Origin of the sequence: Pseudomonas sp. UBA3153, assembly GCF_002364635.1 — a bacterium.
GTDB classification, from domain to species: domain Bacteria; phylum Pseudomonadota; class Gammaproteobacteria; order Pseudomonadales; family Pseudomonadaceae; genus Pseudomonas_O; species Pseudomonas_O kuykendallii.
The window spans coordinates 1-55,632 of record NZ_DEYR01000093.1 but is presented as its reverse complement, the minus strand read 5'-3'; the positions used below and the strand labels follow the sequence as shown (position 1 = coordinate 55,632).

General features: G+C 66.6%; 52 protein-coding genes (1 of these 52 only partly in view). 33 read left to right on the top strand and 19 right to left on the bottom strand.

All coding sequences use genetic code 11. From position 1 onward, the window contains the following. Both B2X67_RS18960 and B2X67_RS18955 read left to right on the top strand, forming a co-directional pair. Positions 1-279, top strand: partial view of an I78 family peptidase inhibitor gene (locus tag B2X67_RS18960; protein WP_273230865.1) — the 3' portion only. It extends 42 nt beyond the left edge of the window; the window shows 279 of its 321 coding nt (coding positions 43-321); its start codon lies off the left edge, out of view; it ends in the stop codon at positions 277-279. Between the two features lie 41 nt (positions 280-320). Continuing rightward, complete coding sequence (locus tag B2X67_RS18955; RefSeq protein WP_286786462.1) at positions 321-2,435, top strand: CHASE2 domain-containing protein; 2,115 nt, start codon at positions 321-323, stop codon at positions 2,433-2,435. A gap of 4 nt (positions 2,436-2,439) precedes the next feature. Here B2X67_RS18955 and B2X67_RS18950 read toward each other — a convergent pair whose 3' ends face one another. Continuing rightward, the gene (locus tag B2X67_RS18950) at positions 2,440-3,036 is read right to left on the bottom strand and encodes an OmpA family protein (RefSeq protein ID WP_273230869.1); all 597 of its coding nucleotides are present in this window, start codon (positions 3,034-3,036) and stop codon (positions 2,440-2,442) included. Further along, positions 3,033-3,503: a FecR family protein gene (locus B2X67_RS18945; RefSeq protein ID WP_286786461.1), complete on the bottom strand. Its 471-nt coding sequence runs from the start codon at positions 3,501-3,503 to the stop codon at positions 3,033-3,035. The genes B2X67_RS18950 and B2X67_RS18945 overlap by 4 nt, the downstream gene beginning before the upstream one ends. A 129-nt stretch (positions 3,504-3,632) precedes the next feature. Between B2X67_RS18945 and B2X67_RS18940 the strand changes: the two genes are divergently transcribed. Continuing rightward, positions 3,633-5,708, top strand: a complete 2,076-nt coding sequence (locus B2X67_RS18940; RefSeq protein ID WP_286786460.1) for an HD domain-containing phosphohydrolase — start codon at positions 3,633-3,635, stop codon at positions 5,706-5,708. Between the two features lie 34 nt (positions 5,709-5,742). Here B2X67_RS18940 and B2X67_RS18935 read toward each other — a convergent pair whose 3' ends face one another. Beyond that, positions 5,743-6,180 (bottom strand): MarR family winged helix-turn-helix transcriptional regulator, encoded by a 438-nt coding sequence (locus B2X67_RS18935; RefSeq protein ID WP_286786459.1) that lies wholly within the window; start codon positions 6,178-6,180, stop codon positions 5,743-5,745. Positions 6,181-6,368: 188 nt separating this feature from the next. On the opposite strand from B2X67_RS18935, the gene B2X67_RS18930 reads away from it, so the two are divergent. From B2X67_RS18930 to adeC, 3 genes are read left to right on the top strand one after another with little or no spacing between them, the layout of a single operon-like run. After that, entirely contained in the window at positions 6,369-7,520 is a 1,152-nt protein-coding gene (locus B2X67_RS18930) for an efflux RND transporter periplasmic adaptor subunit (RefSeq protein WP_286786458.1), read from the top strand. 21 nt (positions 7,521-7,541) lie between these two features. Continuing rightward, the gene (locus tag B2X67_RS18925; RefSeq protein ID WP_282339451.1) at positions 7,542-10,679 is read left to right on the top strand and encodes an efflux RND transporter permease subunit; all 3,138 of its coding nucleotides are present in this window, start codon (positions 7,542-7,544) and stop codon (positions 10,677-10,679) included. Further along, entirely contained in the window at positions 10,676-12,118 is a 1,443-nt protein-coding gene (gene adeC, locus B2X67_RS18920) for an AdeC/AdeK/OprM family multidrug efflux complex outer membrane factor (protein WP_286786457.1), read from the top strand. The genes B2X67_RS18925 and adeC overlap by 4 nt, the downstream gene beginning before the upstream one ends. 245 nt (positions 12,119-12,363) lie before the next feature. Here adeC and B2X67_RS18915 read toward each other — a convergent pair whose 3' ends face one another. Beyond that, positions 12,364-13,587, bottom strand: a complete 1,224-nt coding sequence (locus B2X67_RS18915; protein ID WP_286786456.1) for a CaiB/BaiF CoA transferase family protein — start codon at positions 13,585-13,587, stop codon at positions 12,364-12,366. A 125-nt stretch (positions 13,588-13,712) separates the two neighbouring features. Then, complete coding sequence (locus B2X67_RS18910) at positions 13,713-14,894, bottom strand: acyl-CoA dehydrogenase (RefSeq protein WP_090224614.1); 1,182 nt, start codon at positions 14,892-14,894, stop codon at positions 13,713-13,715. 201 nt (positions 14,895-15,095) lie between these two features. On the opposite strand from B2X67_RS18910, the gene B2X67_RS18905 reads away from it, so the two are divergent. The 3 genes from B2X67_RS18905 (at position 15,096) to B2X67_RS18895 (ending at position 17,352) form a co-directional block, all read left to right on the top strand. Beyond that, entirely contained in the window at positions 15,096-16,001 is a 906-nt protein-coding gene (locus B2X67_RS18905; protein WP_282339448.1) for a LysR family transcriptional regulator, read from the top strand. Positions 16,002-16,148: 147 nt separating this feature from the next. Then, on the top strand, positions 16,149-16,622 hold the full coding sequence (locus B2X67_RS18900; RefSeq protein WP_286786455.1) for a hypothetical protein: 474 nt from the start codon (positions 16,149-16,151) through the stop codon (positions 16,620-16,622). Positions 16,623-16,725: 103 nt separating this feature from the next. Further along, entirely contained in the window at positions 16,726-17,352 is a 627-nt protein-coding gene (locus tag B2X67_RS18895; protein ID WP_286786454.1) for a response regulator, read from the top strand. On the opposite strand, the gene B2X67_RS18890 is transcribed toward B2X67_RS18895, so the two are convergent. Beyond that, positions 17,353-18,984, bottom strand: a complete 1,632-nt coding sequence (locus B2X67_RS18890) for a hybrid sensor histidine kinase/response regulator (protein WP_286786453.1) — start codon at positions 18,982-18,984, stop codon at positions 17,353-17,355. It lies immediately after the preceding gene. Between the two features lie 465 nt (positions 18,985-19,449). Here B2X67_RS18890 and B2X67_RS18885 point away from each other — a divergent pair, with 465 nt between their 5' ends. The 8 genes from B2X67_RS18885 (at position 19,450) to B2X67_RS18850 (ending at position 26,766) form a co-directional block, all read left to right on the top strand. Next, on the top strand, positions 19,450-20,571 hold the full coding sequence (locus tag B2X67_RS18885; protein ID WP_286786452.1) for a Re/Si-specific NAD(P)(+) transhydrogenase subunit alpha: 1,122 nt from the start codon (positions 19,450-19,452) through the stop codon (positions 20,569-20,571). A 124-nt stretch (positions 20,572-20,695) separates the two neighbouring features. After that, on the top strand, positions 20,696-21,010 hold the full coding sequence (locus B2X67_RS18880) for an NAD(P) transhydrogenase subunit alpha (RefSeq protein WP_090224605.1): 315 nt from the start codon (positions 20,696-20,698) through the stop codon (positions 21,008-21,010). Between the two features lie 3 nt (positions 21,011-21,013). Further along, a complete protein-coding gene (locus B2X67_RS18875) occupies positions 21,014-22,450 on the top strand; it encodes an NAD(P)(+) transhydrogenase (Re/Si-specific) subunit beta (RefSeq protein WP_273230894.1) in 1,437 nt (478 codons plus the stop codon). 501 nt (positions 22,451-22,951) lie between these two features. After that, positions 22,952-23,161, top strand: a complete 210-nt coding sequence (locus tag B2X67_RS18870) for a DUF1127 domain-containing protein (RefSeq protein WP_286786451.1) — start codon at positions 22,952-22,954, stop codon at positions 23,159-23,161. 233 nt (positions 23,162-23,394) lie between these two features. Next, on the top strand, positions 23,395-23,700 hold the full coding sequence (locus B2X67_RS18865; protein ID WP_286786450.1) for a DUF2388 domain-containing protein: 306 nt from the start codon (positions 23,395-23,397) through the stop codon (positions 23,698-23,700). 173 nt (positions 23,701-23,873) lie between these two features. Then, positions 23,874-24,194: a DUF2388 domain-containing protein gene (locus B2X67_RS18860; RefSeq protein WP_286786449.1), complete on the top strand. Its 321-nt coding sequence runs from the start codon at positions 23,874-23,876 to the stop codon at positions 24,192-24,194. A gap of 27 nt (positions 24,195-24,221) precedes the next feature. Then, entirely contained in the window at positions 24,222-26,171 is a 1,950-nt protein-coding gene (locus tag B2X67_RS18855; protein WP_286786448.1) for a DUF4105 domain-containing protein, read from the top strand. A 169-nt stretch (positions 26,172-26,340) separates the two neighbouring features. After that, positions 26,341-26,766 (top strand): OsmC family protein, encoded by a 426-nt coding sequence (locus tag B2X67_RS18850; RefSeq protein ID WP_090224594.1) that lies wholly within the window; start codon positions 26,341-26,343, stop codon positions 26,764-26,766. 93 nt (positions 26,767-26,859) lie between these two features. Here B2X67_RS18850 and B2X67_RS18845 read toward each other — a convergent pair whose 3' ends face one another. Then, positions 26,860-27,456, bottom strand: coding sequence for an NAD(P)-dependent oxidoreductase (locus B2X67_RS18845; RefSeq protein ID WP_286786447.1), 597 nt, complete (start codon positions 27,454-27,456; stop codon positions 26,860-26,862). A gap of 4 nt (positions 27,457-27,460) precedes the next feature. Further along, positions 27,461-27,778, bottom strand: a complete 318-nt coding sequence (locus B2X67_RS18840; RefSeq protein ID WP_090224591.1) for a DUF883 family protein — start codon at positions 27,776-27,778, stop codon at positions 27,461-27,463. 230 nt (positions 27,779-28,008) lie between these two features. Here B2X67_RS18840 and pbpG point away from each other — a divergent pair, with 230 nt between their 5' ends. After that, on the top strand, positions 28,009-28,926 hold the full coding sequence (gene pbpG, locus B2X67_RS18835) for a D-alanyl-D-alanine endopeptidase (RefSeq protein ID WP_376747795.1): 918 nt from the start codon (positions 28,009-28,011) through the stop codon (positions 28,924-28,926). A gap of 36 nt (positions 28,927-28,962) precedes the next feature. Here pbpG and B2X67_RS18830 read toward each other — a convergent pair whose 3' ends face one another. Beyond that, a complete protein-coding gene (locus B2X67_RS18830; protein ID WP_286786446.1) occupies positions 28,963-29,958 on the bottom strand; it encodes an alpha/beta fold hydrolase in 996 nt (331 codons plus the stop codon). 154 nt (positions 29,959-30,112) lie between these two features. Between B2X67_RS18830 and glnT the strand changes: the two genes are divergently transcribed. The 3 genes from glnT to B2X67_RS18815 all read left to right on the top strand — a co-directional run bounded on the left by glnT (position 30,113) and on the right by B2X67_RS18815 (position 33,337). Further along, positions 30,113-31,471: a type III glutamate--ammonia ligase gene (gene glnT, locus B2X67_RS18825; RefSeq protein WP_286786445.1), complete on the top strand. Its 1,359-nt coding sequence runs from the start codon at positions 30,113-30,115 to the stop codon at positions 31,469-31,471. A 29-nt stretch (positions 31,472-31,500) separates the two neighbouring features. Next, positions 31,501-32,571 (top strand): putative urea ABC transporter substrate-binding protein, encoded by a 1,071-nt coding sequence (locus B2X67_RS18820; RefSeq protein ID WP_282339434.1) that lies wholly within the window; start codon positions 31,501-31,503, stop codon positions 32,569-32,571. A 154-nt stretch (positions 32,572-32,725) separates the two neighbouring features. Then, positions 32,726-33,337, top strand: a complete 612-nt coding sequence (locus tag B2X67_RS18815) for a TetR family transcriptional regulator (protein WP_282339433.1) — start codon at positions 32,726-32,728, stop codon at positions 33,335-33,337. A 7-nt stretch (positions 33,338-33,344) separates the two neighbouring features. On the opposite strand, the gene B2X67_RS18810 is transcribed toward B2X67_RS18815, so the two are convergent. The 3 genes from B2X67_RS18810 to trpB all read right to left on the bottom strand — a co-directional run bounded on the left by B2X67_RS18810 (position 33,345) and on the right by trpB (position 36,292). Next, positions 33,345-34,082 carry a glutaredoxin gene (locus tag B2X67_RS18810; RefSeq protein WP_286786444.1) on the bottom strand — a complete coding sequence of 246 codons (738 nt, stop codon included), beginning with the start codon at positions 34,080-34,082 and terminating at the stop codon, positions 33,345-33,347. Positions 34,083-34,274: 192 nt separating this feature from the next. Continuing rightward, positions 34,275-35,084 (bottom strand): tryptophan synthase subunit alpha, encoded by an 810-nt coding sequence (trpA, locus tag B2X67_RS18805; protein ID WP_286786443.1) that lies wholly within the window; start codon positions 35,082-35,084, stop codon positions 34,275-34,277. Further along, on the bottom strand, positions 35,081-36,292 hold the full coding sequence (gene trpB, locus B2X67_RS18800) for a tryptophan synthase subunit beta (protein ID WP_090224577.1): 1,212 nt from the start codon (positions 36,290-36,292) through the stop codon (positions 35,081-35,083). The genes trpA and trpB overlap by 4 nt, the downstream gene beginning before the upstream one ends. Before the next feature lie 132 nt (positions 36,293-36,424). Between trpB and B2X67_RS18795 the strand changes: the two genes are divergently transcribed. Beyond that, positions 36,425-37,333, top strand: a complete 909-nt coding sequence (locus tag B2X67_RS18795) for a LysR family transcriptional regulator (RefSeq protein WP_286786442.1) — start codon at positions 36,425-36,427, stop codon at positions 37,331-37,333. Positions 37,334-37,464: 131 nt separating this feature from the next. Here B2X67_RS18795 and B2X67_RS18790 read toward each other — a convergent pair whose 3' ends face one another. From B2X67_RS18790 to B2X67_RS18780, 3 genes are all read right to left on the bottom strand, one after another. Continuing rightward, entirely contained in the window at positions 37,465-39,879 is a 2,415-nt protein-coding gene (locus tag B2X67_RS18790) for a TonB-dependent siderophore receptor (RefSeq protein ID WP_286786441.1), read from the bottom strand. 127 nt (positions 39,880-40,006) lie between these two features. Further along, positions 40,007-40,972: a FecR domain-containing protein gene (locus B2X67_RS18785; protein ID WP_286786440.1), complete on the bottom strand. Its 966-nt coding sequence runs from the start codon at positions 40,970-40,972 to the stop codon at positions 40,007-40,009. Further along, on the bottom strand, positions 40,969-41,487 hold the full coding sequence (locus B2X67_RS18780) for a sigma-70 family RNA polymerase sigma factor (RefSeq protein ID WP_286786439.1): 519 nt from the start codon (positions 41,485-41,487) through the stop codon (positions 40,969-40,971). The genes B2X67_RS18785 and B2X67_RS18780 overlap by 4 nt, the downstream gene beginning before the upstream one ends. Before the next feature lie 298 nt (positions 41,488-41,785). Between B2X67_RS18780 and B2X67_RS18775 the strand changes: the two genes are divergently transcribed. The 4 genes from B2X67_RS18775 to B2X67_RS18760 all read left to right on the top strand — a co-directional run bounded on the left by B2X67_RS18775 (position 41,786) and on the right by B2X67_RS18760 (position 44,408). Beyond that, on the top strand, positions 41,786-43,573 hold the full coding sequence (locus B2X67_RS18775; protein WP_282339373.1) for an ABC transporter ATP-binding protein: 1,788 nt from the start codon (positions 41,786-41,788) through the stop codon (positions 43,571-43,573). Positions 43,574-43,576: 3 nt separating this feature from the next. Continuing rightward, on the top strand, positions 43,577-43,795 hold the full coding sequence (locus B2X67_RS18770; RefSeq protein ID WP_282339372.1) for a KTSC domain-containing protein: 219 nt from the start codon (positions 43,577-43,579) through the stop codon (positions 43,793-43,795). Between the two features lie 123 nt (positions 43,796-43,918). Next, the gene (locus B2X67_RS18765; protein WP_090224565.1) at positions 43,919-44,134 is read left to right on the top strand and encodes a dodecin; all 216 of its coding nucleotides are present in this window, start codon (positions 43,919-43,921) and stop codon (positions 44,132-44,134) included. A 49-nt stretch (positions 44,135-44,183) separates the two neighbouring features. Beyond that, positions 44,184-44,408, top strand: coding sequence for a DUF1161 domain-containing protein (locus tag B2X67_RS18760; protein ID WP_273230935.1), 225 nt, complete (start codon positions 44,184-44,186; stop codon positions 44,406-44,408). Between the two features lie 67 nt (positions 44,409-44,475). Here B2X67_RS18760 and B2X67_RS18755 read toward each other — a convergent pair whose 3' ends face one another. The 4 genes from B2X67_RS18755 to B2X67_RS18740 form a co-directional block, all read right to left on the bottom strand. Beyond that, positions 44,476-45,483, bottom strand: a complete 1,008-nt coding sequence (locus B2X67_RS18755; protein ID WP_282339371.1) for an LLM class flavin-dependent oxidoreductase — start codon at positions 45,481-45,483, stop codon at positions 44,476-44,478. 106 nt (positions 45,484-45,589) lie between these two features. Continuing rightward, positions 45,590-46,960 carry a cation:proton antiporter gene (locus B2X67_RS18750; protein WP_286786438.1) on the bottom strand — a complete coding sequence of 457 codons (1,371 nt, stop codon included), beginning with the start codon at positions 46,958-46,960 and terminating at the stop codon, positions 45,590-45,592. 84 nt (positions 46,961-47,044) lie between these two features. Then, on the bottom strand, positions 47,045-47,461 hold the full coding sequence (locus tag B2X67_RS18745) for a hypothetical protein (RefSeq protein ID WP_282339369.1): 417 nt from the start codon (positions 47,459-47,461) through the stop codon (positions 47,045-47,047). A gap of 35 nt (positions 47,462-47,496) precedes the next feature. Continuing rightward, the gene (locus B2X67_RS18740) at positions 47,497-47,907 is read right to left on the bottom strand and encodes a hypothetical protein (RefSeq protein ID WP_286786437.1); all 411 of its coding nucleotides are present in this window, start codon (positions 47,905-47,907) and stop codon (positions 47,497-47,499) included. 73 nt (positions 47,908-47,980) lie between these two features. Here B2X67_RS18740 and B2X67_RS18735 point away from each other — a divergent pair, with 73 nt between their 5' ends. From B2X67_RS18735 to B2X67_RS18705, 7 genes are all read left to right on the top strand, one after another. Then, a complete protein-coding gene (locus tag B2X67_RS18735) occupies positions 47,981-49,039 on the top strand; it encodes an aminopeptidase (RefSeq protein WP_286786436.1) in 1,059 nt (352 codons plus the stop codon). A 39-nt stretch (positions 49,040-49,078) separates the two neighbouring features. Beyond that, positions 49,079-49,309, top strand: coding sequence for a DUF1161 domain-containing protein (locus B2X67_RS18730; protein ID WP_286786435.1), 231 nt, complete (start codon positions 49,079-49,081; stop codon positions 49,307-49,309). A gap of 76 nt (positions 49,310-49,385) precedes the next feature. Further along, positions 49,386-49,907: a sigma-70 family RNA polymerase sigma factor gene (locus B2X67_RS18725; RefSeq protein ID WP_286786434.1), complete on the top strand. Its 522-nt coding sequence runs from the start codon at positions 49,386-49,388 to the stop codon at positions 49,905-49,907. A 2-nt stretch (positions 49,908-49,909) separates the two neighbouring features. Further along, positions 49,910-50,863, top strand: a complete 954-nt coding sequence (locus B2X67_RS18720) for a FecR domain-containing protein (protein ID WP_286786433.1) — start codon at positions 49,910-49,912, stop codon at positions 50,861-50,863. Positions 50,864-50,973: 110 nt separating this feature from the next. Beyond that, positions 50,974-53,478, top strand: a complete 2,505-nt coding sequence (locus B2X67_RS18715; RefSeq protein ID WP_286786432.1) for a TonB-dependent siderophore receptor — start codon at positions 50,974-50,976, stop codon at positions 53,476-53,478. 176 nt (positions 53,479-53,654) lie between these two features. Then, complete coding sequence (locus tag B2X67_RS18710) at positions 53,655-53,939, top strand: hypothetical protein (protein ID WP_282339362.1); 285 nt, start codon at positions 53,655-53,657, stop codon at positions 53,937-53,939. Further along, entirely contained in the window at positions 53,936-55,579 is a 1,644-nt protein-coding gene (locus B2X67_RS18705; RefSeq protein WP_286786431.1) for a PepSY-associated TM helix domain-containing protein, read from the top strand. The genes B2X67_RS18710 and B2X67_RS18705 overlap by 4 nt, the downstream gene beginning before the upstream one ends. Positions 55,580-55,632 lie beyond the last annotated feature (53 nt).

The window sequence follows — 55,632 nt, the reverse complement described above, 5'->3', positions numbered from 1 at the left end:
GCCCTGCTCGCCGGTTGTGCCAGCCATGACGAGGCGCCGTCCGCCGCGTTGCAGCCCGCGGCCACGCCTCCTGCCGAGACCTGCACGGCTAGCGCGGTGCAGTCGCTGATCGGGCATCCGGTCAATCCCGCCGTTCTCGAGCAGGCCCGCCTGCAAGCCGGCGCGCAGCGCGCTCGGGTGCTCAGGCCGGGAACCGCGGTGACGCTCGAATACGACTCCCAGCGGCTGAACCTGGATACCGACGACGCCGACCTGATCACCCGCGCCTCCTGCGGCTGAACCGGACACAGGGACGCCTTCAACGCAGGGAGTGAGCGCAGGTGCCGTCTTTCCAACCGAATCGCGTGCTGCCGTGGTTGCCGTTCCTGGTGATCGCCGCGGTACTCGCGCTGTACCTCAGCCAGCCCCTGCCGTTGCTGGCAGTGCGCAATGCAGTGTTCGACCAGTACCAGCGCTGGCAGCCGCGGGTTTACCGCGACGCGCCGGTGCGTATCGTCGATCTCGACGAGCAGAGCCTGGCGCGGATCGGCCAGTGGCCCTGGCCGCGCACGCGGGTGGCGGAGCTGGTGGAGCGTCTGCAGCAGGCCGGCGCGGCGGCGATCGTGTTCGACGTGCTGTTCGCCGAGCCCGACCGCACCTCCCCGTCCGCGCTCCTGCGCGACACGCCTCTTCCTCCCGCCGTGAGCGCCGAGCTGGCGCGGCTGCCGGACAACGACGAGATGCTCGCCGGCGCGCTGCGCAACGGCGGCGTGGTGCTGGGCTTTGCCGCCGAGCGCGGCGAATCCCGCGGCGAGCTGCCGGCAAGCCGCTTCGGTAGCGTACTGCAGGGGGCTTCGCCGTTGCCCTGGCTGCCGGCGTTCGGCGGCACCGTCGCGGCGCTGCCCGCGCTGCAACGGGCGGCGGCCGGCAACGGCAGCATGACCTTTCTCCCCGACGCCGACGGCGTGGTGCGCCGCGTGCCGTTGTTCCTGCGGGTTGGCGACACCCTCCTGCCGTCGCTGGTGGCCGAAGCGCTGCGGGTCGGCCAGGGCGCACGCAGCTACCGGCTGCGGGTCGACGAGGACAGCGGGATCGAGCAGATCGAGGTCGGCGCCGCGCGGATTCCGACCAGCGCCAGCGGCGAGATGTGGGTGCATTTCACCGAGCATCGACCTTCGCGCAGCCTGACGGCCTGGCAGGTGCTGGCCGGCGAGGCTCCGGCCTCGGCGCTGGCCGGTGCCATCGTGCTGATCGGCACCTCGGCGCAGGGCCTGCAGGACCTGCGCTTCAGTCCGCTGGGCGGAATCATTCCGGGCGTCGAGGTGCATGCCCAGGCGCTGGAACAGGTGCTCGGCGGCGACTACCTGACCCGTCCCGGCTGGGCGATGGCGGTGGAAACCGTGCTGGTGCTGCTCGGCGGGATACTTCTCAGCCTGCTCGCCCTGCGCAGTCGCGCGCTGGTGTCGACACTGGTCGGCGGTGCGGTCCTGCTCGCGTTGAACGCCGCCGGCTGGCTGGCGTTCGCCCGCTACCAGTTGCTGCTCGACCTGTTCGTACCCTCGCTCGGGCTGGGCGTGGTGTTCATCGTTGCCAGCATCGTCCGGCACATGGCCGCCGAGCGCGAGCAGCGCTGGGTGCGCGAGGCGTTCTCCCGCTACGTGTCGCCGAACCTGGTGGCGCACCTGATGAAGAATCCCGGGCAGTTGCAACTGGGCGGCCAGCGGCAGCAGTGCAGCTTCGTCTTCACCGACCTGACCGGCTACACCCGGTTGATGGAAAGCCAGCCGGCGGAAGAGGCGGTGGGCCTGCTCAACGATTACCTGGAGGGCATCATCCGCATCGCCTTCGCGCATGACGGCACCCTCGACCGGATCGTCGGCGACGCCGTGGCGATCATGTTTTCCGCGCCCGTGCCGCAGGCCGATCATCCGGCCCGCGCGCTGGCTTGCGGCCAGGCCATCCAGCGTTTCACCGAGGACTACGCCGCCGCCCTGCAAGCCAGCGGCACGCCGTTCGGGCTGACGCGCATCGGTGTGCACAGCGGCGAAGTGGTGGTCGGCAACTTCGGAGGCTCGGCGATCTTCGATTACCGCGCGCTGGGCGACCCGGTGAACACCGCCTCGCGCCTGGAAAGCCTGAACCAGCACATCGGCACCACGCTGTGCGTGTCCGCGGCGATCCGCGAGCACTGCCCATGGGCACCCATGCGGGCGGTCGGAAGCGTGGTGCTGAAAGGCAAGAGCGAGCCGGTGGCGGTGTTCGAACCGCTGCGCGGCGAGGCGGCAGATGAACAGTACGACGCGGCTTTCGCCCTGCTGGAGCAGGACCCGGCCGGCGCCCTAGAGGCCTTCGAGGCGCTGCATGCCACGCGACCGGACGACGGCCTGGTGGCTTTCCACCTGCACCGGCTGCGCGCCGGCGAACGCGGCGCGCAGTGGGCGATGACACGCAAGTAAGGCGTTAGCGGACCAGCACTTCGACGCGGCGGTTCTTCGGCTCCGCGGTGTCGTCGGGCGTCTTCACCAGCAGGTTGCGTTCGCCGTGGGAGGTGACCACCAGCTCCAGCACCTGCACGCCGTTGTCGCGCAACAGCTTGGCGATGGTTTCCGCGCGTTTCTGGCCGATCTTCTCGTTCCACGCCGCGCCGCTCTCGGTGTCGGTGTGGCCGATCACCGACACCGCCGACGGGCCTCGGGAGATGATCGTCTTGAGCACTTCCTGCAGCGCCAGCTTGGATTCGTCGGTGAGCACCGCGCCGCCGGACTTGAAGTACAGCAGGTAGCTCACTGGCAGCGCCGGCTGCGCGTTCAGCGCGGGGGTGAAATCCGCCGCGATGCGCTGTGGCTCCACGGGCACTGCGGTCTGGGCTGCCTTGCCGTCGAGCATCACGCCCTGCTGCTTCTGGTTGACCAGCGTGGTGCCTTGGGCGGTACTGACGGTGATCGCGCCGGTGCTGCCATCCGGGCTTTCCATCAGCACCACGTAGGACGAAGGCTTGCTGGCGCAGCCGCTGGCGAGCAGCGCGAACAGCAGCAGGCCGAACAGGCGAGTCATCATCGGCCTGCCTCCTCGACCTTGACCAGGAAATGCGTGCCGCGCACGCCGATGGTGCCGGTCGGCGTATGCACCTCGACCGCTTCCGGCTTGAGCTTGGCGATCACCCCGGAGATGTAGTTCAGCGTTCCGCGGCTGATGTTGGCGTTGAGCTTGAGATCGCCCTTGGCCGGCTCGTAGAGGTATTCGTCGACCTTAAGTTCGCTGTTCGGGCCGAAGGACATCAGCGTGCTGTCCTCGAAGGTCACGCCGAGCGTGCCGGCCGGCCCGGTGCGCAGGCTGGAGCCGACCTGCAGCGGCATGCCGGCGCTCGCCGGCCGGGCGACGCCATCGGTCACGACGAAGGCTTCTCCGCTGACTTTCATCACGTAGCCGATGGGCTTGTCGCCAGGTTCTTCCGCGTGGGCGAGGCAGGCGACGAGGAGCAGGCCGGCGAGCGTGCGGGGTGAGGTCTTTTTATTGAAAAGCATATAACCTCCAGTGAGTGGGTCAGAGTCCGCGACGACGGACATCGGCAGTACGGCCCGTAACTCGAACGCGCCGCAGCACCAGGCTGCAGGCCGGAGAATACGGGCCGTCGATGAGGAGCAGATTGCAGTATGACATCATGGATATTCAAGTTCAGATTCCAGAGCTGGACGGTCTTGCTGGCGGGGTTTTTCGTCCTGCAGATGCTGCCGATCCTGGCCCTGAATCTGGGCGTCGATCCGAAGCAGGCGCTGCTGCTTTCGTTCCTCTGCGTGCTGGTGACTCTGCCCACCGTGCTGTTCGGCTTCCGCAGCATGAACCGCACCATCGATACCCTGGCCGAAGACACCCGGCTGATCCGCGATCTCGACTTTTCCGGAAGGCTGCCGCAGGAGTCTGTGTTCTTCGAGGTGGACAGCCTGAGCCGCAACCACGCCGAGATGAAGGCCGCGCTGCAGCGCCAGACGCGGACCCTGCAGGAAACCCAGCACAAGCTCTCCAGCCTGGTGGAAAACGGCCTGCTGCTCTCCTCCGAGCGCGACCGCACCGCGCTGCTGCGGCACATCCTGCTTGAAGGCAAGCGCATCTGTAACGCCGATGCCGCGACCATGTACCTGAAGACCGAGCACGACAGCCTGCGCTTCGCGCTGCGCTCGATGGACGATGCGCTGCCGTCCTTCGAGATTCCGCTGCACGACCCGCTCAGCGGCGCGCCCAACGAAAAACACGTGTCCACCTACGTGGCGTTGCACAACGAGGCGGTGCTGATCGACGACGTCTACGGCGAGACCCGTTTCGACCTCAGCGGCACGCGTCACTACGACAGCGAGTCCGGCTACCGCACCGTGTCGATGCTCGCGGTGCCCCTGGCGCCGCGGCAGGGAGAGGTGATCGGCGTGCTGCAGTTCATGAACGCCATCGACCCACAGAGCGGCGATGTGATTGCCTTTCCACGTCAGGTCCTGAGCTTCGTCGAGGCGCTCGCCTCGCAGTCGGCGATGGCGCTGGAGAACCACAACCTGATCGATGCGCAGAAGGTTCTGATCGATTCGATGATCGAGATCCTCGCCGGCGCCATCGATGCCAAGAGCCCTTACACCGGTGGACACTGCGAGCGCGTGCCGGACCTGGCGATCATGCTCGCCGAAGAGGCTTGCAAGGTCAGCGAAGGGCCGCTGGCGGACTTCAACTTCGCCAGCGCCGACGAGTGGCGCGAGTTCCGCATCGGTGCCTGGCTGCACGACTGCGGCAAGATCACCACGCCCGAGCATGTGGTGGACAAGGCGACCAAACTGGAAACCGTCTACAACCGCATCCACGAGGTGCGCATGCGCTTCGAGGTACTGCTGCGCGATGCCGACATCGCCCGCCTGGAAGCGCTGCGCGAGGGAGAGGACGAGGCGCGGGTGGAGGCGCGATATCGGGACGAAGTGGCCCAGCTGCACGCGGATTTCGCCATCGTCGCCGAATGCAACATCGGTGGCGAGCTGATGGCCGAGGAACGCATCGAGGCGCTGCGACGCCTCTCCGAGCGCCGCTGGGTCCGCCACTTCGACGACCGCCTGGGGCTCTCGCACGGCGAGCTCGAGCGTCTGCAGGCGGTTCCGGTGCAGCCGCTGCCGACGGTCGAACAGTTGCTCGCGGACAAGCCGGCGCACCTGCTGCCGCGCCCGCCGGGTAAAGCGCTGGACCCGAAATACGGCTTCAAGATCAACGTCCCCGAGCACCTGTACAACCATGGCGAGCTCTACAACCTGAGCATCAGCCGCGGCACCCTGACCGAGGAGGAGCGCTTCAAGGTCAACGAGCACATCATCCAGACCATCGTGATGCTCGAGAACCTGGCGCTGCCGGCCAACCTCAAGCGCGTGCCGGAGTACGCCGGCACCCATCACGAGACACTGCTGGGCACCGGCTACCCGCGGCAGCTGGACCGCAACAGCCTGTCGATTCCGGCGCGGATCATGGCGATCGCCGACGTCTTCGAGGCGCTGACGGCTTCGGACCGGCCGTACAAGAAAGCCAAGACGCTCTCCGAGTCGATCCGCATCCTCGCCAACCTGCGCGACAAGGGCCATATCGATGCGGACCTGTTCGCGCTGTTCCTGCGCGCCGGCCTGCACCTGCGCTATGGCGCGCGCTACCTGCACGCCGAGCAGATGGACGAGGTGGATGTCGAGGCGTATCTGGGGGCCTGCGCGGCCTGACGACGCTGCGCCGTCAGGCGCGGCGGCAGGGAATCTACTGAGACGGCGTTTCGTCGTCCTTCTTCAGGCACTTGGCCAGCAGCGTGGTGAGCGTCTGCCGGTCCGCCGGGTCCAGCGGCGCGAACATCTCTTCCTCGCACTGGTGGATCAACTCCTGGGCGCGATTCATCGTCTGCAATCCGTCGGTATTGAGGTACAGGCGAAATCGTCGCTGGTCCTGTTCGTCACGGCAGCGGCAGATCAACCCATGGGTTTCCAGTTCGCGGACGCGGCGGGTGATATAGGCCTTGTCGATGCCGCTCAGCCGCGCCAGGTCCTGTGGGCTCAGGCCGGGCTCTATCTCGAGCATCTCCAGCATGTGAGCGTCGGGCGGGTTCAGCGGTACGCCGGCTTCTTGGAATTTCGACAGGATGTTTCGTCGAAGCTTCAGGAAGACCCAGCGCAGCGCGCGGGACAGGTCGGGTTCGGACATTCGTCGGGCCGGAAAGTAAGGGATGAGAAAATATAGTTGATCATGTCAACTATCTGCAATTAAAGTTACCCGATATCAATAATGACGTCGCCCCCTTTCCGGGGCCCCGCGCCCTCTTTAGCCAGGTTTTCCCAGCCGAGCCGTTCCGAGCGTGCCCGGTCGTTTACTCAATTTCGTGAGGAAAAGTCATGCGATCACCCTACGCCATGCGTGCGCTGGTTCCGGCCCTGGCAGCAGCCCTCGTTCTCGTCGGCTGTGGCAAGCAGGAAGCTCCAAAGCAGGCACCGAGCGCACCTCAGGTCGGTGTGGTCACGCTGCAGGCGCAGCCTTACGCGAGCACCTTCGAGCTGCCGGGCCGCACCTCGGCCTTCCGTATCGCCGAAGTGCGTCCGCAGGTGAGCGGCATCATCCTCAAGCGCCTGTTCAAGGAAGGCAGCGAGGTCAAGGTCAACGATCAGCTCTATCAGATCGATCCGGCCACCTACCAGGCGACCCTCAAGAGCGCCGAAGCGACGCTCGCTTCGGCGCGTTCGCGTTCCGACCGCTACAAGGCGCTGGTCGCCGATCAGGCCGTCAGCCGCCAGGACTACGACGAGGCGCGCGCCGCCACGCTGGAGGCCGAGGCAGCGCTGGAGCAGGCGCGCATCAATGTGCGCTACACCAAGGTCCTGGCGCCGATCAGCGGCCGCATCGGGCGCTCGATGGTGACCGAGGGGGCGCTGGTCAACACCGGCCAGGCCGATGCGATGGCGATCATCCAGCAGCTCGATCCGATCTACGTCGATGTCACCCAGGCGTCCAAGCAGATGCTCCAGCTGCGTCGCGATCTCGACAGCGGCCAGTTGCAGAAGGCCGGCGATAATGCCGCCAAGGTTACTCTGACCTTGGAGGACGGCAGCACCTACGCCCACGAGGGCACGCTCGAGTTCTCCGAAGTCAGCGTCGACGAGGGCACCGGCTCAGTGACCCTGCGCGCGGTCTTCCCCAACCCAGACCACATGCTGCTGCCGGGAATGTTCGTGCATGCCGAGCTGGTGGGCGGCGTGCGCAGCGAGGCCATTCTGGTGCCTCAGCAGGGCGTGACGCGCAATCCGAAAGGTGAGGCGGTCGCGATGGTGGTGAACGCCGAGAACAAGGTCGAAACCCGTGTACTCAAGGCTGACCGCGCCGTCGGTAACCAGTGGCTGGTCAGCGAAGGCCTCAAGGCCGGCGACCGGGTCATTACCGAAGGCCTGCAGTATGTTCAAGCCGGCGCCGAAGTGAAGGCCGGTCCGGCAAGCAACGTTCAGGGCAATTCCGCCAAACCCGCGCCGGCCAACGGCGACCAGGGTCAGCAGTAAGGCGCAGAGGCTCGCCCCCATATGTCCAGATTCTTTATCGATCGACCGATCTTCGCTTGGGTTATTGCGCTGGTGATCATGCTCGCTGGTGCCCTGTCCATCCTCAAGCTGCCGATCAACCAGTACCCGAGCATCGCGCCGCCGGCTGTCGGCATCCAGGTCACCTATCCCGGCGCCTCGGCGCAGACCGTGCAGGACACGGTGGTGCAGGTGATCGAGCAGCAGATGAACGGCATCGACGGTCTGCGTTACATCAGCTCGGAGAGCAACTCCGACGGCAGCATGACCATCACCGTGACCTTCGAGCAGGGCACCAACCCCGACATCGCCCAGGTCCAGGTACAGAACAAGCTGCAACTCGCCACCCCGCTGTTGCCGCAGGAGGTCCAGCAACAGGGCATCCGGGTGACCAAGGCGGTGAAGAACTTCCTCATGGTGATCGGCCTGGTCTCGACCGACGGCAGCATGAACAGGAACGACCTGGCGAACTACATCGTCTCCAACATCCAGGACCCGATTTCGCGGACCAAGGGTGTCGGTGACTTCCAGGTCTTCGGTGCGCAGTACGCCATGCGCATCTGGCTCGATCCGGCCAAGCTGAACAACTTCCAGCTGACCCCGGTGGACGTGCGCACCGCGATCCAGGCGCAGAACGTCCAGGTGTCCTCCGGCCAGCTCGGCGGCCTGCCTGCCGTACCGGGCCAGCAGCTCAACGCCACCATCGTCGGCAAGACCCGCCTGCAGACCGCCGAGCAGTTCAGCGCGATCCTGCTCAAGGTCAACCCGGACGGCTCCCAGGTGCGTCTCGGCGATGTGGCCAAGGTCGAACTGGGCGGCGAGAACTACGCGATCAGCGCGCAGTACAACGGCAACCCCGCGTCGGGCCTGGCGATCAAGCTGGCCACTGGCGCCAACGCGCTGGAAACCGCCAAGGCGATCCGCGCCACCGTCGACCGGCTGAAGCCGTTCTTCCCGGCCGGCGTCGAGGCGGTGTTTCCCTACGACACCACGCCGGTGGTGTCCGCTTCCATCGAAGGGGTGGTGCACACGCTGGGCGAAGCCATCGTGCTGGTCTTCCTGGTGATGTTCCTGTTCCTGCAGAACTTCCGTGCCACGCTGATCCCGACCCTGGCGGTGCCGGTGGTGCTGCTGGGAACCTTCGGCGTTCTCGCCGCCTGCGGCTTCACCATCAACACGCTGACCATGTTCGCCATGGTCCTGGCCATCGGCCTGCTGGTGGACGATGCGATCGTGGTGGTGGAGAACGTCGAGCGGGTGATGACCGAGGAAGGCCTGTCGCCGCTGGAGGCCACTCGCAAATCCATGGGGCAGATCCAGGGTGCGCTGGTCGGCATCGCTCTGGTGCTTTCCGCGGTGTTCCTGCCGATGGCGTTCTTTGGCGGTTCCACCGGGGTGATCTACCGGCAGTTCTCGATCACCATCGTGTCGGCCATGGCGCTCTCGGTGCTGGTTGCCCTGGTATTCACTCCGGCGCTCTGCGCGACCTTGCTCAAGCCGGTGAAAAAGGGTGACCACGGCGAAGGCAAGCGCGGCTTCTTCGGCTGGTTCAACCGCTCCTTCGAGCGCGGCGTGCACCGCTACGAACGCAGCGTGGGGTCCATCCTCAGGCACAAGGCGCCCTACCTGCTGATGTATCTGGTGATCGTCGGCATCATGGTCTGGATGTTCACCCGTATTCCCACCGCGTTCCTTCCCGAGGAAGACCAGGGCGTGCTGTTCGCCCAGGTACAGACGCCGGTCGGTTCGACCGCCGAGCGCACCCAGGCGGTGGTGGACCAGATGCGCGAGTACCTGCTCAAGGACGAATCGAGCACGGTCAGTTCGGTGTTCACCGTGACGGGCTTCAACTTCGCCGGCCGCGGGCAGAGTTCGGGCATGGCCTTCATCATGCTCAAGCCCTGGGCGGACCGCACCGACAAGGGCAACGACGTGTTCTCCCTCGCCGGGCGCGCGCAGGCGCATTTCTTCGCCTTCCGCGATGCCATGGTGTTCGCTTTCGCCCCGCCGGCAGTGCTGGAACTGGGCAACGCCACAGGCTTCGACTTCTACTTGCAGGATCAGGCGGGTGTCGGTCACGAGGCCCTCAATCAGGCCGCCGGCAAGTTCATGGCGCTCGCGTCGAAGAATCCGGCGCTCGCTCGCACCCGCATCAACGGCGTCGCCGACGAGCCGCAATACCAGCTCGAGATCGACGACGAGAAGGCGCGTGCCCATGGCGTCAGCCTGGCGGATATCAATGACACGGTGAGCATTGCCTGGGGGTCCAGCTACGTGAACGACTTCATCGACCGCGGTCGGGTGAAGAAGGTCTATCTGCAGGGACAGCCCAATGCACGGATGTCTCCTGACGACCTGAACAAGTGGTACGTGCGCAACGCCGACGGGCAGATGGTGCCCTTCAGCGCCTTCTCCAGCGGCCGCTGGATCTACGGTTCGCCGAAGCTGTCACGCTACAACGGCGTGTCGGCGATCGAGATCCTCGGCGAGCCGGCCCCCGGCCAGAGCACCGGCGCGGCGATGGCGGCGGTCGAGGAGATCATGAAGGAGATGCCTGACGGTATCGGTTATTCCTGGACCGGCCTGTCCTACGAGGAACGGCTGTCCGGCTCGCAGGCTCCGGCGCTCTACGCGCTGTCGCTGCTGGTGGTATTCCTCTGCCTGGCGGCGCTCTACGAGAGCTGGTCGATTCCGTTCTCGGTGATGCTGGTGGTGCCGCTGGGGATCATCGGGGCGCTGTTGTTCACCAGCTGGCGCGGCCTGTCCAACGACGTGTTCTTCCAGGTCGGGCTGCTGACCACCATCGGTCTGGCGGCGAAGAACGCGATCCTCATCGTCGAGTTCGCCAAGGAGCTGCACGAGCAGGGCAAATCCCTGACCGAGGCGGCGATCGAGGCCTGCCGGCTGCGCTTGCGGCCGATCATCATGACCTCGCTGGCGTTCATCCTCGGCGTGGTGCCGCTGGCGATCTCTAACGGCGCCGGATCGGGCAGCCAGCACGCGATCGGTACTGGGGTGATCGGCGGCATGCTGTCGGCCACCGTCCTGGCGATCTTCTGGGTGCCGCTGTTCTACGTAATGGTCAGCTCGATAGCCAAGGACAAACGTCCGAAGGCCACGAGCGAGGAGGCCGAGCAATGAAAAAGTCTCTCTTGAGCCTGGCGCTGCTCAGCGCCCTGACGGGTTGCTCGCTGATCCCCGACTACCAGCGCCCCGCGGCACCGGTGGACGCGGCCTACCCGGCCGGCGACGTCTATCCGGAGTCCAACACCGCCGGCGGCACGCCCGCCGCCGAGCTGGGCTGGCGCGAGTTCTTCCAGGACGCCGACCTGCAACTGCTGATCAGTAGCGCCCTGCAGAACAACCGCGACCTGCGCGTCGCCGCGCTGAACGTCGATGCCTACCGCGCGCAGTACCGCATCCAGCGCGCCGAGCTGTATCCGCAGGTCGGCATCGGCAGCGGCGCCACGCGCCAGCGTCTGCCGGCGGACCTGTCGCGCTCGGACGAGGCGTCCATCAGCAGCCAGTACAGCGCCACCGTCGGCATTAGCGCCTGGGAGCTGGACCTCTTCGGTCGCCTGCGCAGCCTCAATGAACAGGCTCTGGAGCAGTACTTCGCCACCGCCGAAGCGCAGCGCAGCACGCAGATCAGCCTGGTGGCGAGCGTCGCCAACGCCTGGTTCACCCTGCAGGCGGACCAGGCGCTGCTCAAGCTCGCCAACGACACGCTGGGCACCTACCAGCGCACCTACGAGCTGAGCCAGCGCACCTTCGACGTCGGCGCCAGCTCGGCGCTGGACCTGCGCCAGGCGCGCACTTCGGTGGACAGCGCACGCGTCAGCGTGGCGCAGTACCGCCGCCAGGTCGCCCAGGACCGCAACGCGCTGGCCCTGCTGCTCGGCGGTCCGCTGCCGCAGAACCTGCAGCCGGACGACGACCTGTACGCCGTGCAGCTGGCGGAAGTCCCGGCCGGCCTGCCTTCCGAACTGCTGCAGCGCCGCCCGGACATCCTTGCCGCCGAGCACAACCTGAAGGCCGCCAACGCGGTGATCGGCGCCGCCCGCGCGGCGTTCTTCCCGAGCATCACGCTGACGGCCAACGCCGGTACGGCGAGCAGCCAGCTGTCCGGCCTGTTCGACGGCGGCTCGGGGACCTGGCTGTTCGAGCCGCAGATCAACCTGCCGATCTTCACCGCCGGTAGCCTGAGCGCCAGCCTGGATGCCATCGAGATCGCCAAGAACATCGAAGTGGCGGACTACGAGAAAACCATCCAGACCGCGTTCCAGGAAGTCTCCGACGGTCTCGTCGCGCGGCAGACCTACCGCGAGCAGCTCGAGGCCCAGCGTCAACTGGTGGCCAGTACCGAGGACTACTACAAACTCGCCGATCGCCGTTACCGCGGTGGCGTGGACAGCTACCTGATCCTGCTCGATGCACAGCGCCAGCTGTTCAGCGTGCAGCAGAACATGATCGGTGACCGTCTCGCCCAGCTGACCAGCGAAGTGAACCTGTACAAGGCCCTCGGTGGCGGTTGGCAGGAACGCACCGCGCCGCTGGTGCCGGTGGCCAGCGCCAACTGACGTCACCCGTTGCAGGCAAAACGCCCGGCATCCGCCGGGCGTTTTCGTCTCCATCGCGTAACGGTGCGCGCGGCGCGCCCTGCGACGGCTCGGCTCCACGGCCGCACGACGCCTCGTGGCGCAAACGCTGTCGGGTGTTTTTGGTTTTTGTAACGGTGTGCATGGCGCACCCTACGAGCCCCGCTGGCAAGACGTAGGGTGCGCCATGCGCACCGATACCAGGCTACGTCGGGCAAACCAGACCGCTAGAGCACACCGCGCTCGCGCAGCGCCGACACTTCGCTCGCCGCCATCCCCAGCCATTCGCGCAGCACCTGTTCGCTGTGCTCGCCGAGCAACGGCGGGGCGTTGCGGTATTCCACGGGGGTTTCCGAGAGGCGGATCGGGCTGGCCACCTGCGGCACGCTGCCGGCCAGCGGATGCGGCAGCTCGACGCGCAGGCCACGGGCGATCACCTGCGGATCGGCGAACACCTGGGCCAAGTCGTTTATCGGCCCGCAGGGCACGCCGGCCTGCTCCAGCGCGGCGACCCATTCGGCGGTGGTCCTGAACACCGTGGCCTGGCGGATCAGCGGGATCAGTTCTCCACGGTGGGCGACCCGCGCCCGGTTGCTGGCGAAGCGCGGATCGTCCGCCCACTCGGGGTGTCCGGCGACTTCGCAGAATTTGCGGAACTGGCCGTCGTTGCCAACGGTGAGGATGAAGTCGCCATCGGCGGTGGGGAAATCCTGGTAGGGCACGATGTTCGGGTGCGCGTTGCCCAGGCGTTTCGGCGCGACGCCGGTGGTCAGGTAGTTCAGCGCCTGGTTGCCCAGGCAGGCGACCTGCACGTCGAGCAGCGCCATGTCGATGTGCTGGCCCAGGCCGCTGCGCTCGCGCTGGTTCAGCGCGGCGAGCACCGCGACCGCCGAGTAGAGCCCGGTGAGGATGTCGGTCAGGGCCACCCCGACTTTCACCGGGCCGGCGCCGGTTTCGTCGTCGCTGCGCCCGGTCAGGCTCATCAGCCCGCCGAGGCCCTGGATCATGAAGTCGTAGCCAGCGCGTTTGGCGTAGGGGCCGGTCTGGCCGAAGCCGGTGATCGAGCAGTAGATCAGCCGCGGGTTCAGCGTTTTCAGCGTCGCATAGTCCAGCCCGTAGGCGGCCAACCCGCCGACCTTGAAGTTCTCCAGTACCACGTCGGCCTTGGCCGCCAGCTCGCGGACGATGCGCTGGCCTTCGGACTGGGTGAAGTCCAGGGTCAGCGACTGCTTGTTGCGGTTCGCCGAGAGATAGTAGGCGGCCTCGGCGGTGTTCTCGCCGGCCTCATCGCGCAGGAACGGCGGGCCCCAGTGACGGGTGTCGTCGCCGACGCCGGGGCGCTCGACCTTGACCACCTCGGCGCCGAGGTCGGCGAGGATCTGCCCGGCCCAGGGCCCGGCGAGCACGCGGGACAGGTCGAGTACACGGATGTGGGACAACGCACCGGGCATGATGAAGCTCCTCGTAGGGTGGATGGCGCTTTATCCATCCACCAAGGGATGCAGGCTGGTGGGTGAGAAACGATCGGCGGGCACGGATCGCCAGCAAGCTCGCTCCTACACGTGCGCGGGGTGGCCTAGAAGAACGCCTGGATACCGGTCTGCGCGCGGCCGAGGATCAGCGCATGCACGTCGTGGGTGCCTTCGTAGGTGTTCACCACCTCGAGGTTGACCAGGTGCCGGGCGATGCCGAACTCGTCGGAGATGCCGTTGCCGCCGAGCATGTCGCGGGCCAGGCGGGCGACGTCCAGCGCCTTGCCGCAGCTGTTGCGCTTCATGATCGAGGTGATCTCCACCGCCGCGGTGCCTTCGTCCTTCATCCGCCCCAGGCGCAGGCAGCCTTGCAGCGCCAGGGTGATTTCGGTTTGCATGTCGGCCAGCTTCTTCTGGATCAGCTGATTGGCCGCCAGCGGGCGACCGAACTGCTGGCGGTCAAGGGTGTACTGGCGCGCGGTATGCCAGCAGAACTCGGCGGCGCCCAGTGCGCCCCAGCTGATGCCGTAGCGCGCGGAATTGAGGCAGGTGAACGGGCCTTTCAGGCCGCGCACGTCGGGGAAGGCGTTCTCTTCCGGGCAGAACACGTTGTCCATCACGATCTCGCCGGTGATCGAGGCGCGCAGGCCGACCTTGCCGTGGATCGCCGGTGTGCTCAGGCCGTCCCAGCCCTTTTCCAGCACGAAGCCGCGGATCTCGCCGGCGTCGTCCTTGGCCCAGACCACGAACACGTCGGCGATTGGGCTGTTGGTGATCCACATCTTGCTACCGGTCAGGCGATAGCCGCCGTCGACCTTCTTCGCCCGGGTGATCATCGAGCCCGGGTCGGAGCCGTGGTTCGGCTCGGTCAGGCCGAAGCAGCCGATGTACTCGCCGCTGGCCAGCTTGGGCAGGTATTTCTGCCGGGTCGCCTCGTTGCCGAATTCGAAGATCGGCACCATCACCAGCGAGGACTGCACGCTCATCATCGAGCGGTAGCCCGAGTCGATGCGCTCCACCTCGCGGGCGATCAGCCCGTAGCACACGTAGTTCAGCCCGCTGCCGCCGTAGGCTTCGGGGATGGTGGCGCCGAGCAGGCCGGTATCACCCATCTCACGGAAGATCGCCGGGTCGGTCTTTTCGTGGCGGAAGGCTTCCAGCACGCGCGGCGCCAGTTTGTCCTGGGCGAACTGCTGGGCGCTGTCGCGGACCATGCGTTCTTCTTCGCTGAGTTGCTGATCGAGCAGCAGCGGGTCGATCCAGTTGAAGCTTGCCTTGCCGGCCATGAAAACGTCCTCGTGCGGGAGTGAAGGGGGCCTGCGCGCGGAGGGCTTCAGCCACCGCCCACGCAGGCCGTCATGGGTTCTAGCCTAGGCAGCCCAGAGCGGACTGACAAACGAGGATTTCGCAGGCCATTGTGCGAATACCTCACTCCGGGATAGTTTCAACCGGTAAATAAGTGGCTGATCAGTGAGGGCTTCGCATAGATGCGCCGGAAGATTCCCAGCACCGCGGCGTTGATCGCCTTCGAGGCCTCGGCCCGCCACGAGAGTTTCACCCGCGCCGCCGAGGAACTGTCGCTGACCCAGGGCGCGGTCTGCAGGCAGATCGGCACGCTGGAACAGTTCCTCGGGGTCGCGCTGTTTCGCCGCTCGCGACGCGGGGTCAGGCTCACCGAGGCCGGGCTCGCCTATTCCCGGCGGGTGGCGGCGCAGCTCGACGCGGTGGAGCGCGACACCCTGGCGGTGATGGGCCAGCAGGGCAACCAGGCCGTGGAACTGGCGCTGGTGCCGACCTTCGGCACGCAGTGGCTGCTGCCGCGGCTGAAGGCCTTCCAGCGCCTGCACCCGGAAGTCACCGTGCACCTGACCAACCGCACGCGGCCTTTCCTCTTCGCCGACACCGCCTTCGACGCGGCGATCTACTTCGGCGACGCCAACTGGTCGGGCACCCAGTCGCATTACCTCATGCCGGAGAACTCGCTGCCGGTGTGCAGCCCGGAACTGCTCGAAGGCCGTGGCGAACTGAGCGCGGCGCAGATCGCCCGCCTGCCGCTGCTGCAGCAGACCACCCGGCCCTACGCCTGGCGCCAGTGGTTCGGGTCGCTGGGCATGAACGTCGCGGGGGACCTCGGCGGGCCGCGCTACGAGTTGTTTTCCATGCTCGCCCAGGCCGCCGAGCATGCGATGGGTGTGGCTTTGATCCCGCCGTTCCTGATCCAGCGTGAGCTGGCCGAGGGCCGCCTGGTGATCGCTAAGGAACACGCCTGCCTCAGCGACAAGGCCTATTACCTGATGATTCCCGAGCGCAAGGTGGAGTCCGCCGCGCTGATCGCCTTCCGCGACTGGCTGCTGGAGCAGGCCCGCGATTACCGCGAGACGCCGTCGCGCTGATGGCCAAAGGCCGCCTGTACATCCGTACTATTGGTTCATTCCCTCCCCGGAACTAGCGTTCCACACAGCCCGCATGTCTGCCGCCTCAGGGCGTCAGGCGCTGCTTGTGGGCGCATAACGACAATCGTCCGTCCCCAGGAGGAGAACATGAAAGCCTTCGCTCTCGTCGCCCTAGGTCTCGCACTGACCGGCTGCGCTGCGCCCGGCCAGCAACAGGCCACCCAGGCTTCGCAGAAATTCGACGTCGCCTACATCAGCCAGAACCTGGTATCCGGCAAGACCACCTCAAACGACGTGGTCAGCCACTTCGGCCACCCGGATTCGCGCAGCGTGTCGAGCACCGGCGAAGAGCGCTGGACCTACCGCCGGCAGACCACCACCGGCTCATCCGGCAGCCTGATGGATTCGCTGCCGACGAGTCTCAAGCGCCGCCTTAACAACACCGCGGCGAAGAGCGAATACGGTTCCGACGTGCTCGGCATGGCCGACTCGCTGCTCAGTGGCGAGGGTGATGGCCTGGTCAATGCGGTCGCCAACAACGGCGCCGCCGCGCCTGCGCCGCAGGCCTCTCTGCTGACCATCTACCTGCGTAAGGGCGTTGTCTCGCGCTTCGATTACTGACCGCCGGCCACGCGTCGCGCCGCTGTCCGGCGCGGCCGGGACGCGGCTACCATGGCCGCACCGGGCCCAGTGGGCGCGCCGATTTCCAGCAGGAACCCGTCGCATGGAACGCATCATCGTCGCCGACGACCATCCGATTTTCCGCGAAGGGCTGTCGCGCATCGTCCGCCGGATGATGCCCGCGGCGCACATCGAGGAGGCCGCCAACCTCGACGCCGTGCTGGCGCTGGCCCGCCAGGCGCCGCCGGAAGTGCTGATCCTCGACCTGATGTTTCCCGGCCTGAGCGTGCCCGCGTCGATCCGCTCGCTACGTCAGGAATTCAATCGCTCCTCGATCATCATCGTTTCGATGATCGACGATGAGGCGCAGATCGATCAGGTGATGGCGGCCGGTGCCGACGGCTTCGTCGGCAAGTCGCTGCCACCGGACGAGATCGGCGAGGCGATCCTGGCGATCCGCGCGGGCGAGTTCGTGGTTCGCTACGTCCGCGGCGGGATTCTCGGACAGAGCCCGGAGCGGGCGCGTGTGCAAGGCCTGACGCCGCGCCAGCAGGAGGTGCTGCGGCTGCTCACCGCCGGCCTGTCGAACAAGGAAATCGCCCGCGAGCTGGACATATCGCCCTTCACCGCGCGCCTGCACGTCTCCTCGTTGCTGCAGTCGCTCGGCGTCGCCAGCCGTAGCGCCGCCGCGGCGCTCGGCGCCAGTGCCGGGCTGCTCGTGCGGCGCTGATCAGGCCGACTGCGCCTGCAGGTCGAGTTTCAGCGCCAACAGCATCGAACGCAGCTCCGCCGGCCGTACCGGCTTCGCCAGCACCGGCACCTGGGTGTCGTTCAACGCCTGCTGCGCCTTTCGCACGTCGTGCCCGGTGATCACGATCGCCGGCACGCGGCGACCGTGCAGGCGGTTGAGGTAGTCGATGCAGTCGGCGCCGGACATGCTGCGGCCGAGATCGAAATCGGTGATCACCAGATCGAAGTCCGCCGTGGTGTCCAGCGCCGAGGTGGCGCTGTGCACCTCGCACCCCCATTTCTGCAGCAGCGTGGCGGTGGCCAGCAGCACGTCGCGGTCGTCTTCGATCAGCAGCACGCGCAGGCCGGTGAGCAGGCGCCGGTTGGAGCCCTCGTTCTGCGCGGGTCGGTACTGGTCCGCGCGGCTCAGCGGCAGGCCCTCGATGGCGACGCTGGTGCCATGTCCGGGGCGCGAGCGGATACGCACGCCGAGGCCGAGCATGTCGGCGATGCGATTGACGATCGAGAGGCCGAGGCCGACGCCCTCCACGTCATGGTCGCGCGAGCGGCGGACGCGGTAGAACTCGTCGAACAGGTGCGGCAGGTCCTGCGCATCGATGCCCGGACCGCGGTCGTGGATTTCTATGGCGAGGCCGCCGTCGCGGCGCCGGCAGCCAATCAGCAGCGCCTTGCCCGGCGCGTACTTCAGCGCGTTGGAGAGCACGTTCTGCAGCAGCGTGCCGAGCAGCGCGGGGTCGCAGCGCACGTGGCAGTGGCTCGGGCGGACCTTGATCGTTACACCGGCCCAGCGCGCGGCCTCGGTGTTCTGCCGGACCAGCCCGGCGAGCACCTCGTCCATCGCCAGCACCTCGGCGCTCGGCACCACCTGGCCGTTGTCCAGGGTGTAGACGTCGAGGATCGAGCGGAACAGCTGTTCCACGCTCAGCAGCGAGCGGTCGATGTTGTCCACCATGCGGCGTTCCTCGTCGCCCAGCCGGGCGTCGCGCAGGCAGGCGGTGAACAGGCTGATGGAGTGGATCGGCTGGCGCAGGTCGTGACTGGCCTGGGCGAGCAGGCGCGATTTGGCCAGGCTCGCCGTCTGCGCCTGCTCCGACGCCTGGCGCGTGCGGGTCAGCAGGACGTGCGCGTAGGCCGGCACCATGAAGGTGGTCACCAGCAGCGTCAGCGGCACGAAGGGGTTTTGCCAGAGGTACGGCGACAGCAGCGCCATCACGCCGATCGACAGCAGCGCCAGGCCCGTCGCCAGTGTCAGGTAGCGCGTGCCGTAGCGCATGCCGTTGCCCACCGTGACCCAGAGCAGCGCACCGTAGACCGGCAGCATCGCCTCGCCGCCGATGATCATCGCGAAGGTGATCGCGGCGTAGTCGTGAACCATCGCCAGCAGCCGTCGCACCGGTTTGACGCCCGGCTTGCGCACGATCCAGGCGATCAGGGCGAACGACGCCACGAGAAAGGCGGCGTTGTAGATCAGGATGCTGCGCAGCTGCGCCTCGACCAGATAGCCAGTGAGGTAAAGCAGCATCACGTAGAGCGTCGCGATGCTGGACAGCACCAGGCGGACCAGGGCCTGCGAGCGTTCCGTATCACGTGTCGAAGGGGCAGGGCGGATCATCGTCGGGGTTTCCGTCGTAGCGTCCGGCAAGGGTAGCAAGTTGCGCGCCCGGCACTCGAGCAGGTGTGTCTGGTATGGAACCGTCGCTCCATGTAGCGTTCTGTCATATTTGCTACATAACCCCGGCGACGCTGTGTCGCAGGTGCGGCGGACCTCGTGGCGGTTCAGACGAAAAACCGACTGATGGCAGAGCATTCGATTCGCCCATGGGCCGCTCCCGCCGACGAAACCGTTTAGACGCTACAGGCTGCATGGCCCGTGGGCTGTGGCCTGAAAGGGAAATACCGGGTCAAACCGTGACTTGTAGTTATTGCCGCGACAGCCCTTCATAACTTCTTGATGGGTGTCGCGGTTCAGTTGCAAAATGCCGCGCCCCGCCGTTTCGCTTGCGGCACGGGATGTGCTGCCGGTCCGATTCGGCGGTAAACAGCGCCTGTCATAACAATGATCGCAGGAGATTGGTCAGTGCATATCGGTGTTCCCCTCGAAACCCATGCTGGAGAAACCCGCGTCGCGGCGACTCCGGAAACCGTCAAGAAGCTGATCGGCCAGGGCCATCGGGTGACTATCCAGAGCGGCGCGGGCGTCGCCGCCAGCCTGCCGGACGCCGCCTACGAGGCGGTGGGTGCAAGCATTGGCACCGCCGCCGAAGCCTTCGCCGCGGACATCGTGCTCAAGGTGCTGGCACCCAGCGACGACGAGCTGCCGATTTTCGCCGCCAACGGCGTGGTGATCGGCATGCTCAATCCGTTCAGCAACGAGACCATCGGCAAGATGGCAGCGCGCGGGCTGACCGCCTTCGCCCTGGAAGCCGCGCCGCGTACCTCGCGCGCGCAGAGCCTCGACGTGCTGTCGTCGCAGGCCAACATCGCCGGCTACAAGGCGGTGATGCTCGGCGCCAACCATTACCCGCGCTTCATGCCAATGCTGATGACCGCCGCCGGTACGGTGAAGGCCGCGCGCGTGCTGATCCTCGGCGCCGGTGTCGCCGGCCTGCAGGCGATCGCTACCGCGCGCCGCCTGGGTGCGGTGATCGAGGCCTCGGACGTGCGTCCGGCGGTGAAGGAGCAGATCGAGTCCCTCGGCGCCAAGTTCGTCGACGTGCCCTTCGAGACCGACGAGGAGCGCGAGTGCGCCCAGGGTGTCGGCGGCTACGCGCGGCCGATGCCGGCCTCGTGGATGCAGCGTCAGGCGCAGGCCGTGCACGAACGCGCCAAGCAGGCCGACATCATCATCACCACCGCGCTGATTCCCGGCCGCCAGGCGCCGACGCTGCTGCAGGAAGCCACCGTGCAGGAGATGAAGCCCGGCTCGGTGATCATCGACCTGGCGGCCTCGCAAGGCGGCAACTGCCCGCTGACCGAGCTCGATCAGGTGGTGGTCAAGCACGGCGTGACGCTGATCGGCTACGCCAACCTGGCGACCCAGGTGCCGGCGGACGCCTCTGCGCTGTATTCGCGCAACCTGCTCGACTTCCTCAAGCTGGTCCTCGACAAGGACGGCCAGTTCCACATCAACCTGGAAGACGACATCGTCGCGGCCTGCCTCATGTGCAAGGGCGGCGAAGCGGTGCGCGTCAACAAATGAAGACGACCCTCTCCTGCGGGAGAGGGAGCCCGAAGGGCGGTTGCGGACGGCGCTGCGCCGAACCCTCGCCCCTGGCCCCTCTCCGCGGAGAGGGAACGAGCCCACTCAGAAAAGGATCACCCCGATGGACCTGATTTCCGACGGCATCTACAACCTGATCATCTTCGTGCTGGCGATCTATGTCGGCTACCACGTGGTCTGGAACGTCACTCCCGCGCTGCACACTCCGCTGATGGCGGTGACCAACGCGATTTCCGCCATCGTCATCGTCGGTGCCATGCTCGCCGCCGCGCTGACCGTCACGCCGCTGGGCAAGACGATGGGCACCCTGGCCGTGGCCCTGGCCGCGGTCAACGTCTTCGGTGGCTTCCTGGTCACCCGGCGGATGCTGGAAATGTTCAAGAAAAAGGCCCCGAAAGCCGAAGCAGGGAAGCACTGAACCATGAGCATGAACCTGATCACCGTTCTCTACCTGATCGCTTCGATCTGCTTCATCCAGGCCCTCAAGGGCCTTTCGCACCCGACCACGTCGCGGCGCGGCAACCTGTTCGGCATGCTCGGCATGGGCCTGGCGGTACTCACCACCGTGGCGCTGATCTACAAGCTCGGTGCCGAGCTGGCGACTGCCGGCATCGGCTACGTCATCGTCGGCCTGCTGGTCGGCGGTAGCGCCGGCTCGATCATGGCCAAGCGCGTCGAAATGACCAAGATGCCCGAGCTGGTCGCCTTCATGCACAGCATGATCGGCCTGGCCGCGGTGTTCATCGCCGTCGCCGCCGTGGTCGAGCCGCAGTCGCTGGGCATCGTCGCCAGCATCAGCGACCCGATTCCGGTCGGCAACCGCCTGGAGCTGTTCCTCGGCGCCGCCATCGGTGCGATCACCTTCTCCGGTTCGGTGATCGCCTTCGGCAAGCTTTCGGGCAAGTACAAGTTCCGCCTGTTCCAGGGGGCGCCGGTGCAATTCCCCGGTCAGCACATGATCAACCTGGTGATCGGCATTGCCATCCTGGTGCTCGGCGTGACCTACATGTTCACCGGCAACCTGGTGGCGTTCAGCCTGATGCTGATCTTCGCCTTCGTCATCGGCGTGCTGATCATCATCCCCATCGGTGGCGCGGACATGCCGGTGGTGGTGTCGATGCTCAACAGCTATTCCGGTTGGGCGGCCGCGGGTATCGGCTTTTCGCTGAACAACTCGATGCTGATCATCGCCGGTTCGCTGGTGGGCTCGAGCGGCGCGATCCTCTCCTACATCATGTGCCGGGCGATGAACCGCTCGTTCTTCAATGTCATCCTCGGCGGCTTCGGCTCCTCGGCCGACGCCGGTCCGGCCGCGGGCAGCAGCGAGCAGCGTCCGGTGAAATCCGGCTCGGCCGACGATGCCGCGTTCCTTCTGTCCAACGCCGACAGCGTGATCATCGTTCCCGGCTACGGCCTGGCGGTGGCCCGCGCACAGCACGCGCTGATGGAGCTGGTTGAGAAGCTGACCCACAACGGCGTCACCGTGAAGTACGCGATCCACCCGGTGGCCGGGCGCATGCCCGGTCACATGAACGTGCTGCTGGCGGAGGCCGAGGTGCCCTACGAGCAGGTCTTCGAGATGGAGGACATCAACGCCGAGTTCGGGCAGACCGACGTGGTGCTGGTGCTCGGCGCCAACGACGTGGTCAACCCGGCGGCGAAGAACGATCCGAAATCGCCGATCGCCGGGATGCCGATCCTCGAAGCCTTCAAGGCCAAGACGATCATCGTCAACAAGCGCTCCATGGCCAGCGGTTATGCCGGCCTGGATAACGAACTGTTCTATCTGGACAAGACCATGATGGTCTTCGGCGATGCCAAAAAGGTCATCGAGGACATGGTCAAAGCGGTGGACTAAAACCTCGCAATACCAGACGCCCTGCCGGCTCGCGCCCGCGGGGCGTTTTTCGTTCGGTCGGAGGAGCACGTGATGGGAGGGCTTATCGTTTGCAGTGATCTGGCAGGTGCGCCGGCGGGAGAAATACCGGCTGTACTGTGCCGACTCCAGGCACTAGAAACACTATTCTCTGTTTTTTAGGGTATACCACTGGCCTTTTCGGTTAAGGCAATAGAAAACTCTGGCAAAAGAGCTTCATTCAGAACTGTGCTCTAAAAGATCGATAAAACTGTACTGGTCATGTGTCACTTAAGCGTGCGAAGCGAGCCATTTGGGTAGAAATATCGCACCAACAGAGAGCATTACCGGAACAGTTGCGGCATTCGGTAACATAACAGTTTCGGGGTGAAACCGTTAAAACCAGCACAATTTCGGGTAACTGTGACTACAGGGTTCTCTTACCAGGGCGCATCATTTACCTCAGAAATTAACCAAACCCGCCGAATGCGGAAGGAAGTCATCATGGAACGCACCCTGAGTTCCGAACTGAACACTCAACAAGTCTCCTCGAAATCGTCAATGCCGCTTCGCCTGCTGGCCAACCTCCTGCAATGGCAGCGCCGCATGGCAAGCCGTCATCAGCTGGCGCGTCTGGATTCCCGCCTGCTCGCCGACGCCGGTATCAGCGAAGCGCAGCGTTTCTCCGAGCTGAACAAGCCGTTCTGGCGCTGAGTGGATGCCGCGTAAGCGCGTGACACGCAAAAGCGTGCCGAACAGAAAACCCGTCGCCGACAATGCCGACGGGTTTTTTGTATCTGGGCAGTCGAAATCCAGGGCGAGTTCCTGCTGAACCGCGCAATGCCCTGAAACGCAACCCGCGCCACTCCGCGCCGGAACCTGCCTCGTTTGCGCTAGTCTGAAGCTGCCGGGCGATCCTTCGCATCGCCGCTTTCCGGGACATCGCCATGCGCCGCCTCATCCTCCTTTGCTCGCTGCTCATCACCACGCCGATCTTCGCCTCCAGCTTCGTCGCGACCCTCGACCAGATCGGCGATGCGTTGTCCGCCACCGTCGATGGCACCAGCGATCTCATCTCCTCCGTCACCGATTCCAAGCTGGTGCCGGCGCGCTCGGATGCGGCCAGTTTCGTCGCCAGCCAGGGCGAAATCCGCGGCGCGCGGCTGGAAGCGGCGCTGCGTTACCTGCGTGAAGAAGGGGTGCAGCCCGGCGCCAGCGACATGAAGCTGGCCGAGGCGATCCTCGCGCGCTGAGCCCACACTGGCACTGCCGCGACGCATCCGTTAGCCTTGCCGCGCCCGGCGCCACCGGCTTGCAGCGTGGCTGGCGCCTTCGCCCACACAGCCCGTCGTTCGGCCTCTTGCCGCTTCGTTGAACTGGCGAGCCTGTTGCCCGTCCAATGGCGACTCATTCAGGGAGACCCACCATGCGTACCTCGTTGCTCGCCGCCTCGGCGATCCTGCTGTTCACCGTCGACGCCGCTCAGGCCCACACCCTGGAAGCCACCAGCAACATCGTCGTCCGCGCCCTGGGGCGCAGCATCGATTTCACCTCCGACACCACCACCTCGGTGCGCGACATGAAGGTCGTGGTCCAGGCCCGCGACGACGCGGCGAGCTTCGTCGCCAGCCACGGCGAGATTCGTGGCGCCCGGCTGGAAGCCGCCTTCGGAGCCCTGCGCGCCCGTTATCCGCAGGCCGCTGCCGCCGACGACCAGGAACTGGCCAGCGCCATCCTGGCGCTCTGACCGCACGCGCCGAGGGCCGCCCAACCGATGTTTCCGCGACTGCTCGGCGCTTTCCTGCTGCTGTTCGCCTGTGCCAGTCATGCCGACCTGCGGCTGCGACTGGACGAGAAGGGCCTGGATGCGGCGCAGATTCAAGCCAGCCAGGCCCTGATCGACGAGGCCTTCGCCAAGCTGCCGCCGCGCTTTATTCAGGCGCTCGACCGGCAGGTCACCGTGCACTGGTCGCACGACCTGCCGGATAACGGTTACGGGCGCATCACCCGCCTCGACGCGCTGTCGCTGAACGCCCGGCTGCTGCACGGCCTGGTGGACGGCAGCGCCGCCCGCGAGCAGACCGGGCGGCCCCACGGCACCGTGCGCGCCGAGCTGCTTGCCACCGTGCTCCACGAACTCACCCACCTCTACGATCGTGCCCGCCTGTGGTCGCCCGCAGAGCGCTCGCGCTTGCAGCGCTGCCGGCGCGAAGCGCAGAGCCAGGGCCTGGTCGGCCAGCGCGATGCCTGCCGCGGCGACGTGCAGCGCCGCTTCACCCTTTCCGATGATCCGCGCCTGCTCGACCTGGCCGGCTGGCAGCAGGCGGTCGGCCAGCGCGGCGCACGTGAAGGGCGCAACGGCATGGTCGCGCGCAGCGCGGACGGCTACGAGCTGAGCAATCCGCGCGAGTTCGTCGCGGTGAACATGGAGTACTTCCTGCTCGATCCGGAATACGCCTGCCGACGTCCCTCGCTGCAGCGCTATTTCAGCGAGCATTTCGGCTGGGCGCCGGCGCGCGCCCGGGCCTGCCCGGCCGAGTTCGCCTACCTCAACGCCAGCAGCGACTACCAGAAGGCGCCGCTGGGCAAGCTTGATCCTGCGCGCGTCTACGAGGTCGACTACCTGTTTGCCGAGGCCAACGACAACTGGGTCAGCCGCTGGGGCCACAGCATGCTGCGCCTGGTGGTCTGCGCGCCCGGTCGGCCGCGCGGTCCGGCCTGCCGGCTGGACCTGGACCAGCACCTGGTGCTGTCCTTCCGCGCCTTCGTCGGCGACATCCAGCTGTCCAGCTGGGACGGTCTGACCGGCGTGTATCCGTCGCGGCTTTTCATCCTGCCGCTGGCGCAGGTGATCGACGAATACACCAAGGTCGAGCTGCGCAGCCTGGCCTCGATCCCATTGCGCCTGCCGCGCGAACAGCAGGACGCGCTGGTGCGCCGCGCCGCCGAACTGCACTGGAGCTACGACGGCAACTACTACTTCCTCTCCAACAACTGCGCGGTGGAAACCCTCAAGCTGCTGCGCAGCGGAACCGGGCGCGCCGAGTTGGAAGGCCTCGACAGCATCATGCCCAACGGGCTGCTCGACTCGCTGGCCGGGCGCGGCCTGGCCGACCGCCGGGTGCTGGCCGATCCGAAGGAAGCGCTGCGCCTGGGTTATCGCTTCGACTCGTTCCGCGACCGCTATCAGGCGATGTTCGCGGTGATCAAGCAGCGCCTGGCGGTGCCGCAGGCGAAGGTGGATGACTGGCTGAGACAGCCGGCCGCGCAACGCCGGCCGTGGCTGCAGCGCGCCGACCTGCAGGCCAGTGCCGCGCTGCTGTTGCTCGAGCAGGCCGCGTTCCGCCAGCAGCTGCTGCTGGCCCAGGATGAGCTCAAGCAACGCTACATGGGCGCCAACGCCGCCAGCGACCCGACGCTGAACAAGGCCGGCGATACCATCGGCCGGATGCTGCTCAACAGCGGATTCCTCAGTCGTCCCGCCGAGCTGCTCGAGGGCGGTTATGGCCTGCCGCAGCCGAGCGAGTGGGCGCGCCTGGAACAACAGACCGCCGATCGCCAGCAGACCCTGCGTAACCTCAGCGACGATCTCGACAAGGACCTGCGCGAGCTGCTGCTGCCCGAGCGGCGGCGCGAACTGGAGGACAGCGAGGCGAACCTGAAGCAGGTCGGCGAGCACCTGCGCGCGTTGCACCAGCAGGCTGGCGGGCTGAAGCTGCCCTGAGGCGATGGGGCTGACGGTGGACTTGGTGGGCTGAGGCGTACCCTACGAGATCGCGGCTGGGTGGGGCGGCAGTCCGCTTCTCGCTCCGCCCGGGGCCGATCAGTACGCTCGAACGAACTGTTTCCCGCCCACCGCCTCTGATGAAGACTCATCCATCGGAGTATTCGTCATGAAGAAGACCGCATCCGCCGTCTGGCAGGGCAACCTCAAGGAAGGCAAAGGCACCATCAGCACCCAAAGCGGCGCGCTGAAGGAAAACCCGTACGGCTTCAACACCCGCTTCGAAGGCGCGCCGGGGACCAACCCCGAAGAGTTGATTGGCGCCGCGCACGCGGGCTGTTTCTCGATGGCGCTGTCGATGATGCTCGGTCAGTCAGGACTGACGCCCGAGCGGATCGACACCACCGCCGAAGTGACCCTGGACAAGGTCGGCGAGGGCTTCGAGATCACCGCCATCGCCTTGACCCTGAAGGCGCGCATCCCGGGCACCGACGACGCCACCTTCCAGGAGATCGCCAACAAGGCGAAGGAAGGCTGCCCGGTATCGAAAGTGCTGAATGCGAAGATCAGCCTGAGCGCCACGCTGGAGAGCTGAGGCAGGAGACGCCGGAGCGGCCTGCGGGTCGCTCCCTGGCGTGGGGATTTGTGATTCCGGGACGGGCGGTATGGCGCTGCGCAGAGTGCCGGCTTAGAGCACGAAGTTCATCATCTCGCGGCGATGCTGCGGATTTTCCAGTTCATCCACCAGGCCCGCCGCGATTCGGCCCAGCGACTGCAGCGGGACGTTGCCGTCGTTCTCATGCGCGCGGCGAAAGTCGTCGAGGACGAAGTCGCCGGTTATTCCCGGCGCGGCCACCAGCGTCCAGTCCAGCGTGCCGTCCAGCAGCAGCGCGCTGCAGGCATCGTCCAGCCAGGCCGGGTCGACGATCAACAAAAGCCGCTGCACCTTCGCTTTCGGCATGCCAGCGTCCAGCGCGCGCAGCGCATCCAGCAGGTTGCCCTGCCGGCCCGGCGGCAGGTCGTCGGCTCCCACGGGCAGGCGCGGCGCGCTGGCGAACACGATCACCGCATCCATCCCGGCGACGCTTTCGCCGACGCTCGCGGCATCGTACAGATCGCCCAGCTTGGCGCGCAGGCCGGGGTGCACGTCGACGGCGTTGAGGTCGCCGACCACCGCCACCGTCTCATGCTGGCGGCTTAGCAGTTCGCTCAGCAACGCGCTGCCGAGGCTCGCGTGCGCGCCGTACAGGGCGAACTTCAGGACCGGCGTTTCGGCATTGCGCATGGCGTTAGCGGCGCGAGATCAGCCAGCCGATCAGGGCCAGGGCGCCAACGCCCACCAGGGCGGTGGACAGCGGATGCTGGCGTGCACATTCGCCGGCGGCTCGGCTGGCCTTGAGGGTCTTGCGCGAGAGGTCGCCGTAGGTGTCGCCGAAGGTTTCGCGCGAGATGTTCCACAGGCGCTCGGCACGGTCGCTGAGGTCGTGGATGCTGCGCCGCGAGTCGCGGCTGGCGCTCTGTTGCAGGTCGTGCAGGGCGTTCATCAGGTTGTCGATTTCGTCCTGGATCTGCTCTTTGGTGGTCGGAGTGCGGGAAAAGAGGCTCATGGCGAATGCTCCTTCTGGGGAATGTGCTGCGTTGGACCGCCGCTTCGCGCAGAGGTGCACTGCGTTTTGCCGGCGATTGCCGCTTCGCTGGCGGAGAGGTGGGTAGGGCGCCGTGCCGAAAGCCCCTCGCGCCGTGCCGAAATTTTCTTATACTGCCGCGGCCAGGCTCCCGCCAGGCCTCAGTCCACCTGCCCATGACGTGCCCCGTGAAGATATTTCGCCCGTTGCTCCTGCTGCTTTGCGGCAGCGCTCTCAGTGCTTCCCTCCATGCGGCCGACAAAGGCGCTGCGGTTCTCCCGCCGGTGCAGGAACTCGCCTCCGGCAGCGCCCTGCTGGTCGATCTGAACAGCGACAAGGTGCTCTATTCCAGCAACCCGGACGTGGTCGTGCCGATCGCCTCGGTGACCAAGCTGATGACGGCGATGGTCACCCTCGACGCCAAGCTGCCGCTGGACGAGGTGCTGCCGATCGACATCGCCGACACCAAGGAAATGAAGGGCGTGTTCTCCCGCGTGCGCATCGGCAGCCAAATCAGCCGCCGCGAGATGCTGCAGCTGGCGCTGATGTCCTCGGAAAACCGTGCTGCGGCCAGCCTGGCGCACCACTATCCGGGCGGGCAGAAGGCCTTCATTGCGGCAATGAACGCCAAGGCGCGCGCGCTGGGCATGAGCCACACGCGTTACGTCGAGCCCACCGGGCTGTCGCTGGACAACGTCTCCACCGCCCGTGACCTGGTGCTGCTGCTCAAGGCCAGCCGCCAGTACCCGCTGCTCGGCGAGATGAGCACCACCAAGGAGCGCACCGTGGCGTTCCGCAAACCCAACTACACCCTGGGTTTCCGCAACACCAACCACCTGATCTACAAGGCCAACTGGAACATCCAGCTGACCAAGACCGGCTTCACCGACGAGGCGGGGCACTGCCTGGTGATGCGCACCACCATGGCCGGCAAGCCGGTGGCCTTCGTGGTGCTCGATGCGTTCGGCAAGTACACCCACATGGCCGACGCCACCCGCCTGCGCAACTGGCTGGAAACCGGCAAGGTCACCGCGATTCCGCTGGCGGCGAAGAGCTACAAGCAGCAGAAGAACCTCGCCGCGCGGGAGAAGGCCGCGCAGCCTGCAGCGAAGATGCAGGCCTCCAAGTAGCGGTCCTGCCGGGGCGTCGAGCCCCGGTTCTCCTGTTCAACGGCGCAGCAGCTCGTCCATCGCGGCGAACACCTGCCGCATCGCCTGCGCCTCGCGGCCCGGCCCGCCGGCACAATGTCCCCAGTCCGATTCCAGCACGCGCAGCTCGGCGCAGGGGATCAGGCTGGCCTCGTGCCGCGCATCGGTCACGGTGAAGTACAGGTCGCTGCTGCTCGGCATGACGATCGTGCGGGCGCGGATGGCCGCCAGCGCGGGCTCCGAGGGCTGGCTGCTTTGCCAGCTGTCGAGCACGCAGAGCAGATCGTTGGCGTCCTGTTCCAGGTGATCCTCTTCCCAGAACGCCAGTAGCGCCTCGACGTCGGCGAAGCCCAGTTGGCGATACAGCGCCTCTCTATAGAAAGCCTGCGAATAGGCCCAGCCGGCGTAGACCCGGCCGAAGGCGCGCAAGCCGCGTTCCGGCGGCGCCTCGTAGCGACCCTCCTGCCAGGCGCAGTCGGCACGCAACGCGGCCGCCACGCCGTCGAGAAACACCCGGTTGTGCGGCCAGCAGCGCGCGGTGGCGCAGAACGGCAGGATGCGTTCGACCTTTTCCGGGTGACGCATGGCCCAGGCGAAGGCCTGCATGCCGCCCATCGACCACCCGCATACCAGCGCCAGCTGCCAGTCGCCGAACAGCGCATCAAGCAGGCGCCGCTGCGCCTCGACGTTGTCGCCCAGCGACACGCGCGGAAAGTCGGCGCCGCGCTGGCCCTCGGCGGCATTGCTCGGCGATGTCGACCAGCCCGAGCCGAACTGGTTGGTCAGCACCACGCAGTAGTCGCCGCCGCTCAGCGGGCTGCCTGCGCCAAGCAAGGGCAGGCTGCCCCAATGTGAGCCGCCGTAGTAGCTGGGAATCAGCACGATGTTGTCGCGCGCGGCGTTCGGCCGGCCGACGACCTGGTAGCAAAGGCGCGCCTGACGCAGCGCGGCGCCGCTTTCCAGGGCCAGTTCACCCAGCTCGAAGAAGTACTTTTCTCTTTTCATATCAGTCAATTGCGGTTCGCTCCCGGATCGAGTCGGCGGCTGGGCGAGGTGCTCGCGAGCCTCCGCCGTCGTCGTTATACATACACAATGGCATGTATGTTGAATGAAGGAATCGTGCCACCGCCCGCTGGGCGCTGAACCCTTTTCCTGTTGGAGCACTGCAATGAGTCGTCATCCCGAAGCGGAAAACCTGAAGAACAGCCTGCAAGCCAAAGGCGTGAAGTACGCCGTGGCCAGCTACGTGGACATTCACGGCGTGATCAAGGGCAAGTTCGTGCCCCTGTCCCACCTCGGGCAGATGCTCGGCGGCTCCGAGCTTTACACCGGCGCCGCACTGGATGGCGTGCCCCAGGACATCAGCGACAACGAGGTGGCCGCCATGCCTGACCCGGCCAGCGCCATCCAGTGCGCCTGGAACAAGGACCTGGCCTGGTTCGCCAGCGACCTGTACCTGGATGGCAAACCCTTCGCCGCCTGCTCGCGCGGTGCACTGAAGCGCCAGGTCGATGCCGCCGCCGCCATGGGTTACACCTTCAACCTGGGCATCGAGACCGAATTCTTCATCTACAAGGACAGCGCCGATGGCGGCTTCGAGCCGATTAGCGCCCGTGACGATCTGGCCAAGCCCTGCTACGACCCGCGCGGGCTGATGGACAACATGCACATCATCGGCGAGCTGGTCGAGGCGCTGAACGAGATCGGCATGGACGTCTATTCCTTCGACCACGAAGACGCCAACGGCCAGTTCGAAACCGACTTCAAGTACGCCGACGCCATGACCATGGCCGACCGTTTCGTGTTCTTCCGCATGCTCGCCAACGAGATCGCCCGCAAGCACGGCGCCTTCGCCAGCTTCATGCCCAAGCCTTCGGCCAAGCGCACCGGCAGCGGCGCGCACTACAACATGTCGCTGGCCGACCGCGAGACCGGGCGCAACCTGTTCGAGCCCGACGGCGACGACCTGCACGACTGCGGCGTGAGCAAGCTCGGCTACCACTTCATCGCCGGCGTGCTCAAGCATGCCCAGGCCATCTGCGCGGTGATCGCGCCGACCGTGAACAGCTACAAGCGCCTGGTGCGCAAGGGCAGCATGTCCGGCTCCACCTGGGCGCCGGTGTTCGTCTGCTACGGCAACAACAACCGCACCAACATGCTGCGCATCCCGTCGCAGGGCGGTCGCGTCGAGTGCCGCGCCGCGGACATCTCCTGCAACCCGTACCTGGGCGCTGCGATGATCCTCGCCGCGGGCCTGGAGGGTGTACGCGAACAGCTCGAGCCGGGTTTGCCGCACCGCGAAAACATGTACAACTACACCGAGAAGCAGGTCGCCGAGATGGACATCGAGTGCCTGCCGCGGACCTTGAGCGAGGCCATCGATGCCTTCGAGAAGGACCCGCTGAGCCGTGAAGTCTTCGGCGACAGCCTTTTCCAAGCCTTCGTCGACTTCAAGCGTGACGAGTGGAATGCCTATCACACCCACGTATCCGACTGGGAAATCCAGCGTTACCTGAAATTCTTCTGACCACTCTTCGACCGAACAAGGAGCTGCACATGTCGTTCAAGACACTGAAAACCCTGCTCTGCGCCACCGGCCTGGCCTGCGCCAGCCTGCTGCCGATGGCCGCGCACGCCGAACAGAAGCAACAGTTCAACCTGGCCTGGACCATCTACGCCGGCTGGATGCCGTGGAAGTACGCGGAAGAGTCCGGGATTATGAAGAAATGGGCGGACAAGTACGGGATCGAGGTGAAGATCACCCAGATCAACGACTACGTCGAATCGATCAACCAGTTCACCGCCGGCCAGTTCGACGCCGTGGTGCTGACCAGCATGGACGCCCTGTCGATTCCCGCCGCGGGTGGCGTCGACAGCACCGCGCTGATCGTCGGCGACTACTCCAACGGCAACGACGGCATGGTCATGAAGGACGGCGACCTGAAGAGCATCAAGGGGCAGAAGGTCAACCTGGTCGAACTGTCGGTCTCGCATTACCTGCTGGCCCACGCGCTGGAAAGCGTCGGAATGAGCGAGCGCGACGTGCAGGTGGTCAACACCTCGGACGCGGACATCGTCGGCGCCTTCGCCAGCAAGGACGTGCGCAACGTGGTGACCTGGAACCCGCTGCTCGATGAAGTCGAGAAAACCCCGGGCGCCAAGCTGGTCTTCGACTCGAGCAAGATCCCCGGCCACATCAAGGACCTGACCCTGGCGAACACCAAGACCCTGGCGGACAACCCGGCCTTCGGCAAAGCCGTGGTCGGTGCCTGGTACGAAGTGATGGGCATCATCGCCAGCGACACCAAGGAAGGCGCCGACGCCCGCGCGTTCCTCGGCAAGGCCTCGGGCACCGACCAAGCCGGCTACGAGTCGCAGCTCAAGGGCATGAAGATGTTCTGGAAACCGACCGACTCGCTGAGCTTCATCAAGAGCGAAGAGGCCTACAAGGCGATGGACAGCGTCCGCCACTTCTCCTTCGACCACGGTCTGCTGGGCGAAGGCGCCTCCAGCGTCGACTTCATCGGCATCAGCATGCCCAACGGCAAGCTGCTCGGCGATGCCGGCAACACCAAGCTGCGTTTCGACACCACCTACATGCAGATGGCCGCCGATGGCAAACTCTGAGAACCTGTCTGCGACCTGCGCATCGGCCCTCCGGCGTGCCAGACCGTTGACCGGTTCCGAGGGCGCATCCGCCTCACGCATGGGGGGCTGGACGGCCTGACGCCTGAACCAAGGAGGCCCCTTTCCGGGGCCTTCCACCACCTACGAATCCGCTATGCGCCGCACCAAAGAAGACGCCGAGAAAACCCGCCTGAAGGTCATCGAGGCGGCACTCGAACAGTTCAGCAAGACCGGCTACTCGCGCACCACTCTGGCGATGATCGCCGACGCCGCCGGCTTCAGCCGCGGTCCCATCTACTGGCATTTCAAGAACAAGGACGAACTCTACGAGGCCGTCCTGCACTACTCCCAGGAACCGCTGGAGCACCTGGTGGCGCAGAGCACGGCGCTGGCCGACACGCCGCTGGAAGCCATCCGCTACCTGATCGCCCACTGGTTCAGCCTGCTGATCGAGAACCGCTGGCACCGCCAGTCCTTCGAGATCCTGCTGAACAAGACCGAGCTGACCTCCGAAGTCGCCGGCACTATGCGCCGCGAGCGCAAGCTGACGCGCGCCATCGTCCACTGCCTGGCCAGCCACATCAGCCTCGCCCGTGAGCGCGGCGAACTGGGCGGCGAACAACCGGCGGAGGACTGCGCGGCGCTGCTCTACAGCGCCCTGATGGGCATCACCCAGACCTGGCTGGCCGACCCCAAGTTGTTCAGCCTACGCAAGCAAGCGGGGTTCTTCAGCGAGCGTCTGATGCAACTGCTGCCGCACGTCTGAATGGCGCTTAGCCCAACAGCATCCACAGGCCCATCAGAATCATCATCAGATTCTCGGTGAGCGAGACGAAGCCCAGCGGCACGTTGCTGTCACCCCCCATGCAGGCGCACTTGAGTTCACGCTTGTCCAGGTAGACCGCCTTGAACACCGACCAGGCGCCCACCGCACCGATGAACACCGCCACTGGCGCCGCGAGCCAGATCAGCGCGCCAGCGAGCATCAGCACCGCCGCACCGGCTTCGGCGAACGGGTAGAAATAGGCGTAAGGCACAGAGCGCCGAGCGAGCAGGTCGTAGCCGAGGAACATGGTGGTGAAGCTCTCCAGGTCACGGAGCTTGAGCAGCGCCAGCACGCCCATGGAAAGGGCGATGAACCATTGCAGCGCGCGCGGCGTGAAGGGCGTGCCGAACACCGCCTGGCTCAGCGCCAGCGCCATCAGCGCGGTCATCGCGAAGGTGGCGATCACCGGCGTGTAGCTGGTCTCGCCCGGCTCGGGCACGTGCTGACCGAAATACCGGCGCAACTCGTCGTAACCGCCAATACGCTCGCCGTCGATGAAGGTCTGCGGGGTGGTCTCCACGCCGTGTTCGGCCTTGAAGGCATCGGTCTGCTCGCGGGTGGTCAGCCAATGATCGTCCACCTCGAAGCCTTTGCGCCGCAGCAGGCTGCGCGACTTCAGGCCGAACGGGCAGGTGTGTTCGGGCATGACCATGCGGTAGAGGCGTGCCAGTTTCGTATCAGGCATGGGGAGACTCCGGATCAAGGGCCTTATAGGGCTGACCCCTTCAGTCGAGGGAGATTCCCTGGCGGTCCCAGTGTCACCGAGCTCCATTCTGCGGGCCTGGATGGAAATGCGCCCGGCACCCCGTCCTGTCTGTCCGCAGGCACAAGAAAGCCGCTGGCGAATCGCTCCGCCAGCGGCTGATTCACTAAGACTTCAGTCCCGCGCGCCGCGCACACCTTGCGCCAGTTCGGCGCAGAGGCCGAGCACGCCGTCCACAGCCTGTTGCGGGGTTTCTGCCTTGGCGATCCGGTCGATAAGCGCCGAGCCGACCACCACGCCGTCGGCCAGGCGGGCGATGGCCGCCGCCTGGTCCGGGGTGCGGATGCCGAAGCCAATGCTGATCGGCAGGTCGGTGTGGCGGCGCAGGCGGGCGACGGCCTGCTCGACGTGTTCCAGGGTCGCCGAGCCGGCACCGGTGACGCCGGCCACCGAGACGTAGTAGACGAACCCGGAGCTGCCGTTGAGCACGGTCGGCAGGCGCTTGTCGTCGGTGGTCGGGGTGGTCAGGCGGATGAAGTCGATGCCCGTGGCCTGCGCCGGGTCGCAGAGGTCTTCGTTATGTTCCGGCGGCAGGTCGACGACGATCAGGCCGTCGACGCCGGCTTCCAGTGCCTCGCCGATAAAGCGCTCGACGCCCATCTTGTGGATCGGGTTGAAGTAGCCCATCAGCACCAGCGGCGTGGTCGAGTCCTCGACGCGGAATTCGCGGACCATCTGCAGCGTCTTCGCCAGGTCCTGCTTCGCTGCCAGGGCGCGGATGTTGGCCAGCTGGATCGCCGGGCCGTCGGCCATCGGGTCGGTGAAGGGCATGCCCAGCTCGATCACGTCGGCGCCCGCCTTGGGCAACCCCTTGAGGATCGCCAGCGAGGTGGCGTAGTCCGGGTCGCCGGCGGTGACGAAGGTGACCAGGGCGGCGCGGTTCTGTTGCTTCAGCTCGGCGAAGCGCGTCTGCAGGCGGCTCATATATGTTCTTCCTGTTCGTCGTAGTGGTGCATGACGGTTTGCATGTCCTTGTCGCCACGGCCGGAGAGGTTGACCACCATCAGATGGTCCTTCGGCAGGCCGGGGGCGCGCTTGAACACTTCGGCCAGCGCGTGGGCACTTTCCAGGGCCGGGATGATGCCTTCCAGGCGGCAGCACTTGTGGAAGGCGGCGAGCGCTTCCTTGTCGGTGATCGAGGTGTACTCGACGCGCCCGATGTCGTGCAGCCAGGCGTGCTCGGGGCCGATGCCGGGGTAGTCGAGGCCGGCGGAAATCGAGTGCGCGTCGATGATCTGGCCGTCGTCGTTCTGCAGCAGGAAGGTGCGGTTGCCGTGCAGCACGCCGGGCACGCCGCCGTTCAGGCTGGCCGCGTGCTGGCCGGTCGCGATGCCGTGGCCGGCCGCTTCGACGCCGATGATCTGCACCGATTGGTCGTCGAGGAACGGGTGGAACAGGCCCATGGCGTTGGAGCCGCCGCCGATGCAGGCGACCAGCGAGTCCGGCAGGCGGCCTTCCTGGGCCTGCATCTGGTCACGGGTTTCGCTGCCGATCACCGCCTGGAAGTCGCGGACCATCGCCGGATACGGGTGCGGACCGGCCACGGTGCCGATCAGGTAGAAGGTGGAGTCGACGTTGGTCACCCAGTCGCGCAGGGCTTCGTTCATCGCATCCTTCAGCGTGCCGGTGCCGGCAGTGACCGGGATCACTTCGGCGCCCAGCAGCTTCATGCGGAACACGTTGGCCTGCTGCCGATCGATGTCGGTGGTGCCCATGTAGATCACGCACTGCAGGCCGAAACGCGCGGCCACGGTGGCGGTGGCCACGCCGTGCATGCCGGCGCCGGTCTCGGCGATGATGCGTTTCTTGCCCATGCGCCGGGCCAGGAGGATCTGCCCGATGCAGTTGTTGATCTTGTGCGCGCCGGTGTGGTTCAGCTCCTCGCGCTTGAGGTAGATCTTCGCGCCGCCGCAGTGCTCGGTCAGGCGTTCGGCGAAATACAGCGGGCTCGGCCGGCCCACGTAGTCGCGCTGGAAGTAGGCCAGCTCCTTGGCGAAGGCCGGGTCCTGCTTGGCCTTCTCGTATTCGGCGGCGAGGTCGTGGATCAGCGGCATCAGCGTCTCGGCGACGTACTGCCCGCCGAACGAACCGAACAGGCCTTTGGCATCGGGGCCGTTGCGGAATGAGGTCATGGGGAGCTCCTGTTTGGCGCCCCTCTCTGGTGCGAGAAAGGGGCTGGGGGAGAGGGTGACTCACATGCTACCGCTGTGAGCCAGGATGAAAAGCGATAAGATCGCCTCAACCTGTCAGGAAAACTCACGAATATGAGCCGCGATCTTCCTCCGCTGAATGCCCTGCGCACCTTCGAGGCCGCTGCCCGCCTGGAGAGCGTAAGCCAGGCAGCGGAAGACCTTCACGTCACCCATGGGGCGGTCAGCCGGCAAATCCGCGCGCTTGAGGAGCACCTGGATCTGGTGCTGTTCGTGCGTGAAGGGCGCGGCGTAAAACTCACCGAAGCGGGCGTTCGTCTGCGCGATGCCGCCTCCGACGCCTTCGAGCGCCTGCGCGGTGTCTGCACCGAACTGCGGCAGGCGGCGGTGGACCGGCCGTTCGTGCTCGGCTGTCCGGGCAGCCTGCTGGTGCGCTGGTTCATTCCGCGCCTCGACCGGCTCAACCGCGAGCTGCCGGAGCTGCGGCTGCAGCTGTCCACCAGCCAGGGTGAGCTGGACCCGCGCAGCCCCAACGTCGACGCCACGCTGTTGTTCGCCGAGCCACCCTGGCCGGCGGACATGCAGGTGCACGAACTGGCCCGCGAATGCATCGGCCCGGTGCTCAGCCCGCGCTATGCGCGCTTCGCCGACCTGCAGGCCGCTGCTGCGGGGCGCCTGTTGGTCGAGCCGTTGCTGCACACGGCCTCGCGTCCGCAGGCCTGGCCGGAATGGGCGCGCGCGCAGGGGCTGGACGAGCACTCACTGCGCCTGGGGCAGGGTTTCGAGCATCTCTATTACCTGCTGGAAGCGGCGGTGGCCGGCCTCGGCGTAGCCATCGCGCCGCAGCAACTGGTGGCCGACGATCTCTCCGCCGGGCGCCTGGCCGCGCCCTGGGGCTTCGTCGAAACGCCGGCGCGGCTGGCGCTCTGGGTGCCCACCCGGCGCAACGACCGCCGCGCCGAACGCCTCGCCGAGTGGTTGCGCGGGGAGTTGCAGGGGCCAGTTCGCCAGGAGCAAGCGTAGGGTGGGCTTCAGCCCGCCGAGGCGGGTTGGCAATGGTGGGCTGAAGCCCACCCTACGACCTGGGGCCACGGAAGGTGCGCATGGCGCACCCTACGAGGTGCGGCGGCCCGATCCGGCGAGCGCTTTCGCGGTCAGAACGAGTACCTGGCCGTCAGCTTGACGTTTCGTGGGTCGCCGTAGATGTCGTACGGGCCCCAGGTGCTAGTGGCGATGCTGCGGTAGTAGGTCTTGTCGAACAGGTTGTTGACGTTCAGCTGCAGGTCGAGCTGGCGGGTGGCCTGGTAGCCCAGCACCAGATCCGCGATGGCATAAGCGCGCTGTTCGTTGGTCTTGGCCTCGTTGTAGATGCGACTTTGCTGGTAGACGTTGCCACCGACGCGCCAGCGGTTGAGCTCGCCGGGCAAGGTGTACAGGGTCGACAGCTTGAACATCTGCTTGGGCGAATAGGTGTCGAAGCGCGTGCCTTCCACAGTCGGGTCGGCATCCTTCTTGTACGTGGCATCGACGAAGGTGTAGCCGGCGCCCATCTGCCAGTTGGGCGTGAGCGCTCCTTGCACTTCGAGTTCGATGCCTTTGCTGCGCACCAGACCGGAGGCCTCGGAGCAGGATTCCGAGGGGTAGGTGGGGCATCCCGACTGGTCGTCCAGGGCGACCGCGCGGTTGGTCTGGTCGATCTGGAACAGTGCGATGCTGGCATTCAGGGCGCCGTCGAAATACTCGCCCTTCAGGCCGATCTCGTAGTTTTCGCCCACGATGGGCTCGATCACCTGCCGGTTTATGTCCTTGGCGGTCTGTGGCTGGAAGATATCCGTGTAGCTGGCGTACACGGAGTGGTGCTGGTCCAGTTCGTAGATCAGCCCGGCATACCGGGTGACATTGCGCACCACCTTGTAGTCGCCGGCGTCGCCATCATCTTCGTCGTAGTCGTACCAGTCCAGGCGACCGCCGAGGATCAGTTTGAGCGGGTCCGCCAGGTTCAGGCGCGTGGTCACGTAGGCACTGTCCTGGGTGGTGACATCGGTACTGGAGGCCGAGCTTACGGCCAGCGCTGGTTTCGGGTTGCCGCGGGGATTCCAGTTGTACGGGTCGACAGTGCCCGGCAGGTAACCGCCGCCGAAGTCGCCAAGGGTGTATTCGAGGCGGCGCTTGCTGGCGCCCACCACCAGTTCGTGCTCGCGCCCCAGCAGCTGGAAGGGTCCGCTGGCGAACACGTCCAGGCCGTTTTCTTCCTGCTCCATGGTCTGCGCCCACAGATAGCGCCGCGAGTTCCAGATCGAGCTGGCCAGCGCGTCGTCGTCCGTATCCGCATGCAGGGCCGCCACGCGCAGCATCCAGCCGTTGTCGAAGCGGTGTTCTAGGTTGCCGGACACGCCGACGGTGCGGTCGTCCAGGTACTCCCAGTCGTTACCGAGGAAGGTGTCGCGCGGGACGTGCAGGTGGCCGCCGTCGGCGGCCAGGGGCAGGCCGCCCCAGAAGAAGTTCGTGTGATTCTTCTGCCGATAGGCGCGCAGGGTCAGCGTGGTGTTCGCGCTCAGGTCCGCCTCGCCAGTGGCATAGAACAGGTTGTGGTCCTCCTCCACGGCATCACGGAAATTCTGGGCATCCTGATAGGTGGTGACCACGCGCCCCCGCAGGGTACCGGCGTCGTTCAGCGGTCCGCCGACATCGGCGGTGATGCCGTAGTCGTCCCAACTGCCGGCGCTGGCGCTGACAGTACCCTGGAACACCGGGGTGGGGCGCTTGTAGACCAGGTTGATCGCCGCGGAGGGATTGCCCGCGCCCTGCGTGAGGCCGGTCGCTCCGCGCACGACCTCGACCCTGTCGTACATCGCCAGGTTGGCCGTCGCGTTGGGCATGTAGGTCAGGACACTGGTCGGGAAGCCGTCGTACATGAGGGTGCTGACGGCGAAGCCACGCGACGTGAAGGACGTCCTGGCGACGCCGCCGGAGTTGTCGACGAACAGTCCCGGCGTGCTGCGCACCGCGTCTTCGATGGTGGTCATGCCTTCGTCGTCCATCCGCTGGCGGGTGATCACCGTCACCGATTGCGGCGTCTCGCGCAGCGACAGCGGCAGCTTGGTCGCCGTCTGCATCTGCCCGGTGGTGTAGGAGCCGCTGCCTTCGGTGGTGTCGGAGAGACCGCTGCTGCTGACGTTGATCCCGTCCAACTCCAGCGCGCTGCTCCTTTCGGGCGCCAGCTCCAGCGCGTAGTTACCCTGCGCGCGGGTCGCCCGCAGACCGGTGCCGGCCAGCAAATGGGCGAGGCCGTCGTTCACCGTGTAGCTGCCGCTGAGTCCCGGGCTGCTCTTGCCGGCGGTCAGGCGCGAGTCCACCGAGAGCAGGATGCCGGCTTCGCTGGCGAAGCGGTTGAGCGCCTGGTCCAGATTGCCGGCCGGAATGGCGTAGCCGCGCGCCTGTTCGCTGGCGGCGGATTGCGCCAGGGCGCTGGGCGATGCCAGCAGCGGGGTGGCGGCCAGCAGGCTGGCGAACAGGGCAGGGGTGATCGAACGGCTCAGTTGCGAGCGTTGTAAGGGGCGATGCGGCATTCCTGTTGATCCTCTTGAGAATGCTTCTTGATTGAATTCAAGAGGTATCCCGAACGAGCCGGGAAAAGCGTCAATCGGCGGGACATTTTTTGTGACAGGCCGCCGCGCCAACCTCCGTCGCCCCGTCTCAGACGCGGGGGCGGACGGTGACCCAGTAGCGCGTCAGGCTGTGCACCTCCACGGGCAGGGACTGTTGCAGCGCAGCGAGCACGCGCTCGGTGTCGGCCAGCGGGAAAACGCCGGTCAGCTCCAGCCCGGCGATTGCCGGATCGCAGCGCAGCACGCCGGGGCGGTGACGCGAGAGTTCGGCGATGAACCGGCCCAGCGGCATCCGTTCGGCGACCAGCCGGCCTTCGCTCCAGGCGATGGCGTTGCGGTCCGCGGCTTGTACCGCGCCCGCTCCATCGGCGCCAAACCACAGCGCCTGGCCAGCTTGCAGGCGCAGCACCGCCCCGTGGCGTGGGCGGATTTCCAGTTCGCCTTGGTAGAGGCCGACACGCGTGCCGCCGTCGACTTCCTGCACCGAGAAGCGCGTGCCCAGCGCCTGCACGTCGCCGCTGGGGGTTTCCACGATCAGCGGGCGATACGGCGCGATGGCTTCATGGCCGCTGCTGAGGAGGATCTCGCCGGCCAGCAGGCGGATGCGTCGCTCGCGCGCGCTGAACAGGATGTCCACCGCGCTGCCGCTGTTCAGGTCCAGGCGGCTGCCGTCGGAGAGCTCGCGATGCAGGCGTTCGCCGGTGCCGCTGTGCAGATCGGCTAGCGTCTCGCGCCACGGCAACTGCGCCTGGGCGAAGTAGCCGCTGCCGCCGGCCACCAGCAGCATGCCGAGCAGCTTCAGGGTTTGCCGGCGCCGCGCGTCGGGCATCTCGCGCAGCACCGTGCAGGCCATCTCGGCGGGCACGCCGGCCAGGGTGCCCTGTAGCCGCTGCAGGCGCTGCCAGGCGCGCTGGTGTTCGGGGTCGGCGGCCTGCCAGGCGGCGAAACGGCGCTGCGCGGCGCCATCCAGTTCGCCGCCCCAATGCACCATCAGCCAGTGGCTGGCCTGCTCGACGATGGCGGGAGCGATGGGACGATCGGTGGCGGGTTTCATTCGGCGTAGAGCACCTGATAGCAGGCCTGGATCGCGCGGATCATGTACTTCTGCACCGAGCTGACGCTGACCTGCAGGCGTTCGGCGATCTGCGGGTAGGTCAGCCCCTCGAACTGCGAGAGCAGGAAGGCCTCGCGAACCCTGGGCGGCATGCCGTCGAGCATGGTGTCGATGCGCAGCAGGGTCTCGATGACGATGGCGCGGGTTTCAAGACTGGGCGTTTCGGGCTCCGGCAGCGCCGCCAGGCTTTCCAGGTAGGCCTGTTCGATGCGCTGGCGCCGCCACTGGTCGATGACCAGGTTGCGCGCGATCTGCGCCAGGTAGCTGCGGCCCTCACCGACGCCGGGCAGGCGCCGCGTCACCAGCAGGCGCAGGAAAGTGTCCTGGGCGATATCCGCCGCCCGTTCGCGATCGCCCAGCCGCCGCCGCAACCAGCCTTGCAGCCAGCCATGGTGGTCCTGATAGAGCGCACCGAGCTGCGCATGGGACGCCGGTTCGGGAAATACCGTGGACATCCCGCCTCCTGGAAAAGATCGCAAATAAGAACGTGTCGCAATTCTACGGGTGCGGTGGGGTGATTGGGAATTCCCGAGTGGAGGCGCGCGCCACGATGCCTCTCGGCTGACGATGGGCTGATGCCACCCGGTGGAGGAAGGATGAGCTGCTGGAGCGGCCTGCGTACCCGAAACTCTTCCCGCAGCGGCAAATCAGGATCCGGTCAACCGGCATCGCGCTCTGGGCGGCGAATTCGCGTTGAACCGGAGCAGGCCTGGCCCGTCGAACGCCAGTAGCCTTTTTTGGAGTGCAGCGCCCATGACCGTCCCCAGCCCGCGTCTGGCGACGCCGGTACTGCCGAGTCGTCCGGTGGCCTTCCTGATGCATTACGTGCGTCAGCGGCCATGGCACTTCGGCGGCATGTTCCTGCTCATCGTCGGCGCCTCGGGCTGCGGCGTGGCGGTGCAGTACGGGATGAAGCTGCTGGTGGACGCGATGGCCACCGACGACCGCGTCAACGCCGCGGTATGGCCGCCCCTCGCGGTGTTCATCGGCTTGATCGTGCTGGAGAACGCGTTCTGGCGCGCTGGCGGCTGGCTCGGCTGCCGCACCGTGGTGTCGAGTTGCGTCGACGTGCGCGTCGACCTGTTCCGCTACCTCACCGGCCACCCGATGCGCTATTTCAGCGAACACTTCGCCGGCGCGCTGGGCAACCGCATCACCGCCACCGGCACCGCGGCGGGCTCGATCTTCGGCGGTCTAGCCTGGCGCATCATGCCGCCCTGCGTGGATTTCGCCGGCGCGGTGCTGGTGCTGCTGACCGTCGACGTGCGCATGGCGGTGACGCTGATCGGCTTCGTGCTGCTGGTGGCGGCGCTGATCACCGGGTTCGGTATCCTCGGCCGCTCCAAGCACCAGCGCTTCGCCGCCCAGGCCGCGCGGGTCGGCGGCGAGCTGGTGGACGTGGTCAGCAACGTTTGGACGATCAAGGCGTTCTCCGCCCGCGAACGCGAAAGTCGCCGCCTGGCCGAGGAGATCGGCGTCGAGGCGCTGGCCCACCGGCGCAGCTGGATGTACCTGGAAAAGGCCCGGGTGATCCACGACATCTGCCTGTCGGTGATGGCCGGCGGCATGCTGATCTGGGCCATCAGCCTGTGGCGTACCGGCAGCATCAGCGCCGGCGACGTGGTGATGGTCAGCACGCTGACCTTCCGCATCCTGCACGGCTCGCGCGAGCTGGCGCTGGCGCTGGTCGACACCACGCAGCAGCTCGGCGCCATCGCCGACACCCTGAAGATCATCGTGCAGCCGCATGCGCTGGACGACCCGGAAGCCAACCTGGCGCTGTCGCAGGGGCAGATCGAGTTCCGCGACGTGACCTTCCGTTACCCCGACGGCCGTCGCGTGTTCGAGCATTTCGAGCTGACCATCCCGGCCGGGCAGAAGGTCGGCATCGTCGGCTCCTCGGGCGCCGGCAAGTCGACCCTGATCAGCCTGATCCAGCGCCTCGACGACCCCCAGGCCGGGCGGGTGATGATCGATGGCCAGGACATCAGCGAAGTCAGCCAGGACAGCCTGCGCGAGCGTCTGGCGGTGGTGCCGCAGGAAGCCGCGCTGTTCAACCGGACGATCCGCGAGAACATCCGCTACGGCCGTCCGGACGCCACCGACGAGGACGTCGTGATGGCCGCGAAGAATGCCTTCTGCGACGCCTTCATCCGCGAGCTGCCGCAGGGCTACGACACCCTGGTGGGCGAGCGAGGGGTGATGCTCTCCGGTGGACAGCGCCAGCGCCTGGGCATCGCCCGCGCGTTCCTCAAGGATTCGCCGATCCTGATCCTCGACGAGGCGACCTCGGCCCTGGACACCCATTCCGAAGCGGAAATCCAGGCCGCCCTGGCCGACCTGATGCAGGGTCGCACCGTGGTGGCCGTGGCCCATCGGCTGTCCACGCTGGCCAGCTTCGACCGCATCGTCGTGCTGCAGAAAGGCGCCATCGTCGAGGACGGCCCGCCCGACGAGCTGCGCCGCCAGGGCGGACTCTTCCAGTCGCTGTGGACGATCCAGGCGGCCGGCTTCAAGCACGAGCAGTCAGACCGAGGCTGAGCCATGCGGCGCGAAGCGGTGGACTCGAGCAGCCTGCGCCGCGTCGGTTACTGCGAGGACAGCGCCGAGCTGGAGGTCGAGTTCGCCAGTGGCGCCTGCTATCGCTACGCCGGGGTGCCGCCGGAAGTCCATCGGGCGCTGCTCGCCGCGCCGTCCAAGGGCACCTGGTTCAACCGCGAGTTCAAGTCCTTCGGCTTCGCCTACGAGCGACTCGCCGACTAGCGCGCCGCGCCGGAAAACGCCGCCTCGTTCATGCCATCGAACTTTTTCCGTGCATCTCCAGCCTGATTAAGTAGGCGGGCCAACCCGCGACGCTTCAATCACTCATCCCAAGGGGAGAAAGGCATGTCGGATCATCACACCTACAAGCTGGTCGAGCTGGTTGGCTCATCCACGACTACCATCGAAGATGCCATTAGCAACGCACTCGCCGAGGCGTCGAAGAGTGTCAAGCTGATGGAGTGGTTCGAAGTCGTGGAAACCCGTGGCCACATCGAGAACGGTGCGGTCGCGCATTACCAGGTCACCATCAAAGTCGGGTTCCGTGTCGAGCACAGCTAAGGCGCTGAAGACAGGGAAACCAGGGTCGTAAACAAACGAGGGAACGAAGATGAAAAGAGTACTGATGGCAGTGGGCTTGAGCGTGCTGGCTTCCTCGGCATTCGCCGCCGCCAAGCCCTGTGAGGAACTGAAGGCGGAAATCGCCGCGAAGATCGAGGCCAAGGGCGCGTCGGGCTTCACCCTCGAAGTGGTCGACAAGGGCGCGGCGGCGGATGGAAAGGTGGTCGGCAGCTGTGAAGCCGGCAGCAAGGAAATCGTCTATCGCAAAGGCTGATGCCTGCGCTGGAGCACAAAAAAAACGGCCCGAATTGGGCCGTTTTTTTATGCGCGGAGGGCGTGGCTCAGATCGTCCCCGCATGCAACTGGCCAAGGATTTCGTAGGAGCGCAACCGCGAGGCGTGTTCGTAGAGGTCGCAGGTGAAGATCAGCTCGTCGGCTTGGGTCTGCTCGAGGAGGATTTCCAGCCGCGCGCGCACCTTTTCCGGCCCGCCAATCACCGCCATGCCGAAGAAATTCCCCACCGCGTCCTGCTCGTGCGGCAGCCAGCGACCGTGCATGCTTTCCACTGGCGGGCGCAGCACCAGGCTTTCGCCGCGCAGCAGCGCGAGGATACGCTGGAACGCCGTGGTGGCGAGGAATTCGGCCTGCTCGTCGTCGTCCGCGGCGATCAGCGGAACGCCGAGCATCACGTAGGGTTTGTCGAGTACCGCCGAGGGCCGGAAATTCTCCCGGTACAGGCGGATCGCCTCGTGCACGTAGCGCGGCGCGAAGTGCGAGGCGAAGGCGTAGGGCAGGCCCTTGGCGGCCGCCAGTTGCGCGCTGAACAGGCTCGATCCGAGCAGCCAGATCGGCAGGTTGCTGTCGGCGCCGGGCATCGCCACCACGCGCTGGTTCGGCTGGCGCGGGCCGAGCAGCCGTTCCAGCTCCTCCACGTCGCGCGGGAAATCGTCGGCGCTGCCCATGCGGTCGCGGCGCAGCGCGTGGGCGGTGAACTGGTCGGCGCCGGGCGCGCGGCCCAGGCCGAGGTCGATGCGTCCCGGGTACAGCGCCTCCAGGGTGCCGAACTGTTCGGCGATCACCAGCGGCGCGTGGTTCGGCAGCATGATCCCGCCGGCACCGACGCGGATGCTCGACGTGCCGCCGGCCAGGTAGCCGAGCAGCACGGCGGTGGCGGAGCTGGCGATGCCGTCCATGTTGTGGTGCTCGGCGACCCAGAAGCGAGTGAAGCCGAGCTTCTCGACGTGGCGCGCCAGCGACAGCGAATTGCGCAGCGCCTGAGCGGCGTTGCCATCGTCGCGGATCGGCACCAGATCGAGGGTGGAAATACGGGTATTGGCGAGTCGGGACATGTCGTTCACCTCGTTGTATGAGGGTTAGATGCGGGCTCGGCATGCCGAAGACAAGCCCGCACGCCGCAATCCCGACGGACGCGGCGCTGGCGCTCGCGCTCGCACGTCAGCCCTTGTCGGGCTGCACGCAGGAAATCTGCGCGGCGTAGCGTTTCTCGTAGCGGCTCAGCAGAGGCTGGGTGGTCAGGCCGTGGATGAAGATGCTCAGCGCGACCACCGACAGCGTCAGGTCGGTGACGTCCATCCGCGCCGACTCCTGCAGGTGATGGTTTAGCGCGTAGCACAGGTAGTACAGGCTGCCGATGCCGCGAATGCCGAACCAGCCGAGCAGGCGCCGCTGCGGCCGGGTGACCAGGCTGCGCGGGAACACCAGCCACACCGACAGCGGGCGGATCACCGCGAACAGCGCCAGGCCCAGCGGCACCGCGCGCCAGTCCCAGTGCGCCGTCAGCACCACGCCGAGGATGGTCACCAGCAGCACTTCCAGGCTGCGTTCGAGCAGGTTGCCGAAGCTGAGGATGTCGCTCATCAGCACGCCGGCGGCGATCTTCGGCTCGTCGATGCGCATGCCGTCGACGTCGAGCCGCTGCGGGATTTCCCCCGCCAGGCGCGGCAGCACCTTGCGCGTGATGTGCTCGGCCGGCTCGGCGTCATGGCCGCTGGAGGATATCTCCGCGTGACGCAGGCCAACACCGGCGGCGAAGGTGGCCAGGAAGCCCCAGGCGCCGATGGATTCGGCGATCACGTAGGACAGCGCGATCAGCGCCAGGGCGAGGAAATCGTTGGGCGAGATGCCGGTTTCGGCGTGCCGCGCGCGCAGGTAGATCGCCAGCCGGCCGACCAGTTTGCCGAGCACGAAACCGCTCGCCAGCCCGGCCGGCACCGCCCACAGCAGGCGCTGCCAGAACCAGTCGTCGACCCACGCCCAGGAGCCGCCGCCGTATTCGATCAGCAGCAGGCCGAAGACCACGAAGGGGAAGGCCACGCCATCGTTGAAGCCGGCCTCGCCGGTGAGGCCGTAGCGCACGCGGTCGCAGTCGCTGGCGTGGTTGACCTGCACCAGGCTGGCGAGCACCGGATCGGTGGGGGCGAGGATCGCGCCGATCAGCACCGCGACGCCCCAGCTCAGGCCGAAGCCGTAATGCCCGACCAGCGCCACGCCGCCGATGCACAGCAGCATCACCGGGCCGACCAGCAGATAGGCGCTGAGCCAGGCCGGGTCGCGGAACGGCAGGCGCAGCTTGATCCCGCTGGCGAACAGCGAGACCAGCACGGCGACTTCGGCGAGGTGCTCCAGCCAGACCGAGATCTGGTCGAAATCGGCATGCCAGAGGCCGATGCCGAACTGGCCGATGACAACGCCGAAGGCCAGGTAGAGGATCGAGGTGGTGACCGGCAGCCAGCGCAGGAATGCCGAGGCCAGGGCCAGCGCCAGCAACAGGAGGCCGAGCACGGCCATCCATTGGGTGAAATTCATGGGAAACGAGTAGCCCGCTCATCGAGCCCGGAGTAGGCCCACGGTTTTTCGATGCCCGGGCGGCGGTTCAGGTTCCGCCGGGTTTCAGTAGGGGCCGCAGCGCAGCAGCTTGGCGCTCGCCAGCGGCTCGCGTCCCTCGCCATACAGCCAGCCCTGGGCCTTGAGCACCAGCGGCCGTGCTTCCAGGCGGTAGCGCTGGCCGGGAACGAAGCCGTCGTAGCGCACGCGCAGGTAGCAGGTGACCTGGGACGGGCCGCTGGAATCGACGCCGCCGCCGCGGTTGACCTCGTACTGATAGCGCACGTCCAGCTCGTGGGCGCCGGGACCGACCTGGAAGTAGCGCGCATCGTCGAGGCGCTTGCCGTCCAGCCGGTCAGCCGAGATGTCGCCGATCGGCACTGCCCGCACGTCGACCCAGGCGAGGTTCGGATCGGGTTTCGGAAGCGGTGCCGCGCAGGCGTGCAGCAGCGGCAACATCAGGAAAACGGCCAGGTTACGCATCGTGGAGTCCTCGTCTGGGGACCGCAGAATAACCGCTATACGCCACCGCAGCGTTGTTCCTGGCCACGGCCGAGCAGTTGGTTCTGCTGGTCGTAGAGTTTGACCCACGGGCGGAAGCCCCATTCGCCCGCCTCCAGGCGATAGCGACCGCCGGCATCGAAGTCGTCGTACTTGAGCGTCAGCCGGCAGTCGCGCTGCAGCGGTTGGTCGTGGCCGGTATTCGCGGCGCTGACCTCGAAGCGATAACGAACCGTCAGCGCGTGGCTACCCGGCTCGACCTGGAAGTAGCGATCGTCCTCCAGCGGCTTGTCGTCCACTTCCAGCGCCAGCGGCGGTGCGCCCTTGGCATCGAGGTCGACCCAGGCCTGGTTCGGGTCGGGCCGGGGCATCCACAGCGAGCATCCTTGAAGAGTCAGCAGGCTGAGGCAGAGAAGGGCGGCACGCATCGGCGTCTCCAGTCGGGGGATCGAAGCGCGGCGGCGCTGGAGCGCACTGCCGCGATGGGATAGGGTCGCCGGCATGTCGCCGCCAAATATCCCGTTACTCGACAACCGCGCCCTGCGTTGGGTTCCCCTGCTGCTGTGCCTTGCGCTGAGCGGTTGCTCCAGCTATTACGGGCAGTTGCTGCAGGGCCAACTGCAGGTGCTGCGCCAGCGCGAACCCATCGACGCGGTGCTCGCCGACCCCGCGCGCGACCCGCACCTGCGCCAGAGGCTGGCGCTGGCGCAGCAGGCGCGGCGCTTCGCCAGCGTCTCGCTGCACCTGCCGGACAACCGCAGCTACCGCGTCTACGCCGACATCGGGCGGCCGTTCGTGGTGTGGAACGTCTTCGCCACGCCGCGCTACTCGCTGGCGCCGGTGGAACATTGCTTCCCCATCGCCGGCTGCGTGGCCTATCGCGGCTATTACCAGCAGGGCAGGGCGCGTGGCGCCGCGGCGCTGCTCAACGAGGAGGGGCTGGATACCTACGTCGGCGGCGTCGAGGCCTACTCGACCCTCGGCTGGTTTGACGACCCGCTGCTCAGCAGCATGCTGCGCTGGGACGACGACCGTCTCGCCGCGACGGTCTTCCACGAACTGGCGCACCAGCAGCTTTACGTGGCCGACGACACCGCGTTCAACGAGTCCTTCGCCAGCTTCGTCGAGCAGCAGGGCCTTCGCGAGTGGCGCATCGCCCGCGGCCTGCCAGCGCCGGATGCGCGTCAGGAGCGGCAGCGTCGACAGTTCACCGAGCTGATCCTGGCCAGCCGGGAACGCCTGCAGGCCCTCTACGCCGAACCGCTCGACGCTGCGCAGAAAAGTGCCGGAAAGGCCGCCGAGTTCGAGCGACTACGTGCGGAATATCGCACCCTGCGTGACGGGCAGTGGGGCGGTGACACGCGCTACGACGCCTGGATGGCGCAGCCGCTGAACAATGCCCGCCTACTGCCGTTCGGTCTTTACGACCAGTGGGTAGAGGCCTTCGCCGCGCTGTTCCGGCGGGCGAATGGCGACTGGCGCGAGTTCTATCGGCGCGCCGCGCAAATCGGCCGGTTGCCGGCGGCGGAGCGGGAACAGGCGCTGGCGTCCTTGCTCTAACCTAGCTAGAACTGCCTGATCGAGCCCGAGGAGACCTGCATGAAGCGCTGGACAGTGGCCGCCATGGCCACGCTGCTGTGTCACACGGCGCTCGCCGCGCCCAAACCCTGCGAGGAGCTGAAGCAGGAGATCGAGGTGAAGATCCAGGCCGCCAATGTCACCAGCTACACGCTGGAGATCGTGCCGGTAGCCGACGTCGAGGACGCCAACATGGTGGTCGGCAGCTGCGAGGGTGGCAGCAAGAAGATCATCTACCAGAAGAACGACTGACGGCGCCGCGCGGCTTGCGAGAGAGGGCGTTTTCATAAGAGAATAAATGATAGGAATTATCATTTAGGTTCTGTCCTTGCGCTCCCCCGATCAGGCCGTCGACATCGCCACCCAGCAAGCCGTGCAGGTGCTCTATCGCGAGCATCACGCCTGGCTGCGCCATTGGCTGCGCAGGCGTCTGCCCTGTACGGAGAATGCTGCCGACCTGGCCCAGGACACCTTCGTTCGCGTGCTTTCCAGCCGACAGGCGTTCGACCTGCGCGAGCCGCGCGCCTATCTGAGTAGCATCGCCCGTAGCCTGATGATCGACGGTTTCCGCCGCCGCGCCCTCGAGCAGTCCTACCTCGATGCCCTCGCCGCGCTGCCCGAGCCGTTGGACATCTCGCCGGAAGCGCGCGCGCTGATCATCGAGACCCTATTGGGGATCGACCGCCTGCTCGACGGCCTCGGCCCGCGCTGCCGCGAGATATTCCTGCTCGCCCAGCTCGACGGTCTCAGCCATGTGGAGATCGGCCGGCGCCTGGGCGTATCGACCAACACGGTGCGCAAATACGTGGTGCGCGGCCTGACGCAGTGTCTGCTGCTGATGGGCGACTAGGCATGGGCAGCATCGCGCAACCCTCGCTGGCCGTATTGCAGGCCGCCGCCAATTGGCACCTGGACCTGCAGGCCGCACCGCACTGCGCCGCCACGGGCGAGGCGCATCTGCGCTGGCTGGAGGCCGACCCCGCGCACCGTCAGGCCTGGAGTCGCATGGAACGCCTGCAGGGCAAGCTGGGCGGCCTGCCGAACGGTATCGCCCCGGCCGCGCTGCGTGGGGTCGACGGTCGTCGACGTAGCAGCCTCAAGCTGCTCGGCCTGCTGCTGATCGGTGGGGGGACGGCCGGCCTTGGCTGGCAGTCCGCGCCCCTGCGCAGCGTGCGCGCCGATGAGTACACCGCCGTTGGCGAGCGCCGCAGCCTGCGTCTGGAGGATGGCGGCCAGGTGCGCCTGAACAGCGACACTGCCCTCGACATCCGCTACGGCAAGCGCCTGCGCGAACTGCACCTGCGCCGTGGCGAGATCCATGTGCAGACCGCCAAGGACACTGAGGGCCGGCCCTTCGTGGTGCACACCGAACAGGGCAGCATCCGCGCCCTGGGCACCCGATTCCTGGTGCGCCAGGATGGCGAGCGCACCCAGGTGCGCGTGCTGCAGCACGCGGTGGAGGTACGCCCGCTGGACGCGCCGGACCGGCCACTGCGCGTCGAGGCTGGCCAGCAGCTGTGGTACGGCGCCACGGCCTGCGGCGCCATCGAGCCGCTGGAGGCGCATGCCGATGCCTGGCTGCGCGGCATGCTGGTGGTCAGCGATTGGGCGCTGCCGCGCTTCATCGACGAGCTGGCGCGCTATCGCCCGGGCCTGCTGTCCTGCGACCCGGCGCTGGCCGGGCTGCGCATCTCCGGCGCCTTCCAGCTGGCCGACAGCGACGCGGTGCTGGACAACCTGCGCAGCACCCTGCCGCTGCGCGTGCGTCGGCTGACCCGTTACTGGGTGCGGGTCGAGCCGGCCTGAGCCGACGCGGAAATATTTTTGCCTGGGGTGTTGTTGATTTCGTTTCTCATTCGACTTGGTTAGGAAAGCGCCCGCAGTGCGCTCCCTGACAACCCTCCCAGGAACCTCTCATGTCGCGCCACACCGCTCCGCGCAGTACGTCGTTGCTTCGTAGCTCCCCCTGCGCCAGCCCGCTGGGTGTGGCCATCAATCGCGCGTTGCTCGGCGCGGTGCTGGCGCTGCCGGTTGCCAGCCTGGTGCAGGTGCAGCCCGCCTGGGCGCAGAGCGTGGTAGCGCAGCACGACTTCGCGATTGCCGCGGGTTCGCTGGAGTCGGCGCTGAACAGTTTCGCCGCCACCACCGGCGTCAGCCTGTCCTATTCTCCGGAGACCGTGCGCGGCCTGCAGTCGCCGGGCGTGCAGGGGCAGCTGTCCGCCGATGAAGCGCTGCAGCGCCTGCTGTCCGGCAGCGGCCTGCAGGTAACGCGGCAGGCCAGCGGCAATTATTCGCTGCTGCCGGCGCCGGAAGCCGGCTCGACGCTGCAACTCGATGCCATCACGATCACCGGCGCCGGCCTGGGCGAGATCACCGAGGATACCGGCTCCTACACCACCGGCTCGACCAGCACCGCCACCGGCCTGCCGCTGTCGATCCGCGAGACGCCGCAGTCGGTCTCGGTGATCACCAGCCAGCGCATGAAGGACCAGAACCTCACCCAGCTCACCGACGTGGTGCGCCAGACCCCCGGCCTGACCCTCAGCCAGAGTGGCGGCAACGGTGGCGACAGCAGCGGTATCTACTCGCGTGGCTTCAGGGTCGAGAACTACCAGATCGATGGCCTGCAGCTGCTCGACAGCAACTACGGGAGCCCCGCCCAGAGCAACGACATGGTGCTGTACGACCGCGTCGAGGTGATCCGTGGCGCCACCGGCCTGACCAACGGCGTGGGCACCCCCGGCGCGACCCTGAACATGATCCGCAAGCGCCCCACGGCCGGCTTCAAGAGCAGCGTCACGGTCACCGGCGGCTCCTGGGATTACCGCCGCACCGAGACCGACGTCAGCGGTTCGTTGACCGAGAGCGGCAACGTGCGCGGCCGCCTGGTGGGCGCGTATCAGGAGAACAACTCCTATGTCGACCGCCTCAGCGAGCGCAAGGAGGTGTTCTACGGGGTGGTCGAGGCCGACCTGACCGCAGACACCCTGCTGACCTTCGGCATGGACTCGCAGTCCGACGACTACGACGGCCACGCCCGCAGTGGCCTGCCGCTGTTCAACAACGACGGTACCCGGTCCGATCATGACGAGTCGGACTCCGCCGCTGCCAAGTGGGCCTATTCCAAGCGCAGTGCCGTCTCCGCCTTCGCCATCCTCGAGCACAACCTGACCGAGCGCTGGAAGGCCAAGCTGAGTCTGAACAATCGCCGTAGCGAATACGACGAACTCAGCGGCTATGCCGGGGGGAACAACGGGGAGGCCGGAGCCGATCCTGCTTCGATCGTGTTCTATGCCAACCGCTGGAAGGCCAAACCGGTACAGAACAGCTTCGACCTGAACCTGGCGGGCAGTTTCGACCTGTTCGGCCTGGAGCACGACGCTATCGTCGGCTACAGCCGGCAGAAGACCGACTACAACACCCCGGCCTACACCTGGTGGCGCGATCCCGTGACGGGCGACTTCCCGGTGATCGAAAACATCTACACCTGGAACGGCAAGGTGCCGACCAAGCCTGATCTGCAGGCCTACGGTCGTATCGACTACGAGGAAGAGCAGGGCGCGGCCTACGGCAGTACCCGTCTGCGCCTGAGCGAAGACCTGTCGTTAATCCTTGGCGCGCGGGTCATCGACTGGGAAAACACGATCAAGAACGAGTACTACGGTGGCGGGGGCGACAGCAGCGACCGTAGTGAAACCGGCGTGGTCACCCCCTTCGCCGGCCTGGTCTACGACATCGACGACATCTGGTCGGTGTATGGCAGCTACACCAGCATCTTCAAGCCGCAGAGCAACAAGACCCTGACCGGTGCCTATATCGATCCGCTGGAAGGCGTCGGCTACGAAATCGGTAGCAAGGCGGCGTTCTTCGAGGGTGACCTGAACCTTGGGATCGCCCTGTACCAGATCGAGCAGGACAACCTGGCCGTGTCGTTGGGCGATGGCCAGCTGGCTCCGGACGGCAGCCAGGCCTACCGCGCCGAATCCGGCACCAAGACCCGTGGTTTCGAGGTGGAAGTCACGGGTGAGGTGGCCATCGACTGGCAGCTCAGCGCGAGCTTCAGCCGCAACATCGTGCAGGATGCCGATGGCAACAAGCTCAACACCAACATTGCGCAGAACACCGTCAAGCTGTTCACCACCTACGTGCTGCGCAGCATCGGCAATGGCCTGACCATCGGTGGCGGGGTCAACTGGCAGAGCGAGATCTACAGCGATGGCGTCGGTCCGGCGCGCGACCAGCGTTTCACCCAGGATGACTATGCGGTGGTCGACGTGATGGCACGCTATCCCATCACCGACCAACTCAGCGCCACTCTCAACCTCAACAACCTGTTGGACGAGGAGTACTACACCAGTTCCAGCTCCAGCTATTTCGGAGAGCCGCGCAACGCCAGCCTCGGCCTGCGCATGGAGTTCTGAACGGCTCGTAGCGCCGACGAAACATCCGGTCACAGCTTGGCGAGGGCCGGAACTTCCGGTTTTACCGGGTTCATCCGTCCTCAAGTGTGGGCCACTGCATTGTCTCTGCGCCCCGCACGCTTCGCCGCCGGTACTGCCGGCGGCCTTCCTGTTCCGGCTTCCATGGTCGCTCGCCGATGAAATCGATTTCTCCCCGCTACCGCGCGCTGCTCTCGCGCACTCTGGCTGCCTTGCTTGGCGGCTATGCACTGACCTGCGCCAGCGTGATCTTCCTCGGCGCCGTGCTGCCGCTGCCCAAGAGCCAGGCGATCCTAGCCGCCTCGCTGACCAGCTTCGCGGTGTACACCGCGGTGATCGTCTGGGCGTTCGCCACGCCCAACCTGAGGCGCATCTGGCGGGTGCTGCTGATCGCCTCGCTGGCACTGACCGGCGCCGGCCTGCTGTTGGGAGGTGACGCATGAGCAAGGTACAGAGCGGCGCGGCCGAGGGCGGTTTCCGCCAGGCCATGGCCTGGCTGCATACCTGGGGCGGGCTGTGGGCCTGCTGGGTGCTGTTCGTGATCTTCCTCACCGGCAGCCTGGGCGTGTTCGACGAGCCCATCACCCGCTGGATGAAGCCGCACCTGCCGCAGGCCACCGAGGCCACCGGCGACACCCGCATGGACGATGGCTTCGACCGGCCCCAGGCCGTGCGCATGGCCCGTACCTGGTTCGAGGAGAACCAGCCCAACGCGCATTTCTTGGGCATTGGCCTGCCGTCGGACGAGGACCCCTCGATCCGCCTGTTCTGGCAGGACCCGCAGGAGAACTTCCACAACTCCCGCATCGACGCCAGCACCGGCAACCCGGTGGACGGCTCCCGCGAGCGTGACAGCGAAGGCGGTCACCACTTCGTGCACATGCACTTCGAGTTCCACGGCGGCACGGCCGGCATCTGGTTCGTCGGTGCCTTCACCATGGCCATGCTGGTGGCGCTGGTCAGCGGCATCGTCATCCACAAGCGCCTTTTCAAGGACTTCTTCACCTTCCGTCCGGGCAAGGGCCAGCGCAGCTGGCTGGACGCGCACAACGCCCTCTCGGTGCTGAGCCTGCCGTTCCAGCTGATGATCGCCTACACCGGCCTGGCGACCTTCTACGCCCTGTACATGCCGGCCGGCATCGCCGCGCACTACGACAGCGAGGAGGCCTACTTCGCCGACCTGCTGGCCCAACCGGCGGCCCAGGAAATCACCGGCATCGCCGCGCCGTTGGCCGCGTTCGACGGCATGCTGCTGCATGCCGAGCAGCAACTGCAGCGCCCGGCCAGTTTCGTCAGCGTCGAGCACCCCAATGACAGCAGCGCCTCGGTGCGGGTGTTCGGCCGCTTCATCGAGAAGCCGGGCGAGTACCGCCTGCTCGGCGACGGCGGTGGCCGGGTGTTCTTCAACGGCGTGACGGGTGAGCAGACCGACGTGCAGATGCCGGGCGAGCTGCGTGGCGGCGCCGCGCAGGACGTGCAGTCGGTGATGGCCAACCTGCACTTCGCCGCCTTCGGCGGCCACCTGGTGCGCTGGCTGTACTTCATCAGCGGCCTGGCAGGCGCGGCCATGCTGGCCACCGGCGCGCTGCTGTTCATGGTCAAGCGCCGCCAGCGTTCGTTGAACGAGTTCGGCAGTGCCACGCCGCGCGTGTACCGGGTGATCGAGGTGCTCAACGTCGGCACCCTGACCGGTCTGCCCGTCGCCTGCGTAGCGTTCTTCTGGGGCAATCGCCTGGTGCTGCTGGGCATCGCCGACCGCCCGGAATGGGAGATCGCGGTGTTCTTCGCCGTCTGGCTGCTGAGTTTTGTCCACGCCGGCCTGCGTCCTGCTGCGCGGGCCTGGGTCGAGCAGCTGCTGGCGCTGGCCGTCCTGTGCCTGCTGCTGCCGCTGCTCAACTGGCTGACCGTTGGTGATCAGTTGTTCAGCTACCTGCAGCGCGGCGACGGCGAGCGTGCCGGCGTCGAACTGGTGGCGCTGGGCACCGGTGTGCTGTCGCTGTGGGGTGCCTGGCGCCTGAGCCGGCCGCGCAGGGCGCCGGCGCGTGGTCGCCAGCGCGCCGCCGTGGCGGAGGCACAATCATGAGTCTGACCCTCGCCGTGATTCTCGCCGCCGCGCTCTGCTATGCCGGCATGGCT

Bases quoted from the DNA above. Each gene is read 5' to 3' on its own strand.
- B2X67_RS18790 (WP_286786441.1), bottom strand. From the start codon at position 39,879: ATGCCGCATCGCCCCTTACAACGCTCGCAACTGAGCCGTTCGATCACC.
- B2X67_RS18760 (WP_273230935.1), top strand. From the start codon at position 44,184: ATGAAAAGAGTACTGATGGCAGTGGGCTTGAGCGTGCTGGCTTCCTCG.
- B2X67_RS18810 (WP_286786444.1), bottom strand. From the start codon at position 34,082: ATGCCTGATACGAAACTGGCACGCCTCTACCGCATGGTCATGCCCGAA.
- B2X67_RS18940 (WP_286786460.1), top strand. From the start codon at position 3,633: ATGACATCATGGATATTCAAGTTCAGATTCCAGAGCTGGACGGTCTTG.
- B2X67_RS18905 (WP_282339448.1), top strand. From the start codon at position 15,096: ATGCGCCGGAAGATTCCCAGCACCGCGGCGTTGATCGCCTTCGAGGCC.
- B2X67_RS18785 (WP_286786440.1), bottom strand. From the start codon at position 40,972: ATGAAACCCGCCACCGATCGTCCCATCGCTCCCGCCATCGTCGAGCAG.
- B2X67_RS18735 (WP_286786436.1), top strand. From the start codon at position 47,981: ATGTCGCCGCCAAATATCCCGTTACTCGACAACCGCGCCCTGCGTTGG.
- B2X67_RS18945 (WP_286786461.1), bottom strand. From the start codon at position 3,503: ATGCTTTTCAATAAAAAGACCTCACCCCGCACGCTCGCCGGCCTGCTC.
- B2X67_RS18910 (WP_090224614.1), bottom strand. From the start codon at position 14,894: ATGGCCGGCAAGGCAAGCTTCAACTGGATCGACCCGCTGCTGCTCGAT.
- adeC (WP_286786457.1), top strand. From the start codon at position 10,676: ATGAAAAAGTCTCTCTTGAGCCTGGCGCTGCTCAGCGCCCTGACGGGT.
- trpA (WP_286786443.1), bottom strand. From the start codon at position 35,084: ATGAGCCGCCTGCAGACGCGCTTCGCCGAGCTGAAGCAACAGAACCGC.
- B2X67_RS18845 (WP_286786447.1), bottom strand. From the start codon at position 27,456: ATGCGCAATGCCGAAACGCCGGTCCTGAAGTTCGCCCTGTACGGCGCG.
- B2X67_RS18870 (WP_286786451.1), top strand. From the start codon at position 22,952: ATGGAACGCACCCTGAGTTCCGAACTGAACACTCAACAAGTCTCCTCG.
- B2X67_RS18890 (WP_286786453.1), bottom strand. From the start codon at position 18,984: ATGATCCGCCCTGCCCCTTCGACACGTGATACGGAACGCTCGCAGGCC.
- trpB (WP_090224577.1), bottom strand. From the start codon at position 36,292: ATGACCTCATTCCGCAACGGCCCCGATGCCAAAGGCCTGTTCGGTTCG.
- B2X67_RS18930 (WP_286786458.1), top strand. From the start codon at position 6,369: ATGCGATCACCCTACGCCATGCGTGCGCTGGTTCCGGCCCTGGCAGCA.
- B2X67_RS18865 (WP_286786450.1), top strand. From the start codon at position 23,395: ATGCGCCGCCTCATCCTCCTTTGCTCGCTGCTCATCACCACGCCGATC.
- B2X67_RS18755 (WP_282339371.1), bottom strand. From the start codon at position 45,483: ATGTCCCGACTCGCCAATACCCGTATTTCCACCCTCGATCTGGTGCCG.
- B2X67_RS18840 (WP_090224591.1), bottom strand. From the start codon at position 27,778: ATGAGCCTCTTTTCCCGCACTCCGACCACCAAAGAGCAGATCCAGGAC.
- B2X67_RS18880 (WP_090224605.1), top strand. From the start codon at position 20,696: ATGGACCTGATTTCCGACGGCATCTACAACCTGATCATCTTCGTGCTG.
- B2X67_RS18820 (WP_282339434.1), top strand. From the start codon at position 31,501: ATGTCGTTCAAGACACTGAAAACCCTGCTCTGCGCCACCGGCCTGGCC.
- B2X67_RS18875 (WP_273230894.1), top strand. From the start codon at position 21,014: ATGAGCATGAACCTGATCACCGTTCTCTACCTGATCGCTTCGATCTGC.
- B2X67_RS18745 (WP_282339369.1), bottom strand. From the start codon at position 47,461: ATGCGTAACCTGGCCGTTTTCCTGATGTTGCCGCTGCTGCACGCCTGC.
- B2X67_RS18750 (WP_286786438.1), bottom strand. From the start codon at position 46,960: ATGAATTTCACCCAATGGATGGCCGTGCTCGGCCTCCTGTTGCTGGCG.
- B2X67_RS18715 (WP_286786432.1), top strand. From the start codon at position 50,974: ATGTCGCGCCACACCGCTCCGCGCAGTACGTCGTTGCTTCGTAGCTCC.
- B2X67_RS18730 (WP_286786435.1), top strand. From the start codon at position 49,079: ATGAAGCGCTGGACAGTGGCCGCCATGGCCACGCTGCTGTGTCACACG.
- B2X67_RS18705 (WP_286786431.1), top strand. From the start codon at position 53,936: ATGAGCAAGGTACAGAGCGGCGCGGCCGAGGGCGGTTTCCGCCAGGCC.
- B2X67_RS18895 (WP_286786454.1), top strand. From the start codon at position 16,726: ATGGAACGCATCATCGTCGCCGACGACCATCCGATTTTCCGCGAAGGG.
- B2X67_RS18900 (WP_286786455.1), top strand. From the start codon at position 16,149: ATGAAAGCCTTCGCTCTCGTCGCCCTAGGTCTCGCACTGACCGGCTGC.
- B2X67_RS18740 (WP_286786437.1), bottom strand. From the start codon at position 47,907: ATGCGTGCCGCCCTTCTCTGCCTCAGCCTGCTGACTCTTCAAGGATGC.
- B2X67_RS18780 (WP_286786439.1), bottom strand. From the start codon at position 41,487: ATGTCCACGGTATTTCCCGAACCGGCGTCCCATGCGCAGCTCGGTGCG.
- B2X67_RS18950 (WP_273230869.1), bottom strand. From the start codon at position 3,036: ATGATGACTCGCCTGTTCGGCCTGCTGCTGTTCGCGCTGCTCGCCAGC.
- B2X67_RS18815 (WP_282339433.1), top strand. From the start codon at position 32,726: ATGCGCCGCACCAAAGAAGACGCCGAGAAAACCCGCCTGAAGGTCATC.
- glnT (WP_286786445.1), top strand. From the start codon at position 30,113: ATGAGTCGTCATCCCGAAGCGGAAAACCTGAAGAACAGCCTGCAAGCC.
- B2X67_RS18775 (WP_282339373.1), top strand. From the start codon at position 41,786: ATGACCGTCCCCAGCCCGCGTCTGGCGACGCCGGTACTGCCGAGTCGT.
- B2X67_RS18850 (WP_090224594.1), top strand. From the start codon at position 26,341: ATGAAGAAGACCGCATCCGCCGTCTGGCAGGGCAACCTCAAGGAAGGC.
- B2X67_RS18770 (WP_282339372.1), top strand. From the start codon at position 43,577: ATGCGGCGCGAAGCGGTGGACTCGAGCAGCCTGCGCCGCGTCGGTTAC.
- B2X67_RS18855 (WP_286786448.1), top strand. From the start codon at position 24,222: ATGTTTCCGCGACTGCTCGGCGCTTTCCTGCTGCTGTTCGCCTGTGCC.
- B2X67_RS18710 (WP_282339362.1), top strand. From the start codon at position 53,655: ATGAAATCGATTTCTCCCCGCTACCGCGCGCTGCTCTCGCGCACTCTG.
- B2X67_RS18860 (WP_286786449.1), top strand. From the start codon at position 23,874: ATGCGTACCTCGTTGCTCGCCGCCTCGGCGATCCTGCTGTTCACCGTC.
- B2X67_RS18795 (WP_286786442.1), top strand. From the start codon at position 36,425: ATGAGCCGCGATCTTCCTCCGCTGAATGCCCTGCGCACCTTCGAGGCC.
- B2X67_RS18765 (WP_090224565.1), top strand. From the start codon at position 43,919: ATGTCGGATCATCACACCTACAAGCTGGTCGAGCTGGTTGGCTCATCC.
- B2X67_RS18925 (WP_282339451.1), top strand. From the start codon at position 7,542: ATGTCCAGATTCTTTATCGATCGACCGATCTTCGCTTGGGTTATTGCG.
- B2X67_RS18720 (WP_286786433.1), top strand. From the start codon at position 49,910: ATGGGCAGCATCGCGCAACCCTCGCTGGCCGTATTGCAGGCCGCCGCC.
- B2X67_RS18935 (WP_286786459.1), bottom strand. From the start codon at position 6,180: ATGTCCGAACCCGACCTGTCCCGCGCGCTGCGCTGGGTCTTCCTGAAG.
- B2X67_RS18915 (WP_286786456.1), bottom strand. From the start codon at position 13,587: ATGCCCGGTGCGTTGTCCCACATCCGTGTACTCGACCTGTCCCGCGTG.